Annotated in this window: 38 protein-coding genes; 17 read left to right on the forward strand and 21 right to left on the reverse strand. The window is 75.2% G+C overall.

Translation table 11 applies throughout. From position 1 onward, the window contains the following. The first annotated feature begins 132 nt into the window (after positions 1–132). A complete protein-coding gene (locus AB0D45_RS26475; RefSeq protein ID WP_362463411.1) occupies positions 133–333 on the forward strand; it encodes a DUF6126 family protein in 201 nt (66 codons plus the stop codon). Here the strand turns inward: AB0D45_RS26475 and AB0D45_RS26480 are convergent. Next, positions 254–958, reverse strand: a complete 705-nt coding sequence (locus AB0D45_RS26480) for a DUF6629 family protein (RefSeq protein WP_362463414.1) — start codon at positions 956–958, stop codon at positions 254–256. The two genes, AB0D45_RS26475 and AB0D45_RS26480, sit on opposite strands and share 80 nt — an antisense overlap. A gap of 19 nt (positions 959–977) precedes the next feature. Then, a complete protein-coding gene (locus AB0D45_RS26485; RefSeq protein WP_362463417.1) occupies positions 978–2,543 on the reverse strand; it encodes an MFS transporter in 1,566 nt (521 codons plus the stop codon). Between the two features lie 302 nt (positions 2,544–2,845). Here AB0D45_RS26485 and AB0D45_RS26490 point away from each other — a divergent pair, with 302 nt between their 5' ends. The 3 genes from AB0D45_RS26490 to AB0D45_RS26500 are packed head-to-tail and all read left to right on the forward strand — an operon-like array spanning position 2,846 to position 4,603. Then, on the forward strand, positions 2,846–3,631 hold the full coding sequence (locus tag AB0D45_RS26490) for a hypothetical protein (protein ID WP_362463420.1): 786 nt from the start codon (positions 2,846–2,848) through the stop codon (positions 3,629–3,631). Between the two features lie 37 nt (positions 3,632–3,668). Further along, positions 3,669–4,364, forward strand: coding sequence for a hypothetical protein (locus AB0D45_RS26495; protein ID WP_362463423.1), 696 nt, complete (start codon positions 3,669–3,671; stop codon positions 4,362–4,364). Continuing rightward, a complete protein-coding gene (locus AB0D45_RS26500; RefSeq protein ID WP_362463426.1) occupies positions 4,361–4,603 on the forward strand; it encodes a hypothetical protein in 243 nt (80 codons plus the stop codon). The genes AB0D45_RS26495 and AB0D45_RS26500 overlap by 4 nt, the downstream gene beginning before the upstream one ends. A 75-nt stretch (positions 4,604–4,678) precedes the next feature. Here AB0D45_RS26500 and AB0D45_RS26505 read toward each other — a convergent pair whose 3' ends face one another. Both AB0D45_RS26505 and AB0D45_RS26510 read right to left on the reverse strand, forming a co-directional pair. Continuing rightward, positions 4,679–5,209 carry a gluconokinase gene (locus AB0D45_RS26505; protein WP_362463429.1) on the reverse strand — a complete coding sequence of 177 codons (531 nt, stop codon included), beginning with the start codon at positions 5,207–5,209 and terminating at the stop codon, positions 4,679–4,681. 105 nt (positions 5,210–5,314) lie between these two features. Then, the gene (locus AB0D45_RS26510; protein ID WP_362463432.1) at positions 5,315–7,195 is read right to left on the reverse strand and encodes an ABC transporter ATP-binding protein; all 1,881 of its coding nucleotides are present in this window, start codon (positions 7,193–7,195) and stop codon (positions 5,315–5,317) included. A gap of 139 nt (positions 7,196–7,334) precedes the next feature. Between AB0D45_RS26510 and AB0D45_RS26515 the strand changes: the two genes are divergently transcribed. Both AB0D45_RS26515 and AB0D45_RS26520 read left to right on the forward strand, forming a co-directional pair. After that, entirely contained in the window at positions 7,335–9,359 is a 2,025-nt protein-coding gene (locus tag AB0D45_RS26515) for an AMP-binding protein (protein ID WP_362463435.1), read from the forward strand. Positions 9,360–9,468: 109 nt separating this feature from the next. Continuing rightward, complete coding sequence (locus AB0D45_RS26520) at positions 9,469–10,011, forward strand: sugar O-acetyltransferase (protein WP_362463438.1); 543 nt, start codon at positions 9,469–9,471, stop codon at positions 10,009–10,011. A 134-nt stretch (positions 10,012–10,145) separates the two neighbouring features. On the opposite strand, the gene AB0D45_RS26525 is transcribed toward AB0D45_RS26520, so the two are convergent. The 3 genes from AB0D45_RS26525 to AB0D45_RS26535 all read right to left on the reverse strand — a co-directional run bounded on the left by AB0D45_RS26525 (position 10,146) and on the right by AB0D45_RS26535 (position 14,034). After that, entirely contained in the window at positions 10,146–10,790 is a 645-nt protein-coding gene (locus AB0D45_RS26525; RefSeq protein ID WP_362463441.1) for a LysE family translocator, read from the reverse strand. 227 nt (positions 10,791–11,017) lie between these two features. Next, positions 11,018–13,327 (reverse strand): ABC transporter permease, encoded by a 2,310-nt coding sequence (locus tag AB0D45_RS26530; protein ID WP_362463444.1) that lies wholly within the window; start codon positions 13,325–13,327, stop codon positions 11,018–11,020. After that, positions 13,324–14,034, reverse strand: a complete 711-nt coding sequence (locus tag AB0D45_RS26535; protein ID WP_362463447.1) for an ABC transporter ATP-binding protein — start codon at positions 14,032–14,034, stop codon at positions 13,324–13,326. The genes AB0D45_RS26530 and AB0D45_RS26535 overlap by 4 nt, the downstream gene beginning before the upstream one ends. A gap of 154 nt (positions 14,035–14,188) precedes the next feature. Here AB0D45_RS26535 and AB0D45_RS26540 point away from each other — a divergent pair, with 154 nt between their 5' ends. From AB0D45_RS26540 to AB0D45_RS26555, 4 genes are all read left to right on the forward strand, one after another. Continuing rightward, a complete protein-coding gene (locus tag AB0D45_RS26540) occupies positions 14,189–15,028 on the forward strand; it encodes a histidine kinase (protein WP_362463450.1) in 840 nt (279 codons plus the stop codon). Positions 15,029–15,030: 2 nt separating this feature from the next. Next, positions 15,031–15,750 (forward strand): response regulator transcription factor, encoded by a 720-nt coding sequence (locus AB0D45_RS26545; protein WP_362463515.1) that lies wholly within the window; start codon positions 15,031–15,033, stop codon positions 15,748–15,750. Positions 15,751–15,898: 148 nt separating this feature from the next. Then, entirely contained in the window at positions 15,899–16,819 is a 921-nt protein-coding gene (locus AB0D45_RS26550; RefSeq protein WP_362463453.1) for an ABC transporter ATP-binding protein, read from the forward strand. Next, on the forward strand, positions 16,816–17,664 hold the full coding sequence (locus AB0D45_RS26555; protein ID WP_362463456.1) for an ABC transporter permease: 849 nt from the start codon (positions 16,816–16,818) through the stop codon (positions 17,662–17,664). The genes AB0D45_RS26550 and AB0D45_RS26555 overlap by 4 nt, the downstream gene beginning before the upstream one ends. Before the next feature lie 28 nt (positions 17,665–17,692). On the opposite strand, the gene AB0D45_RS26560 is transcribed toward AB0D45_RS26555, so the two are convergent. Beyond that, a complete protein-coding gene (locus AB0D45_RS26560; RefSeq protein ID WP_362463459.1) occupies positions 17,693–18,604 on the reverse strand; it encodes a LysR family transcriptional regulator in 912 nt (303 codons plus the stop codon). A gap of 246 nt (positions 18,605–18,850) precedes the next feature. Between AB0D45_RS26560 and AB0D45_RS26565 the strand changes: the two genes are divergently transcribed. After that, positions 18,851–19,468 (forward strand): Type 1 glutamine amidotransferase-like domain-containing protein, encoded by a 618-nt coding sequence (locus AB0D45_RS26565; protein ID WP_362463462.1) that lies wholly within the window; start codon positions 18,851–18,853, stop codon positions 19,466–19,468. Positions 19,469–19,688: 220 nt separating this feature from the next. Next, positions 19,689–20,912: an MFS transporter gene (locus AB0D45_RS26570; RefSeq protein WP_362463464.1), complete on the forward strand. Its 1,224-nt coding sequence runs from the start codon at positions 19,689–19,691 to the stop codon at positions 20,910–20,912. A 66-nt stretch (positions 20,913–20,978) separates the two neighbouring features. Here the strand turns inward: AB0D45_RS26570 and AB0D45_RS26575 are convergent, their stop codons facing one another. Together AB0D45_RS26575 and AB0D45_RS26580 are read right to left on the reverse strand one after the other, a co-directional pair. After that, complete coding sequence (locus tag AB0D45_RS26575) at positions 20,979–21,812, reverse strand: hypothetical protein (protein WP_362463467.1); 834 nt, start codon at positions 21,810–21,812, stop codon at positions 20,979–20,981. Positions 21,813–21,996: 184 nt separating this feature from the next. Then, the gene (locus AB0D45_RS26580; RefSeq protein WP_362463469.1) at positions 21,997–23,808 is read right to left on the reverse strand and encodes a GNAT family N-acetyltransferase; all 1,812 of its coding nucleotides are present in this window, start codon (positions 23,806–23,808) and stop codon (positions 21,997–21,999) included. A gap of 105 nt (positions 23,809–23,913) precedes the next feature. On the opposite strand from AB0D45_RS26580, the gene AB0D45_RS26585 reads away from it, so the two are divergent. Beyond that, positions 23,914–24,336, forward strand: coding sequence for a DUF350 domain-containing protein (locus tag AB0D45_RS26585; protein WP_361610870.1), 423 nt, complete (start codon positions 23,914–23,916; stop codon positions 24,334–24,336). Positions 24,337–24,453: 117 nt separating this feature from the next. On the opposite strand, the gene AB0D45_RS26590 is transcribed toward AB0D45_RS26585, so the two are convergent. The 6 genes from AB0D45_RS26590 to AB0D45_RS26615 form a co-directional block, all read right to left on the reverse strand. Next, positions 24,454–25,674, reverse strand: a complete 1,221-nt coding sequence (locus tag AB0D45_RS26590) for an acyltransferase (RefSeq protein ID WP_362463472.1) — start codon at positions 25,672–25,674, stop codon at positions 24,454–24,456. Further along, positions 25,671–26,714, reverse strand: coding sequence for an alpha/beta hydrolase (locus tag AB0D45_RS26595; protein WP_362463475.1), 1,044 nt, complete (start codon positions 26,712–26,714; stop codon positions 25,671–25,673). The genes AB0D45_RS26590 and AB0D45_RS26595 overlap by 4 nt, the downstream gene beginning before the upstream one ends. 177 nt (positions 26,715–26,891) lie before the next feature. Next, entirely contained in the window at positions 26,892–27,413 is a 522-nt protein-coding gene (locus tag AB0D45_RS26600) for an NUDIX hydrolase (RefSeq protein WP_362463478.1), read from the reverse strand. 162 nt (positions 27,414–27,575) lie between these two features. After that, entirely contained in the window at positions 27,576–28,751 is a 1,176-nt protein-coding gene (gene murG, locus AB0D45_RS26605) for an undecaprenyldiphospho-muramoylpentapeptide beta-N-acetylglucosaminyltransferase (RefSeq protein ID WP_362463481.1), read from the reverse strand. Between the two features lie 59 nt (positions 28,752–28,810). Then, a complete protein-coding gene (locus AB0D45_RS26610; protein WP_362463484.1) occupies positions 28,811–29,491 on the reverse strand; it encodes a response regulator transcription factor in 681 nt (226 codons plus the stop codon). After that, positions 29,488–30,873, reverse strand: a complete 1,386-nt coding sequence (locus AB0D45_RS26615; RefSeq protein WP_362463487.1) for a sensor histidine kinase — start codon at positions 30,871–30,873, stop codon at positions 29,488–29,490. Before AB0D45_RS26615 ends, AB0D45_RS26610 begins: the two co-directional genes overlap by 4 nt. Before the next feature lie 139 nt (positions 30,874–31,012). Between AB0D45_RS26615 and AB0D45_RS26620 the strand changes: the two genes are divergently transcribed. Beyond that, on the forward strand, positions 31,013–31,408 hold the full coding sequence (locus AB0D45_RS26620) for a hypothetical protein (RefSeq protein ID WP_362463490.1): 396 nt from the start codon (positions 31,013–31,015) through the stop codon (positions 31,406–31,408). Here the strand turns inward: AB0D45_RS26620 and AB0D45_RS26625 are convergent. The 3 genes from AB0D45_RS26625 to AB0D45_RS26635 all read right to left on the reverse strand — a co-directional run bounded on the left by AB0D45_RS26625 (position 31,362) and on the right by AB0D45_RS26635 (position 37,272). After that, complete coding sequence (locus AB0D45_RS26625; protein ID WP_362463493.1) at positions 31,362–32,573, reverse strand: trypsin-like peptidase domain-containing protein; 1,212 nt, start codon at positions 32,571–32,573, stop codon at positions 31,362–31,364. The genes AB0D45_RS26620 and AB0D45_RS26625 overlap by 47 nt on opposite strands. A gap of 22 nt (positions 32,574–32,595) precedes the next feature. Then, a complete protein-coding gene (locus AB0D45_RS26630; protein ID WP_362463496.1) occupies positions 32,596–34,161 on the reverse strand; it encodes an FAD-binding oxidoreductase in 1,566 nt (521 codons plus the stop codon). A gap of 120 nt (positions 34,162–34,281) precedes the next feature. Further along, positions 34,282–37,272, reverse strand: a complete 2,991-nt coding sequence (locus AB0D45_RS26635) for a BTAD domain-containing putative transcriptional regulator (protein WP_362463499.1) — start codon at positions 37,270–37,272, stop codon at positions 34,282–34,284. A gap of 331 nt (positions 37,273–37,603) precedes the next feature. On the opposite strand from AB0D45_RS26635, the gene AB0D45_RS26640 reads away from it, so the two are divergent. Next, complete coding sequence (locus AB0D45_RS26640) at positions 37,604–38,032, forward strand: hypothetical protein (RefSeq protein ID WP_362463501.1); 429 nt, start codon at positions 37,604–37,606, stop codon at positions 38,030–38,032. 146 nt (positions 38,033–38,178) lie between these two features. Here the strand turns inward: AB0D45_RS26640 and AB0D45_RS26645 are convergent, their stop codons facing one another. Beyond that, complete coding sequence (locus tag AB0D45_RS26645) at positions 38,179–38,832, reverse strand: methyltransferase domain-containing protein (protein ID WP_362463503.1); 654 nt, start codon at positions 38,830–38,832, stop codon at positions 38,179–38,181. 108 nt (positions 38,833–38,940) lie between these two features. Then, positions 38,941–40,416, reverse strand: a complete 1,476-nt coding sequence (locus AB0D45_RS26650; RefSeq protein ID WP_362463506.1) for an IucA/IucC family siderophore biosynthesis protein — start codon at positions 40,414–40,416, stop codon at positions 38,941–38,943. Between the two features lie 231 nt (positions 40,417–40,647). Between AB0D45_RS26650 and AB0D45_RS26655 the strand changes: the two genes are divergently transcribed. Continuing rightward, a complete protein-coding gene (locus tag AB0D45_RS26655; RefSeq protein WP_362463509.1) occupies positions 40,648–42,189 on the forward strand; it encodes an IucA/IucC family protein in 1,542 nt (513 codons plus the stop codon). A gap of 133 nt (positions 42,190–42,322) precedes the next feature. Next, the coding region (locus tag AB0D45_RS26660; protein WP_362463512.1) for a GntR family transcriptional regulator at positions 42,323–42,568 on the forward strand (246 nt) is incomplete at its 3' end.

Raw genomic sequence — 42,568 nt, forward strand, 5'->3', positions numbered from 1 at the left:
GTACGCGGGCGGCCCTCCGCCTTGCGATGCACGGCACCAGACGCCGCAGGGCCCGCCCTTCGGGCGGCCGGCGCTACTGTGCGGACACCCCCTAGAAGAAGCCGTCACGTGCCCACGCCACGAGGAGAACAGATGCCCACCACCGCAGAGCCCACCGCAGAGCCCGGGGCTGAGCAGGCCGACGGGACCCCCGAGCCGCTGACCGTGCTCCAGCGCTTCGAGTCCAAGTTCCCGCGCGGGCTGGTCATCCGGCTCATCGCGTACCTGTTCGTCGGCCACCTCTTCGCCTTCTTCGTCTACCTGCTCTTCGTCCTGGGCGGCCAGAACCAGTAGCCGCGGCCCCGGCTCCGGCAGCCGGGCGCCGCACCCAGCCCAGCACCAGCACCGACGCCACCGCCGCGAAGGCGCACCAGGTGGAGGCGAACTCCAGCCGCCACAGGGCCGCGCAGCCCACCGCCCCGGCGGCCAGCACCGCCCCGAGCAGCCGCAGCCGGCCGTCCCCGGCGAGCAGCAGGGCGCCGAGGGTGGCGTACAGGTAGCCCGCCAGGACCAGCGGGGCCCAGGGGACGTCGACCCCGTAGCCGATCACCCGGCCCCGGATCTCGGCGGTCACCGGCCGCGTGGCCAGGCCGTACGCGAGGACGGCAGCCGCCGCGAGTCCCACGGCCGCCGGCCACCGCAGCCGGCCCCGGTCCCCGGGCGCGGCGGCCAGCAGCACCCCCGCCGGCACCCACAGCGCGAGCACCGGCAGCGCCATCACCGCCCAGGCGGTGGTGGCCGGGCCGCAGCCCCCGCCCGCCCCCCACACGGCGGCTTCGACCAGCTGGTGGGCGCCGAGCAGCAGCGGCAGCGCGGCGACGGGCAGGTCGCGGACGCGGCGCACGCGGGCCAGGCACACCACCCCGACGGCGGCCACGGCGGTGCCCGCCGTCAGGTCCGCCGCCGCGCTCCAGCACACGCGGGCCCGCCCCGCCCCGTCAGCGCGCGGCCGGGGGGCCCGCCCCGGCCTCCGGCTGCGAGGGGTGCTCCAGCGGCGGGGCGCCGATCGAGCAGTGCGTGCGGCACTGCGGGTGGCAGACCCCGGGCGCGGGGGAGCGTACGGTCGCCCAGGCCGTCGCGGCGCCCGCGACCAGCGCCCCGGCGCACCAGAGCACGGCCCGCCCGAAGGCCGTGTCGAAGGCCCCGGCGGACAGGTACGCGTCCGGGCCCATGCCCGCCAGCAGCGGCAGAGCCGCCACCGCGAGCAGCCCGGCGGCCCGCGCGGCGGCGTTGTTGATGCCGCTGGCCAGGCCCGCCCGGCCCGCGGGCACCGACGCCAGGACGGTGGCGGTCAGCGGCGCCACCAGCAAGGTCATGCCCGCCCCCATCACCACCATGGCCGGCAGCACGTCCCCCGGGTAGGAGGCGTGCGGGCCCACGCGCAGCATCAGCAGGGTCCCGGCCGCGCACAGCAGCGGGCCCACGGTGAGCGGGACGCGCGGCCCGATCCGCTCCCCGAGCGCCCCCGCCCGGGACGACAGCAGCAGCATCAGGGCGGTGGTGGGCAGCAGGGCGGCTCCCGCGCCCAGGGCGGAGTAGCCGGAGACCACCTGGAGCTGGAGCACGACGAGGAAGAAGAAGCCGCCGAAGGCCGCGTACACGAACAGGGTGACGAGGTTGACGGCGGTGAACTGCCGGGACGCGAAGACGTCCGGCGGGACCATCGGATCCGGCCGGTGCCGCTCGACGTACACGAAGACGGCGGCCAGCAGCACCCCGCCCGCGGCCGCGGCGATCACCGGCACCGCAGCGGACCGCGCCTCGATCAGCGCGTACGTCATGAGGGCCAGCGCCGCCGCGCCGAGCACCGCACCGAGCACGTCGAAGCGCCCGCTCGCCTGCGGGTCCCGGGATTCCGGTACGTGTCTCAGGGCGACCGGCACGCACAGCGCGGCCACCGGCACGTTCAGCAGGAACACCCACCGCCAGCCCGGCCCGTCCACCAGCCAGCCTCCGAGGAACGGCCCGACCGCCGCCCCGACCCCGCCGAACCCCGACCACAGGCCCACCGCGCGCGCCCGGTCGCCGGCCCGGATCGAGCCCTGGATCAGCGCGAGCGAGCCGGGTGTCAGCAGCGCGCCGCCGATGCCCTGGAGGGCGCGGGCGGCGATCAGGATCCCGGCGTTCGGGGCGAGCCCGCACAGCAGCGACCCCACCGCGAACCACACCACGCCGAGCACGAAGATCCGACGCCGTCCGAACCGGTCGCCGAGCGCTCCGCCCACCAGGATCAGCCCGGCGAGGGTCAGCAGGTAGGCGTTCACCGTCCACTGGAGCACGGCCAGGTCGGCGCCGAGGTCCCGCCCGATGCGCGGGAGGGCCACGTTGACCACGGTCGAGTCCAGCAGGGCCATCGCCGACCCGAGCACGGTGGCGACCAGGATCCACCGCCCCCGGGCCGAGCGCAGCACGACCCCCGGCTCCGCGCCGGACACGGGGCGGGGTACGGGGGCCGGCGACGGGCGGCCGGGATCGGGCACGGGTTCGCCGGACATCGCGCTCATCTCCCCAGGCTGACCCGGCCGCCCCCGGAAAGCCAGCGGGCGGCCGCTCCCCTGGGCAGCGCTCCTTCGCCAGTCCCTCGTGAAATGCGCATGGCAGCTTCCCCGGCATGACGCGCGCACGTCGCGCACCACGGCGCAGCCAAGCCCCTGGTCGCACCAGGGCGGGGGACCGGCCGCCCGGACGCGGAGCAGCAGCGTCCTGCCGCCCGCCCCCGGCATTCGGGTGGCGGGCGGCGACTCCACCCGCACGTCCCGGCGGACGTGCCCGCCCGCCCCGGCGGGGCGACGTAGCGTGGCCGACCATGACGCCGCAGATCGAGGCACTCATGCGCGCGGCCGACCCGGCCGCACTCTGGGCGGTGGGATCGGCGGACGCCGTCCACGCAGCCCACACCGGCCACCCCGACGGCTGGGACACCCCGCTCGACGCCACAGCCCTGACGGCGGTGCTCGCGCTCTGGCCCGTCATCGGCGGGCTCGTCGCCCAGGGCGAACTGACCCTGCACACCCCGCTCACCGCCTACGGGCCGGCGGCCTCGGCGGGGCTGCCCGGCGGCACCACCGCCCACCACCTGCTGACCCACGGCGACGGCCCGCCCGCACTCGCCGCCCTCACCCGCCTCGCCGAACACCTCGCCGGCACCCCGCTGGCCGACCACGCCCGCACCCGCGTCTGGCGGCCCCTGGCCATGCACGGCACCCGTTTCGCCGAGGGCACCCTGCACACCAGTCCCGCCGACCTCGCCCGGTTCCTGCGCCACCTGCTCTCCACCGCCGACCGGCCCGTCGCCCGCGCCTGGACCGCGGAGTCCCTGCGGATCCGCACCGGCGAACTCACCCCCTCCCGCGGCCTGCTCTGGCACCCCGCCCCCGGCGGGGTGTGGACCCACCACCCCCCGTCCGGCCCGGGGCCGAGCGTGTGGATCTCACCCCGCCAGGGCCGCTGGGCGCTCCTCGTCCCCGGCCCCGCCCACCGCCCCGCGGACGCCTCCCCGACCGGCTCCGCCGCCCCGCTGCGCACCGTGTTCCGCGAGGCCGCGTTCGGTCCCGTTCCCGCGCGCGCCGCCCGCGGGGCGGACGTACCGTGATCCCGAACTCACCGTACGCAGCCCCCGCGAGGAACCCATGTCCGACGCCGCGACCGACCTGGCCACCGACCCGGCCGCCGGTACGTTCGACGCCCTGTGCCGGGACCTGGCCGACACCGCCGACGCCGTCGGCGAAGCCGCCCGGTACGCCTCGGGGCTCGCGCTCGGCGGCCGCCTGACGGCAGGGGCGCTCGCGGGGCGGGCCGGCGGCAGCCGGCGCCGCGCCTGGCGGACGCTGCTCAGCACCCTCAACGACCCGGCCGGCTTCGGCTGGGCGCCCCGCGGACGCGGGCTGGCCCGGGCCGGCTGGGTCGCCGGGATCCTGGGCCGCCGGGAGAGCCTCGCCGTCAGCACCGCCGTCTGCGGTCTGAAGGCCCGGATCCGGGCCGTGGGCGTGAGCCGCCCCGAACTGCTCGCGGACCCCGGCTGCGCCGCCGTCCTGCGCGCCGCCGCACAGGACCGGCAGGCCGACGCGGCCCGCGCCTTCCGGGCCCTGCTGCGCGAACGGGGCGCCCGGCAGGCCTTCTCCCTGCTGACCCCGGCCTTCGCGGACATCCTGGCCTGGCACGCCCTGACCGACGAGAACCCGTTCAACGACCACGCGGGCTGGCAGGTCGCCACCGGCCGGGCCGTCCCCGCGCGACCGCTGCTCGGCCTCGGCGCGGCCCTGCGCGCCTTCTGCGCCCGAAGCCCCGGCCCGGACCGGGGCGCGACCCCCTGGAGGAGCCCGTGAGCGACTGCCCCCGGCCGGGCCGGCCCGCCCCCGCGGACGGACTGCGCACCCACTCCGCGGCCCTGCGCTCCCACGCCCGGAAGCTGCGGGCGCGGGCGGCCGCCCTGGAGTGGCACGGTGGGGAGGCCGACGCGTTCCGCGCCGAGGTCACCGCTCTCGCCGACCGCTGCGCCCGCGCCGCCGACGGTCTCGCCCTCGCGGCGGCCCAGCTCGACGGGCCGTACCGCAGGCGCGGGTGACGCGGCGGGCGCGCGGGTCGGGGGACCAGGGACAGCAGCAGCACGAAGCCGAGGCCGGCCGGCCGAGGGCGATCGTCACAGGGGGTTCCTTCGGCCGTCGTGGGGGAGCCGGAGGGCGGCCAGCGCCCGTCCGGTGATCTCCTCGGCCGTGCCGGCGACGTCGACGGCGATCCCGCGCTCGTCCCCCTGGAGCGGTTCGAGCGCGGCGTACTGGGAGTCCAGCAGCGAAGGGGGCATGAAGTGGCCCCTGCGGGCCGCCATGCGCCCCTCGATGAGCGCCCGGTCCCCGGTGAGGTGGACGAACACGGCGTCCGGGGCGAACGCGCGCAGCCGGTCGCGGTAGGCGCGCTTGAGGCTGGAGGCGGCGACCACGCCCCCGCCGCGCCCGGCCCGGTCGCGCATCCACGCCCCGATCGCGTCCAGCCAGGGCCGGCGGTCGGCGTCGTCCAGCGGGGTGCCCGCCGACATCTTGGCCACGTTGGCCGCAGGGTGGAAGGCGTCGCCCTCCGCGTACGGAAGCCCGAGCGCCTCCGCGAGCAGCCGGCCCACGGTCGTCTTGCCCGTGCCGGCGACACCCATCACCACGATCAGGCGCTGCGCACTCACGCGGTACCTCGCTTTCCTCGTTGCCGGGAGCACCACTGGAACTCTGACCCCGACCCGGCCACGGTCACCTGCACCGGTGACCGCCAAGATCCGAAAGAGACGGCCCTATCCGGCCGCGGCGGCTCCGCGGGTGGCGAACTGGGTGCGGTACAGCTCGGCGTACCGGCCGGCCGCCGCCAGCAGCTCGGGGTGGGTGCCGCGTTCCACGATCCGGCCCTGCTCCACCACCAGGATCAGGTCGGCCGCCTGCACCGTCGAGAGCCGGTGCGCGATCACCACGGCCGTCCGCCCGGCCAGGGCCTCGGCCAGCGCCTCCTGGACCGCCGCCTCCGACGTGGAGTCCAGGTGGGCGGTGGCCTCGTCGAGGATCACCACCCGCTGCCGGGCCAGCAGCAGCCGGGCGATCGTCAGCCGCTGCCGCTCCCCGCCCGACAGCCGGTAGCCGCGCTCGCCGACGACGGTGTCCAGGCCGTCGGGGAGGGAGGCGACGAGCCCGTCCAGGCGGGAGCGGCGCAGGGCCTCCCACAACTCCTCCTCGCCCGCCTCCGGCCGGGCCAGCAGCAGGTTGGACCGTACCGACTCGTGGAAGAGGTGGCCGTCCTGGGTGACCATGCCGAGGGTGTCGCGGATGGAGTCGGCCGTGAGGTCCCGTACGTCGATGCCGGCCAGCCGGACCGCGCCCGCGTCGGCGTCGTACAGGCGGGGCAGCAGCTGGGCGATGGTGGACTTGCCGGCGCCGGAGGAGCCGACGAGGGCGATCATCTGGCCGGGCTCGGCGCGGAAGGACACCTCGTGGAGCACCGGGGTGCCGCCGCGGGCGTCGAGGGTGGCGACCTCCTCCAGCGAGGCGAGCGAGACCGTGTCGGGGGAGGGGTAGCCGAAGGAGACCCGGTCGAACTCCACCGACACCGGGCCGTCGGGCACCTCGACGGCGTCCGGCTTCTGGGCGATCAGCGGCTTCAGGTCGAGGATCTCGAAGACCCGCTCGAAGCTGACCATGGCGCTCATCACCTCGACCCGGGCCCCGGCCAGCGCGGTCAGCGGGGCGTACAGCCGGGTCAGCAGCAGCGCCAGGGCGACCACCGAGCCGGCCTCCAGGGTGCCGCGCAGGGCGAAGTACCCGCCGAGGCCGTAGACCAGGGCGAGGGCCAGCGCCGAGACCAGCGTCAGGGCGGTGATGAAGGCGGACTGGGCCATCGCCGTGCGGATCCCGATGTCCCGGACCCGGGCCGCGCGGGCCGCGAACTCGGCGGACTCGTCGGCGGGCCGCCCGAACAGCTTGACGAGGGTGGCGCCGGGCGCGGAGAACCGTTCCGTCATCTGCGTGCCCATCGCCGCGTTCAGCGCCGCGGCCTCCCGCTGCATCCCGGCCATCCGGGCGCCCATCCGGCGGGCCGGCAGTACGAACACCGGTAGCAGCACCAGGGCCAGCAGGGTGATCTGCCAGGAGATGGTGAGCATCACGCCGAGCGTCAGCAGCAGCGTCACGATGTTGGAGACCACCCCCGACAGGGTGTTGCTGAAGGCCCGCTGGGCGCCGATCACGTCGTTGTTGAGGCGGCTGACCAGCGCGCCCGTCCGCGTCCGGGTGAAGAAGGCGACCGGCATCCGCTGGACGTGGTCGAAGACCGACCGGCGCAGGTCGAGGATGAGCCCCTCGCCGAGCGTGGCGGACAGCTTGCGGGTGAGCAGGCCGAGCCCCGCCTCGGCCACCGCGATCACCGCGATGAGCAGCGCCAGCCGGATGACCTCGCCCTCGTCCCCGTGCCCGACGATGGTGTCCACGATCCGGCTGGCCAGCAGCGGGGTGGCCACCGCCAGCAGCGCGCCCACCACGCTGAGCAGCAGGAACAGGGTCAGCCCGCGCCGGTGGGGGCGGGCGAAGGCGGCGATCCGGCGCAGGCTCGCCCGGGAGAGCGGGCGGCGGTCCTGCTGGGCGTTGATCGCGCTGTGCAGCGAATGCCAGGCGGTGACTTCCATGTCCATCCCCCCACGCTAGGACCTCAACCGGACTTCAGGTCAACGGATCCGCCCGGACCTTCCCCGCCGTCCCTCCAACGCACGGTGACGTAAAGGAACTTCGCGATGCCCGTGCGCGGCCGACGCCCGGTGGCATCATCGGGGGATGACGCAGCCAGCGCAGCCAGACCGCCCCGGCCGCCCGGACGCCGACACCGTCCTGCACCGCTTCGGCCGGTGGGTCCGCGACACCCCGCAGGCCCCCGCGCTCATCGCCGGGGACGAGACCGTCCCGTACGCCGCACTCGACGAGCGGTCCGACCGGCTCGCCCGGCACCTCGTCGACGACGGCCTGCCCCCGCACGGCCTGGTGGCCCTCGGCCTCGCCCGGCGGCCCGAACTCGTCGTGGCCCTGCTCGCCGTCCTCAAGGCCGGCGGGGTCTACGCCGTCGTCGACATCGCCGACCCGCGCAGCGGACGCCGGCAGCTCTCCGCCCTCTCACCGCACCTCCTGATCACCCACCCCGCCGACGAGGCCCGCCTCGACCCCGGCCCCGGGCCGAGGATCCTGCACCCGGACGAAGAGGCCGAACGGTTGTCCCGCCGGTCGGGGCTGCCGCCGGAACACACCCCCCGGTACCGGGACGCGGCCGTCCTGTTCACCGGCGCCGACACCCCGCGCCCCGTCGCCGTGAGCCACCCCCTGCTCCTCGCCGCCCACGACGCGTGGGCCGAGGTGGCCCGGCTGACCCCCGAGGACCGGCACCTGATCACCGCCGGGCCCGACGTCACCGCCTTCGCCGCCGGCTGGACCCGGGCCCTGTGCTCCGGCGGAGCCCTCGTCCTGCCCGACGGCCCCGCCCCCACCCCCGACGACCTGCGCCGGACCGTCCGCGACGCCCGGGTCAGCGTGGTCCACACCGACCCGGCGATCGCGGCGGAGCTGCTACTCAGGGACGCGCCGCCGGCCTCCGGCACCCTCCTGCCCGCGCCCCGGCGCGAACCGGACGCCGAGCTCCGCTCTCTGCGGCTGCTCGCCGTCAGCGGGGACCGGCTCTACCTCGACGAACAGAGCGCCCTCCAGGACCGGCTGCGCCCCGGGGCACGCGTGCTCAACGTCTACGCCCTCACCGAGGCCGCCGGCACCGGCACCTGGTTCGAACTGCCGCAGCTGCCCCGCCCGCTGGACGGACCGGAGCGGATCTCCCTGCTCGGCACCGCCTTCCCCGGCTGCCGGGCCGCGGTGCGCGACGGGGAGGTCGTCGTGGAGCCGCCCGGCGGCGGCGACGCGGTACCCACCGGGGACCTCGGGGTCCTGCGCCCCGACGGGCTCCTGGAGTTCGGCGGCCGGGTCCGCGACCGCATCGAGACGGAGGACGGCGGCCGGATCGACCCGTACCCGCTGGAGTCCGCGATCCGTACGCACGCCGCAGTGGGCACCGCGCTCGTCGCCCGCGTCCCCGTGCCCGGAGGCGGCCGCCGGCTCGTCGCGTACGTCTCCCCGCCGCCCGGTGCCCCGGCCGACGGGCTGCCGAACGCCGCCCGGCTGCGGGAGCACCTGTCGGGGGCGGCGCCCGGGAGCGAGGCCCCCCGCGCGGTGATCCGGATGCGCGCCCTGCCCCGCACCCGCGCCGGCCGCGAGGACCGGACACAGGTGCCGCAGCCACCGCTGCTGTTGGCCCCGGTGGGCGGGGGCCGGGCCGGGACCAAGTACGGAGGGGTGCGCAGGGCGGGCGGCGCCGGGAGCGAGGAGGCCGTGCCGCTCTCCTGCGCCCTGGGCTGCGGGGCGCTCCTCCTGGGCCTGCTCAGCCGGGTCCTGACGGGCGCCATCTGGCCCGGGTCGACCGACCTCACGGGTGTCCCGAACCCGTGGGCCCTCCTCTTCTGGCTCCTCTACCTCTGCGAGTGCCTCGCCTTCGGGGCCGGCGTGATGTTCCTCTTCACCGGACGCCGGCCGATGCTGGCCCAGCGGCGCGGACGCGGCATCACCACCGCCGCGCACCTGGCGATCGCGTACCTGCTGATCGCGTGGTGGCCGCAGGACAACTTCTACCGGCTGGCGGCGAAACAGGACTGGCCGCGCCAGGCCGCGCTCGTCTATGGCTTCAACGTGCCGCTGATGGCCGCGGCCGTCGTCGTGGCCGTCTACGCGACCCGCAAGCCGGCCGGCCCCTTCGACTTCGACGACTGACCGGTACCGTTCGGCGAGCCCGTCTTCGTCCCCTTCGGCACCCCTCGACTTCGACGGTCCGGTGAGTCCTGTCCGGTCACCGGTTCCGGTTCACGGAAAGGACCGCGGCATGTCCAGCGACCGCCTCATGCGCATCCACAGCGCCGAGTTCCAGGCCATGGCCGAGAGGGTCCTGCGGGTCACCGAGCTCACCTCCCGCCTGAACGTCCTGCCGTTCGACGACGAAGCCGGCAAGGCGGAACTGTTCGAGGAGATCCTCGGCAAGCCGCTGCCGCCGAGAGTGACGATCTATCCGCCCTTCTACACCGACCACGGCCTCAACCTCGACCTGGCCGAACGCGTCTTCATCAACCAGAACTGCACGTTCCTGGACTACGCCGGCATCCGGATCGGCGAGCGCGTGATGATCGGACCGAAGGTCACGTTCATCACCAGCGGCCACCCCGTTGATCCCGAGGAGCGGCGGCTGTACCTCACCGGCGCACCCATCGACGTGGCGGAGAACGTGTGGATCGGTGCCGGTGCCACGATCCTGCCCGGCGTCAGCATCGGCCGTGACGCCGTGGTCGCCGCCGGCGCGGTCGTGGCCGACGACGTTCCGCCGGCCAGCCTGGTGACCGGCGGCAAGGCGACCGTGCGCCGGACGTGGTGACGGCCTCCCGGGACCGCGCCGATCCCGCGACCGCGTCCTCCCCGCCCCATGCCCGACACGACGAGCAGATCAGGCGACAGTCGCATGATCGGCCGGACAGCTCCTGCTGGCCCCGGTAGCGGCGTGGGTCCGACTCAGGCGGATGCAGCGTTGCGGGACAGTGCCGTGTGCAGGGCGAAAGCGCCGAGCAGGCCGCCTGCCGTGAACCGTTGGGCGGTCAGGATGCGGGGCCGGGTGGCCAGGAACGTCGACATGGGTGCTGCGCCCAGCATGATCAGGGCGTTCACGGAGAGTCCCACGACGATCTGCACCGTCCCGAGTTGAAGCAGCTGTCCCCAGGCCGGGCCGGCCTGCGGGTCCAGGAACTGGGGCAGCAGTGCGGCATACATCAGGGCGATCTTGGGGTTGAGTAGATTGGTCAACAGCCCCATCGAGAACAGGCGGGCGTCGGAGACCGGGGACAGGTCCCGGGCCGGGGCGAACGGCGAGCGGCCGCCGGGCCTGAGCATGTCCCAGGCGAGGTACGCCAGGTAGGCGGCCCCGGCGAGCTTGACCACCGTGAAGGTCACCGGCACGGCGGCGAACATCGCGGACAGCCCCGCAGCTGCGGCCAGGAGGTAGCACACGAAGCCCACGGCGGTCCCACTGAGGCTGACCAGGCCCGCCCTGCGGCCTTGGGTGATCGCCCGGGAGGCGAGGTGGATCATGTTCGGTCCGGGAGTCAACGCCATGCCCAGTTCGACGAGGGCCACTCCTCCGACTGCGGTCAGAGCGATCACCGGTCAACCTCCTGTTGTTCGTCGGGAGCCCCGTACAGAGGGGGCGCCCGGTTGCAGAGGGCGGGGGTGGCGCACGAGCCGCGCCTGCCTCGCCCGACTCACCCTATGGCTTCGCTGCTCGGTATGCGTATGCGCATCGTCCACGGTGCCGTCCCCGGGCCGGAGCTGAGGGCGATCCAGGACTGAGTCACGGGTGGTGCGTGGGTCCAATTCCCGTACCGTGGTGGCTATTCGGTGTGCAGCACGGTGGCGATGGTGGTGCGGGCCGCCGCGCGGGCGGGGATCAGGGCGCCTAGGACGGCGATCATCACGCCTGCCAGGAGCATCGCGGCCAGTTGGGGTGCGTGCCATACGTCCTTCATGTACTCCGGGAAGTCGACCACGCCGACGTGGTCCACGACGAGGCGGTGGGCCGCGATCCCGAGGGGGATGCCGAGCAGTGCGCCGACGGCGCCGAGCCCGGCCACGGAAGTGACCGTCATCAGGATCACCTGACGGGGCGTCATGCCGATGGACTTGAGCATGCCCAGGTCCCGGCGCCGTTCACGGGTGTTGAGCAGGACGGTGTTGAACACGCCGAGCGAGGCCACCAGGGTGAGCAGCACGGTGAAGACGGTGGAGAAGGTGATGACGGTGGCGGTGCCGGCGTTTCCGGGGTCCAGGACGGAGGCGTGCACGGCCGGGTCGAGCTTCCCGGCCGCCTCGGCGTAGGCCCGGGCGTCGGCGCCGGGGGCGAGACGGACCGTGTACTCGGTGGCGTGGGCGTCGGGTGCGAGCCGGGTCAGGGTGTCCCAGGTGGTCTCCAGCGCACGGGCGTTGCCTTCGATGACCTGGCCCACCACGGTTGCGGTGATCTTCTTTCCGTTCAGTTCCAGAGTGGTCCGGTCGCCGATCTTCAGGCCGCGCTGGGTCAGGAAGGCCGGTCCGGCCACGATCTCGCCGGCCGCCGCCGGGGCCCGGCCCTTGACGATGGTGTGCGCGTAGAGGGAGTCGTCGCCGCGGTAGAAATCGGCGAAGACGGGCTGGTTCTGGCCGGTCATGCTCGCCTGGGACAGTGCGCGGGCCCGCACCCCCTCCGCGCCCGGCAGGGCACGCAGCCGCTCCTCGATCTGTGCGTCGCTGAGGCGGGGCACCGTCCTGTCGTCGCCGGATCCGCCGGTCGTCACCTGGATGCGGGCGGCGCCGTCCTCCTTGCCGACGTTCCCGAACGCCACCAGGGTGCTGGTCAGGCCGGTGGACAGGGTCACGGTGGTGACCCCGAGGACGATGGCGGCCAGGGTCAGCAGGGTGCGGGCGGGGCGGGCGAACGGCTGGCCGAGGCCCAGGCTGACCGGGCGCGGCAGCCGGGTGGCGCCGAGGACGCGCTGGACACGCAGTCCGCGCCCGGTGCGGGGTGCGCCGCCGGCGCTGATGGCCTGTGCGGCGGGCAGCCGGTGGGCCCGCAGGGCGGGGATCAGAGCGGTGATCAGTACGAGGGCCGGCATGCCCACCAGGCAGGCCACGGACACCCACGGGCTGATCTCGCCGACCGTTGCCCGGCCCACGTCGACACCGGTGAAGGCGACCTTCATGATCGGTCCGGCCAGTGCGTTGCCGGCCAGTGTGCCCAGCGCGCTGCCCGCCAGGGCCGGAACGGAGAGCATCGTCAGGTAGACGGCGACGACCTGGTTGGGGGTGAACCCCAGCGCCTTGAGGACCCCGATGTGCCGGAATCCGGAGACGACCGCCCCGCTGACCACGTTGCCGACGATCAGGACGGAGACCAGCAGACCGAGGACGCCGAAGAGGGTCATGAAGGGGAGGTAGGAGTCGGCCAGCGCGGAGAAGGCCTGCTTGAGGGTGAGGTGGGTCTGCGCGCCGGTGAGCGCCTCCTTGGGCAGTCCCGCGGTGGCCCGGTCCAGCGAGGTGCTCAGCTGGGCTTCGGTGCCGGATGCCGTGAAGCGGTAGAGCATCTGGGCCGAAGTGGGGTGCAGGGCGGCCATCTGCGCGGGTGAGACCCAGGCGCTCGCCGATTTGCTCATGCTGGTGGCGAACCCGACGACGGTCAGCGTCCCTCCGCCGGGGATCTGCAGTTTCGTACCGAGGAGTTGTGTGCCGGGAGAGCCCTGGACGGACCAGTTGACGACGATCTCGCCGGTGCCGGTGGCCCAGCGGCCCTCAAGGAGGTCGATCCGGTCCACGGGACCCGCCGGATCGGCCCGCCCGACGACGGTCAGGGTGCCGCCCGCCATCCAGAGCCAGTCCTTGGGTATGTCGACGACGGACTGGCCGAACGGTCCTGCCGCGGCCTCCACTCCCGGCTGCGCGGCGGTTCGGGCCAGTTGCTCCGGGGTGACCTTGGTGGTGTCGAAGGACGCCGCCGTGTGCGCGCCGCGCTGTTCGGCGTACGCCTTGTCGAACGGGTCGGAGGCGGCGCTCAGGAGCGCGAGGGCGAGCAGGACGGTGGTGGTCGAGCAGAGCACGACGAGTCCGATGACGAAGGTCTGGAGCCGGCGGCGCTTCACGGCCGCGCGCGAGGCTCTCCACACGGCGCTCACGCGGTCGCCTCCAGCGTGCTCTCACGGGCGATCCGGCCGTCGGCCACTTCGACCAGCCGGCTGGCACAGCGGGTGGCCAGCTGCGGGTCGTGGGTGACGATCAGCAAGGTCTGGCCGATCTGGTTGAGGTCGATCAGCAGGTCCATCACCTGCTCGCCCGACTTGCTGTCGAGCGCGCCGGTCGGCTCGTCGGCGAGGAGGAGGGCGGGCCGGTTCATCAAGGCCCGGGCCACGGCGACGCGTTGACGTTCGCCGCCGCTGAGCGTCGCCGGGTAGTTGTTGCGGCGCTTGGCGACACCGAGTTCGTCCAGGAGCTCCAGGGCCCGGCGGCGCGCCTGGCGGACCGGGGTGCCCGTCAGCTGCGCGGCCAGTGCCACGTTGTCCAGGACGGGCAGGTCGTCGATGAGGTTGAAGAACTGGAAGATCATGCCGACGTGGCGGCGCCGGAACAGTGCCAGGCCCGTCTCGTTCAGCTTGCCCAGGTCGTGTCCCTGCACCTCGACCGTGCCCGAGGTCGGCCGGTCCAGGCCGGCCACCATGTTGAGCAGGGTGGACTTGCCGCAGCCGGAAGGCCCCATCACCGCGACCGCGTCGCCTGCCTTGATCTCCAGCGAAAGCCCGTCCAGCGCCTTCGCGTCGCCGAACTCCTTGTGCACCCCGTCCAGCCGTACCACTGTCTGCCGGACACCATCGTGATCGTTTGTCATGCCCCGAAACTTAGGCTCGGCGGCGATCACGGTGCGTCGCCCCCCGGATGTATCCGTATGCGCAGGTCATCCTGGAGATGTACGCGGGGGAGGTACGAGGCCGCGTCCCGGAGGCCGGTGCACCGCACCACCGCACCCCTGGGAGGATGACCGCATGGGGGAATCATGGACGACCTTGCTGCTCATCGCGCTGGCCGTGGCAGTCGGCGCCGCCGGATGGCTGGCCGTGGCGGCGGCGCGGGCGCGGCGCCGCCACCGCAAGGCCATCGAAGAGCGCGGCTGGCTGCTGGAGCGTGAACGCGAAAGCGCGACACGAGCCGCGGTCGATGCCGAACGGGCGCGGATCGCCTCGGAGTTGCACGACATCGTCAGCCACAACGTCAGTGTCATGGTGGTTCAGGCCGGCGCCGCCCGCGAAGTACTCACCACACTGCCCGAGCAGGCCGCAGCCGCGATGAGCGCCGTGGAATCCGCCGGCCGCACCACGATGACCGAGCTGCGGCACCTGCTCGGCCTGCTCGCCCCCGCGCAGAACGGCGAGGACGAGCCCTACGACGTGGACCTGTCACCACAGCCGAGCCTGAGCCGGCTGAGCCCGCTCATCGACAAGATCGCCTTCGCCGGCCTGCCCGTCGAGATGCGGATCTCGGGCGAACCGCGCCCGCTGCCGACCGGGATCGACGTCACCGCCTACCGGATCATCCAGGAGGGCCTGACCAATGCGCTCAAACACGGAGACGGGACGAAAGCAGAGGTGACGGTGCGGTACGCGGACAACCACCTGCGCGTCGAAGTACTCAACAGCGGGCCGAGCGTCCTGTCGGGCGACGCACCCGCCCCGAGGGAACCGGGCCGGGAACAGGCGGACGGCACCGGACGCGGCCTGCTGGGCCTGCGCGAGCGGGTGTCCGTCTACGGCGGCGACCTCGACGCACGCCGCCGCCTCGGCGGCGGCTACCGCGTCCGCGCCCGCATCCCCCTGGACCGCCCGTGACCATCCCCGACGCGCCCGCACCGCGCGTGGTGATAGCCGACGACCAGGAACTGCTGCGCACCGGCTTCCGCATGATCCTCACCGCCCGCGGCATCGACGTGGTGGGCGAAGCCTGTGACGGCGTCCAGGCCGTCACCGTCGTGCGGGAACTGCGGCCCGATGTCGTGCTGATGGACATCCGCATGCCCCACATGGACGGCCTGGAAGCCACCCGTCGCATCCTCGCCCATGCCCCGGACTGCCGGGTGATCATGCTGACCACCTTCGATCTCGACAAGTACGTGTACGCCGCCCTGGCCGCCGGAGCAAGCGGGTTCCTCCTCAAGGACGTCACCCCCGCGCACCTGGCCGCCGCCGTACGCCTGGTCGACACCGGCGACGCCCTGCTCGCCCCCGCGATCACCCGCCGCCTCGTGGAACGCTTCGCCGCCGGTCCCCCGACGCCGGCCCCGGCCACCGGCCCGGGGCTCGCGACCCCGGCGGTCCACCGAAACCTGGCGGCACTGACACCACGCGAGCGGGAGGTGCTGACCTGGATGGGCCGGGGCCTGTCCAACACCGAACTCGCCGGTCGACTGACGCTCAGCGAAGCAACGGTCAAGACCCACGTCGCCCGGATCTTCTCCAAGCTGAGCCTGCGCGACCGCGCCCAGGCCGTCGTCCTCGCCTACGAGACAGGGCTCGTGGCACCCGGCGACGCCGACGCCGCCGGCCCTCGGTGACATCGGGTGTGGGTGACCCCGAGAGATGAGCCGTCCCGCGACGGACGGTCACCCTCCCCCGGGCCTACATCCGGGGGAGGGGGTGGGCAACCGGACTGCCATCCCCGGCCCGATGCCCGGACGCAGCTCCTGACGGAGTGTTGTCCTCGTGATCGAAGTCAACGAACTCACCAAGCGCTACGGCAGCAAGACAGCCGTCGACCACCTGACCTTCACCGTGCGGCCGGGCCGGGTCACCGGATTCCTGGGCCCCAACGGAGCGGGCAAGACCACCACCCTGCGCATGATCCTCGGCCTGGACTCGCCCTCCGGCGGGACGGCCACCGTCACCGGCGTCCCCTTCCGCAGCCATGCACGGGGACTGCACCACGTGGGCGCCCTCCTGGACGCCCATCAGGTGCACGGCGGACGCAGCGCCAGGTCCCACCTGCGTGCCCTCGCCGCCGGCAACGGAATCCCGCTGCGCCGAGCGGACGAGGTCCTGGAGCAGGTGGGGCTCGCGGACGCCGCGGGCCGCCGCGTCGGCGGCTTCTCACTGGGTATGAAGCAGCGTCTCGGCGTGGCCACCGCCTTGCTGGGCGACCCGCCGGTGCTCATGTTCGACGAGCCCGTCAACGGCATGGACCCGGAGGGCGTGCTCTGGATGCGCCGCCTCTTCCGCCGCCTGGCCGCCGAGGGCCGCACCGTCTTCCTCTCCAGCCACCTGATGTCGGAGATGGAGAACACCGCTGACGACCTGGTCGTCATCGGCCGGGGCAGGCTCATCGCCGCCGAGCCGGCAGGGGACTTCGCCGCCCGCGGCACCCGGGGCACGGTGGTGGTGGGCACGCGGCAGGCCGCCGAGCTGACCGGGCTCCTGACCACTGCGGGCGCGGCAGTCGCGCCGGAGGGCTCCGCAGGCGACGAGAGACTCACGGTGACCGGGCTGTCCGCCGACCGCGTCGGCGCCATCGCCCTCGACCACCACATCCTTCTGACCGAACTGTCCACCCGGACGGCCTCGTTGGAGGCCGCTTTCATGGAGCTCACCGCCGACAGCGTCGAATACACGGCAGGGACCACCTCATGACCACCCTCAGCCACCGTGCGATGGCCCCTTCGTCCGCCCGCCCCGGGCGCCCTCCCCGCTTCGCCGATCTGGTCCGCTCCGAGTGGATCAAAATGCGGTCGCTGCGTTCCACCTGGTGGACCATCGCCCTGATCAGCCTGTTCGTCATCGGGTCGGCCGCCGTGGCGGCGATCGCGAACAACAAACTCGCCACCCCAGCCCGGAGCGGCCACGAGCCTGCCGCCTTCCAGCCCTTCACCGCCTTCCCCACGACCGGCTACATGACGCTCATGCTCGTGGCCGGCGCGATCGGCGCCCTGGGCGCGGTGAGCGAGTACAGCACCGGCATGATCCGCACCACCACGGTCGCCGTCCCCGCGCGCGGCTCTGTCGTCCTGGCCAAGGCAGTGACCACCGCCGGGCTGTGGGCCGCCGTGGGAACGCTCATCTCCCTCGGCTCCTTCCTGACCGCCCAGGCCATCCTGAACACGGAACAGGCCGGAGTGTCGCTCACCCACCCCGGAGTGCTGCGGGCACTGGTGGCCTCCGCCCTCCTGGCCCCCCTCTGCGCGCTCGTCGGCCTCGCCCTCGGCTTCCTGCTCCGCCACGGAGCCGCCACCATGATCACCAGCACCTTCGTCCTGCTGATCCTGCCCACGCTCTTCTCGACGAGCACCCGATGGTCCGCCTCGGTCAACCACAGCACTCTGATGGCCGCCTGGAAGCGGCTGGTCCAGAACTGGGGGCCCACACCGGACTCCCTTGCCTTCATGCCCACCGTTTCCGGCTCCTGGCTCGTATGCGCACTCTGGCCACTGATCACACTGACGCTCGCCGTGGTGCTCGTCCGGCGCCGCGACGTCTGAGGGGGCCGGGCCGGTGCACGGGCCCGCATCAGCTCCGGACAGGAGGGCACAGCCGCACAGCGACGTTCTGGGCAGCCCGGTTGAAGGCATGGATCTCAGGTGCGGTGTGGGTGACGAGCCAGGTGGGCGCCCATTCCAGGGGCGCCGCATCGCTCAGCGGCAGATAGGTGACGCCGGGGCGCGCGTAGAACCGTGACACCTGGGCGCCCATGACGAAGGCGCCTTCGTCGGCGTCGATCAGCGCCAGTGCCTCCTGAAGTGTTTCGAACCGGGGGCCCGGTGCGATGGGGCGGCCCGCGGGCGTCAGGCGGGGTGTGCGGTCCGCGCGCCAGTAGTCGGGAAAGGCGTCGGCCACCTGCAGCATTTTGACCGCGGACAGGTCTTCCAGGGAAACGCTGTCACGGCGGGCGAGCGGGTGGCCGGACGACACCCCCAGCACCCGGGGTTCGGAGAACAGGACCGGCCCGGTGACCATGTCGGGTTCGTGGTGCGGCAGGCTCACGACCAGAAGGTCGACATCGCCTGCCCGCAACCGCCGGAGGCCGTCGACGATCTGCATCTCCCGGAGCCGGGCTCGCCAGCCGGGATGGTTTTGGTCGAAGAGCCGAGCGGCCTGTGCCATGAGCTGTCCTGCGGCGGCGCCGAGGAACCCGACCCGCAGAAGGCGGTCGATGCCGCGCGCGGCGTTGATCGCCCTCTCCACCCCGGCCTCGATCTGGTCGTAGGCCGGGCGCACGTCCTCGTGCAGCAGCCGGCCGGCCTCGGTGAGGCGGACATGGCGACTGTTGCGTTCGAACAGCGGTGTGCCGATGTGACGTTCCAGCCTCTTGATGGTCTGACTGATCCGGGCCGTGCTCACGTGCAGACGTGCGGCCGTGCGGCCGAAATGCAACTCCTCGGCCAGTATCAGGAACGCCTCCAGCTCAAGCCGCTCCAGCACGTGGACCTCCGGATGTTAAACCCACCTTAACGACCGTTGCACTATGCCAGCTTGTTGGCGCGTCGGTCCCGTAGGAGTCTGAACAAGCGGATTGCGAGGGGCACTTGCCCACGCGCCCGAGCCTCGCTCCCCGTCCCCCGACCGGGTCCGCACCGCCCCATCGGACGCGAGACCTCCGCTCCTTCACTGCCACGACGGAGCACACCGTCCCTCAGTCCCTTGCCCCCTTGTCACGAGAGCAGGACCATGCGTTTGTTCCTTTCCTCCTGGAAGCTGGGAGACTCCCCCGAACTGCTGGACGACCTCGTCAAAGGTGCCAGAACAGCAGCGGTTGTCGGCAACGCGCTGGACGCCCTCCCTGCCCCGCAAAGGCAGCGGGCCACCGGCCGGGAGGTCGCGATGCTGCGCGACCGCGGATACGGGGTGACCGAGGTGGACCTGCGGGACCACTTCGGTGATGCGGCCACGCTCGCCGACCGGCTGTCCGGTTTCGGCGTCGTCTGGGTCCACGGCGGCAACCCGTTCGTCCTGCGGCTGGCGATGGCCCTCAGCGGCGCGGACGAGATCCTGACCGACCTGCTGGATCGCGACGCCCTCGTCTACGCCGGCTGGAGTGCCGGCGCCTGCGTCCTGTCACCCAGCCTGCGCGGCCTCGAGCTCGTCGACGACCCCGCCGACGCCGTCACCGCCTACGGCCGGCAGGCCGTCTGGGAGGGGCTCGGCCTCCTGGACTACGCCTTCGTCCCCCACTACCGCTCGCCGATCCCCGAGAGCGAGTCGATCGAGCGCGTCGTGGAGCGCTACGACCGCGAAGGAGTGCTCTACCGCGTTTTCCGCGACGGCGAGGTCACCCTCGTCTCCTGAGCGCCGCCCCCCTGCGATCCGATCGCCCCACTCGATGCGCTCGACGCCGCCTCCCGGAGGGTCGGCCTGGAGCCCGCGCTGCCGGAACTGGTGCGGGCCCCCGTCTCCCAGCTCGACGGCAACGGCTGCGCCTACGCCGGGACCGATGCACCTGCCCTTCTTCTGTCGAAGCGGCTCGCTCACCGCAGCACGCAGCCACCCCTCACTTACGGTCAGGGACATGATGAAGCCACTACCGCCCGCGGGGCCCCCGCGCACCCTCGCGCTCGCCCAGTTGAGCAACTCCGTCGGCGACGGAGCGTTCTACGTGACCTCCGCGCTGTACTTCACCCAGGTCGTCGGCCTCGGCCCCGCCAGGATCGGTCTCGGCCTCGCCGTGGCCTGGGCCGTCGGCTCGGTCGCCGGAGTACCGCTCGGGCGCCTCGCGGACCGCAGGGGCCCGCGCGGTACGGCGGCGCTGCTCGCCCTCGCGACCAGTGCGGCCGTCGCCGCGTTCCTCGTCGTACGGGACTTCCTGCCGTTCCTCCTGGCCGCCTGCCTCTACGCCACCGCACAGTCGGGCCTGGCCGCCGCCAGACAGGCACTCCTCGCCGGTCTGATCGCGAGGGAAGAACGCACCGCCACACTGGCCCACCTCCAGTCCACCCTCAACGCGGGCCTTGCCCTCGGCGCGGCCCTCGGCGGTCTCGCCCTCTCCGCCGGTACGCGCCACGCCTACCTGGCCGTCTTCGCAGTCGACGCGGTGAGTTTCCTGGTCTGCGCCCTCGTCCTGCTGCGTCTGCCGGCGGTGGCCCCCCTCCCCGCGCCGAAGGGTGCCAAGCTCGCGGTGCTGCGCGACCGCCCGTACGCCCTCCTCACCCTCCTCAACACGGTGCTGCTGCTGCGGATGCCCCTGCTCAGCCTCGGCCTGCCACTGTGGATCACCGAACGCACCACCGCCCCCGCATGGCTGGTCTCCGCGCTCTTCGTCCTCAACACCGTCGCGGTCATGCTCTTCCAGGTCCGCACCGCTCGCTCCGTCACGGGCACATCCACAGCGGTCAAGGCCCTGCGCCGCTCCGGCTGTCTCATGCTCCTCACGTGCGCGGTCTTCGCCCTCTCCGCGGGAACGCCGGCCTGGGCGGCCGTCACCGCCCTGCTCGCCGGCTCGGTACTGCTGGTCGCCGGGGAGATGCTCCAGTCCGCAGGCTCCTGGCAACTCGGCTTCGCTCTGGCCCCGGCCGACCGAGTCGGCGAGTACCAGGGCTTCTTCGGCACCGGCGTCACCATCGCCCGCACCCTCGGCCCACTGGCGCTCACCACGGTGCTGATGGGGGTGGGCACCCTCGGCTGGTTCCTGCTCGGCGCTCTCTTCCTGGCCGCTTCCTGCGCCATGGGCCCGACGGCCCGATGGGCGTCGGCAACCCGCCCTTCCACGGCGCCCGCAGTGATCGAGGCGGCCTGACCCTGAGAGGACGCGGGAGTGCCGGCCGCGCAGGGCGGCTCGTGCGGTGTTGCTTCTGGCCGCGTCTCAGGTCAGGCTGTCGAACTTGCCGAGGGAGGCACCGACCACCGCCGCGACGGCCGCGCCCACGAAGAGGAGGCCGATACCGAGGATGACAAGAACCAGGACGGCGTCCCGGATTCGCCGGCCCCGCGACCGCAGCGGAAGTACGCGGCCGGGATCGCGTGGGTCGTATGCCGCCTCGATGCTCCAGGTCGGGATGGAGTGTCGCACGGTGCGGACCAAGCCGCCCGGATCCGTGTACGCGTACCGGCCGGGCTGGTCCTGGAGCCGGATGGCGGCCGTCCGGACTCCGTGTTTCCGCAGGTACCGCTCCTCGACCGGCGCGTAGGCGAGGAACGTGCCGAACGTGAGGATCAGTATCCCGAAGAAGCTGAGCGGGATGATGAAGATCATGGCGGCCGGGCTTCCCATGAAACCCACGAGCACGCATGAGCCGATGGCCACGAGGGTCGCCACGAGCGCGCCGCGTTTCATGCGGCGAAGCCAGTTCCGGTAGCTCGGCTGGTACAGGCGCTCGCCCCAGACGAGGTCCGCGCCGTCGATCGCCTCGGTCTTCTCGCTCCGTCCTGGCCGAGCCGCGTTCACGGCGTCGGCGAAGGCGACGGCTGCGGCGGCGTCCACGACGTCCCAGACCCGGTGGACGTGCGTCCTGTCCGTGGTCGACGCGGCGGTCAGCTCGACCGTGACGGACTGCCCCTCGACGAGTACACGGCTGATGGCCTTCAGCGGGATGTGCGTCTGCTCGTGCGGACGGCGCACGATCAGCACGTCGTTCTCCACGAGCGCGACGGTTTCCCTGCCGGCGTGGAGAACGGGTATGTGAGAAGTGATCGACATGTGCGTGATGGTAGGGGTGGAGGTCGGCGCCCGGGAGCCCTCGGGCGCAAGGGCTTGATGCCCTGGCGTTCGGGCTCGGCCGGCTTCGTACAGCACAAGTTCCGGTGCGTGGATCCGGCCGGATTTTCAAACGATCAGTAAGACGTATGGGGCGGACCGGGAGCCGGCCTCGGTGCCGGGGCGGTCACGGGGCGGGCCGTGTTGTCAGGGACGCTCCGAAGTCGGCTCCGGCCGCGAGGGCCCGTTCCCGCACCAGGGCCTCCGCCGCGTCCAGCGCCGCGGCGCTGCGCGCGGCCACCAGCACGCCGAGCCAGGGCGCCGGGTCGAAGGCGCCGGTCACGATGGCCGGGACGAACACCGCCCCCAGCCGCGCACAGCCCCGGGCGAGCTCCGCGCACACCTCCTCCAGCTGAGCCTCCGGCAGCCGCGCGCCCAGCTCCACCCGGTCGGCGATCCGTACGAGGTGCCCCGCGCCCCGCAGTTCGTCCAGCCGGGCCGCCACCATGAAGGCCGCCGACGGGCCGGTCAGCCGCAGGTTGGTCTCGGTCGGCGCGAGCCGCCCCGCCGCGTCGGTGACGAAGTCCACGTCGAACCAGCCCCGGTAGCCGTCGGCCGCCAGCTCCCGTCCCACCGCCGCCCCGAACGCGAGCAGCGGCCCCTCCAGGCGGGCGGGTACCACCCCGGGCCCGACCGTCGCGCCGCGGTAGCCGCCGTCGGCGACGTCCATCACCGCCGCGCCGACCTCTTGCGGCCGGCCCGCACCGTCCACGAAGCCGTCGTAGGTCAGGTCCCGAGGAAGGTGCGCGGCCGTCGGGCCGGGTACGTACTCCTCCAGCAGCAGGGGGCCGCGCGGCAGTCGGCGCAGCACGGCACGGGCCCCGCCGGCCTCGCGCACCCCGGCGGAGGTCACCACCGCGGTACCCGAACCCCCGACACCGTGCTCCGATTTGAGAACGGTGCTCTCGCCCGCCCGTGCCCGCGCCGCGAGCCGCCGGGCGGCCGCCCGCCGGGTCGCGGCCCGCCACTGCGCGGGGAGCCTGATCCCCGGGTGCCCGCCGCCCGCCAGGATCCGGGCGAACAGGGCGTGCGCGGCCGACTTCGACTCGTACCGCAGCTCGTCCGGCCGCCACGGCAGGCCCGCGAGCCGCGCGTACGGCTCGGTCCGCCCCCACGGTACGAGGGGCAGCCCGCGCCCCGTCACCCGCCGGGCCAGCGCCGGCCGGGCCCGTACGGCGTCCGACAGGCCCGGGCCCCGTTCGACGAGCCCGTCGTACACCTCGACCCCGGGGTCCCAGCCCAACTGCCGGCCCACCAGGGCGACCCAGCCCCGCGGCACCGGGCGGGGCAGCACCAGGGCCGCCGGGCGGGGGCTGTAGAACGCCGCGAGGCAGGCGTAGTCGTGTGCGGCGCGCTGCTCCGGGCCGAGGGAGGCGTCGGCGAACTGGGCGTTGAACTCCGCGACGTTGCCCACGTGGACCGCCGGGACCCCGCCCGTCCAGGCCCGGGCCCATCCGGCGAGCGGGGCGGGCGCCACTTCGAACCGTACGAGTCCCTCCTGCCCCACCGGTGCGGCGCTCGCGGGTTCCGCGGCGCCCATCGCGCGGTAGAAGCCCGCCGCGTGCGGATCGGCGTCGATCAGCAGCCTGCGCCGGCCCAGGGCGGCGGCGCGGCACACCGCGTCCCGGTACAGCAGCCGCCCGACGCCGAGCCCGATGGCGGCGGGCTCCACGAAGAGCAGCCCGAGCCGTACCACCGGTCCTTGCGCGATCCCCTCCGCCTCCCCGACGTCGTCGAGGGAGGCGACGCCCAGCACCTCCCCGCGCGTGTTCTCGGCCACCACGATCCGCCGCGCCGTCAGCTCCGCCTCCCGGACGCGCAGCTGCGGTGCGCAGGCGGCGAGGAACCGCGCGTCGTACCCCCAGTAGGCCTTCGACCGCATGACCAGCGCGGTCAGCGCCGCCGCCTCCCCCGCCCGCGCGGCCCTGACCTTTGCCATTTCCTGACCTCCCCATGGTCCGGGGCAGGGCCGTGCGATAGATTCGGCCTCCCCACGGCACGTCCTGGCCCATCCTTTCCCACCCACGCGGAGACAGGCTTCTCAATGAGCGACATCGTCAACGGACTTGGCCGTACGAGCGCCTACGGTGCCCTCGGGCTGGTGCTGCTGATCCTCGGCATCGTCCTGGTGGACGTCCTGACGCCCGGGAAGCTCCCGAAGCAGATCTGGGAGGAGCGCAACCGCAACGCGGCCCTCCTGCTCAGCTCGGCGCTCCTCGGCATCGGCGGCATCGTCTTCACCTCGATCTGGACGACCTACCAGGACTTCGGCAAGGGCCTGCTGTCCACGGCCGCCTTCGGCGTCCTCGGCCTCGTCCTGATGGCCGTGGCCTTCCTGGTGCTGGACCTGGTGACCCCGGGCAAGCTCGGCGCCATCGTCGTCGACCCGGAGCCGCACCCGGCCGTTTGGGTCACCGCCTCCTGCAACCTCGCCGTCGCCGCCATCGTGGCGGCCTCCATCGCCTGACCGGCGGCCCGGCCACACCGCGACGAGAGCGCCACACCACGACGAGAGCGCCGCTCCCCGAAGGGAGCGGCGCTCTCGTCCGTTTCGCGGCGGTCACGGCCCCGTGGACGGAACGGGCTAGGCCAGGCCCAGCGCGAAGGCCGCGAAACCCGCCGCCAGCAGGCCCGCCACGGTCCGGCGTACGGCCGGGGCCCCGCGCCCCCGGGCCGGGGCGGCCTCGAAGCGGCGCGCGTACCGCGCGATGCCCACCAGGAGCACCGCGAACACCGGCAGCCACGCGGCCCGCGCCGCGATCCAGCCGAGGGTGTCGGGCGCCGTCGTCAGCCCGGCCACCTCGCCCGCAAGGGCCCCCGGCACGGCCGCCGCCAGCATCGCCGTCTGGTGCCAGCACAGGATCGTCATCGCGGACAGGTTGACCACCACCACCGGCGCCCACAGCGCCGGCCGGGCCAGCAGCCCCGCCAGCCGCTCCCGCAGCAGGATCGCCGCACCCGACTGCGCCGCGGCCAGCGCGAGCACCAGCAGCGACGGCGGATGCGCATTGGTCCGCCCCGCCCCGGGCACCCCGACCATCGACGCCGGGTAGCCGAACACCACCAGCAGCGCCGCGAACAGCAGCGCCCCGCCCGCCAGCAGCAGCCACGCCCCGCGCCGGCCGATCCGCCGCTCGCCCCAGGCCACGCCCAGCTGGTACGCGAACAGCCAGCCCGGCAGGATGTTGAGCACCGACAGCCAGGACGGCACGGAGTCCGCGAGCGGCCCGTACCGCAGGAAGTCCACCGCCGCCACCGCCCCGAGCAGCGGCGCCGCCGCCCACCCGCCGAACCGGCGCGCCGCCCGCACGCAGTACGGCGTCAGGGCCGTCACCCCCGCGTACACCCCGACGAACCACAGCGGCTGCACCACCAGCGTGGCCCCCGTCCGCACGGTGGCCTCCGGCACACCGGCCGCGTACAGCGCGGGTGCGGCCAGCGCCCACACGGCCGTCACCCCGAGCACCGGGCGCCCCAGCCGGACCATCCGCCCCTTCAGCCAGGCGCCCGTCGAGCCGGTGCGGCGGTGGTAGGAGAGCACCGAGGCGTAGCCGCCGACCAGGAAGAAGATGCCGAGCATCTGGAGGACCCAGCTCGCCGGGGCGAGGGCCGCGAAGGCCGACAGGGGGCTCGCGTTGTGCAGGCCGCCCTCCGCGTCGAGGGTGAACCCGCCGAGCAGCCAGTGCCCCGTCGGGACCGCCAGCAGGGCCAGGGCGCGCAGCCCGTCGACGGCCCGGTCCCGGTGGGCGGGGGTCCGCCGGTCGATCCGGTCCGCCGCCTCCCGCAGCGGCGTGAGCGCGCTCATCGGACCTCGCCCTTCGCGATCGCGGCGAACGCCGCCAGGGAGCGGGTGCCGGGCGCGAAGTAGCCGGTGTGGCCGCGTACGTCGGAGGCCGGCACCGGCCGTGCCCCGAAGGCCGGGGAGGCGGGGTCGGCCCCGTGCCCGAGGCCCGCGAAGCGGACGTGGGGGACGTCCGCGATCCAGTCGGAGGGTCCGCGGGCCGCCCAGACGCGGGCGCGGGTGCCCAGCGCGGCGGCGCGGTCCGCACGCATCCCGGGGGAGCCGAGGGCGACGACGTCGGTGGCGTCGGTGTGCCGGGCGGCCACCCCGCAGACCACCGAGCCGTAGCTGTGGCAGAACAGCACCGGGTCGGGCGCGCCGACCGCGTCCAGGCCGGCGGTGAAGCGGGCGAGACGGGCCGCCCCCGCCTCGGCGAGCCGCCCGCCGGCCGCGTCCGGGCCCACGCCCACCGGGGTGGTGTAGCCCGTCCACGCCACGACGGCGGTCGAGCCGCCCGCGGCGTCACGCAGCGCGCGGGCCATCCCCGCCGGGCCGGTGTGCGGGGTACGGCGGGCGTCGTGCGCGGCGGCGTCGTTGTCCGACCCCGGCACGATCACGGAGACGTGCGCCGCCTCCTCCAGGTCCCCGAACACCTCGGCGACCTGGCCCCGCCCGCGCGGGTCGAAGGCCAGGATCTGCCGGCCGGGTCCGGCGAGCGAGGCGTAGCGGGCCTCACCCGTGGCGAGGACGGCCGTCCGGTTGGCCTCGTACCGCAGGGGGAGCGGCGCCCCTTCCAGGTTGCCGACCACGAGCGGGTGCGCCCGCAGCAGCTCGCGGCGCGCCGAGCCGTCCAGCCCGGCGAAGAACCGGGCCACCTCGCGCGGGGAGGCGGCCCGCGGATCGGGCAGCGGCCGGCCGCCCACCGAACCGGCCCGCCAGGCGGCGCTCCCGGGCGGCGGCCCGGTGACGGCCGGCCGGCTGTCGCCGACGGCCCATCCGGCGGTCCCCGCGACGACGGCCACCGCCAGCGCGGCCGTGACGATCGTCCTCCCGAAGCGGCGCATGCCCCTTCCCCCTCTCCTCGTGCCGGCACCCGCGGCGGGTCCCTGACGAGGAGGAAGGTAGGAAGGAGGTACCGGCCCGCACGTCGGACCGGGGAGCCAAACCGGATGTCATACCCGGGTAGGGGGTGGTGGAGGAGGGACACCGGGGCGAACTGCGGGCCCGGCATGCCGGCTCGCTCAGATCCACCGGTAATTCGTGTCGTTCACGGCGGCCAGCATGGCCGGCCCGCCCTCGAGGTATCCGTCGGCACCGAGAGCGGCGACGGGCACGGGCGGGAAGAGGGCGAGGTCACCCGTCTGTTCGTACGGCAGCCAGACGACCTCCCCGCGGCCCACCGCGTCGTCGTCCTCGAACGCCTTCAGCCTGCGCCGCGCTCCGTGCCCGAGGCGGACCTGGTAGACGAGGTGGAGCTTGCGCGGGGGCGGGGATCCGGGGCGGGTCACCATGGCGTCCAGGAGCCACGTGAAACGCGGCTCTTCGGCCATGTCCCCCGGGGTCAGGCCGAGTTCCTCCCGCAGTTCCCGTCGCAGGGCGTCGGGCAGCGGCTCGGCGGGTTCCACGTTGCCGCCGGGCAGGGAGTAGTGCGTTGCGCCGCGGTCGTTCGTCCGCCGGATCAGCGCCACGTCCTGCCCGTCCAAGACCAGGGCGGCGACACGGATCTTGATCCGGTGGAACGCGGCGGCACCGTCGTTCGTCATGCGTCGTCCCCTCCTCCCGGGCACGGACCGTGCCAGGGGCCCGTCGTGCGGGCCCGTGGTCCGGGGCGGTGGGCCGTGGCGGCGGGGGCCCGTGACCGTGTCCGGTTCACGGCGGACGGGTCACGGGCCTCCGCGGTCCCGGCCGGGACCGCGCGGCTGCGGTCAGCCGGCGGCCGCGGCCAGCAGGACGTCCACCAGACGCTCCGCGGCGTCCGGCCGGCCGTACGCCCGGGCCCGCTCGGCCATCTGCGCCCGGCGGGCGGGGTCCGTCAGGAGCGGGCCGACCGCGTCCGCGAGGCCGTGCGCGGTGACCTCGCCGAGGAGGGCGAGCGCGGCCCCGGCGTCGGCCAGGTGCTGGGCGTTGTGGGCCTGCTCGTTGCCCGCGGAGGTCGCCAGCGGGACGAACACCGCCGGCTTGCCCAGCGCGGTCAGCTCCGCCAGCGTCCCCGCCCCGGACCGGGAGATGACCACATCGGCCAGCGCCAGCACGTCCGGCAGCTCCGGACCGACGAAGCCCGTCACGTGGTACCGGCCCGCCAGGACCGGGTCCAGGGCGGCGGCCGCGGAGCGGAGCTCGTCGACGTTGGCCGGGCCGCACTGGTGGATCACGTTCGCGTGGCCCAGCAGCCACGGGAGCACCTCGCGCACGACCGTGTTGATCTGCTGGGCGCCCTGCGCACCGCCGGTGACGTACACGGTCGGCAGCCGGCGGTCGAACCCGGTGAGGTTCAGCGCGTGCAGTGCCTTCTCCGCGTGCCCGGACAGCACTTCGGGCCGCACCGGGTTGCCGGTGACGACCGCGCGGTCGCGCACCTCCGCCGGCAGCAGGGGCAGCGAGGACTCGGAGGAGACGGCGATGCGCGTCGCCGACCCGGCCAGCTTCCGGTTGGCCAGGCCGAGGCGCACGGTCTGCTCGTGCAGCACCAGCGGACGCTTGCACAGACGCGCCGCCAGCCCGGCCGGCACCGCGACGTAACCGCCCGTGGCCAGCACGACGTCGGGTGCGAACTCGGACACGATCGCCCGGGCCTGGGCCACGCCGAGCGGCACCTTCGCCATGTCCTTCATGTTCGCCGCGGACAGCATCTTCAGCGGGTTCGCCGAACGCCGGATCTTCCCGGTGGCGACGGTCCGGAACGCGATCCCCTCCGCGGGGGCGACCCGTGCCTCCAGGCCGTCGGCGGTCCCGATCCACAGCACGTCGAGCGTGCCGCCGGCCGCCGCGAGACGGGCCTGCAACGTACGGATCGCGGTCAGGGCGGGATAGGTGTGTCCACCGGTCCCCCCGCCCGTGACGAGCAGCCGGAAGGAACGTGGAAGCGCGGAAGAAAGGTTCACCCGGCCCACCCTACTGTCCTGATGGGACCGCCTGGCGCGGGGTCGGCCGGCGGTGGGTCCTACGCCGAGTCGCCCGGGCGGACCAGGCCCGCCTCGTACGCGAAGACCACCGCCTGCGCCCGGTCGCGGAGGTCCAGCTTGGCCAGCACCCGGCCGATGTGCGTCTTCACCGTCTGCTCCGCCACGACCAGGCCGGCGGCGATCTCCTGGTTCGACAGGCCCCGCGCGATCAGCTCCAGAACCTCCGTCTCGCGCGGGGTCAGGCCGTTCAGCCGCAGCGCCGGGTCCCTGCGCGGCGCCGGCCGCCGGCGCACGAAGTCCGCGATCAGCCGGCGGGTCACCGACGGCGCCAGCAGCGCCTCGCCGGAAGCGACCACGCGGACCGCCGCGATCAGGTCGGCGGGCGGGGCGTCCTTCAGCAGGAACCCGGACGCGCCCGCGCGCAGCGCCTCGTACACGTAGTCGTCGATGTCGAAGGTGGTCAGCATCAGCACCTTCGGCCGGTGCGTCACCCCGGCCGGCGGGTCCAGCAGCTCGCGGGCCGCCGACAGCCCGTCCAGCTCCGGCATCCGTACGTCCATCAGCACCACGTCGGGGTGCACCGTGCGCGAGACCCGCACGCCCTCCCGCCCGTCGGGGGCCTCGCCGACCACGTCGATGTCGGGCTGCGCCGACAGCAGCGCGGCGAAGCCGGCCCGCACCATGGCCTGGTCGTCGACGATGAGCACGCGAATGGTCAACTGGAATCCTCGGTCCGGGAGTCGAGCGGGAGCCGGGCGGCGACCCGGAAACCGCCCTCGGGCAGCGGCCCCGCGTCCAGGGTCCCGCCGGTCAACCGTACGCGTTCGCGCATCCCCACCAGACCGTGCCCCGTACCGGAGCCCTCCGGTTCCACCACCGGGTCCCGGCCCGGGCCGTTGACCACCAGGACCAGCACCTCCTCGTCCCCCGCCGCGTACGTCACCGCCACGCGGGTGCGGGCGCCCGGGGCGTGCCGCACGACGTTCGCCAGCGCCTCCTGCACGATGCGGTACGCCGACAGGTCCACGGCCGGGGGCGCCGGCACCCCGGCCAGCCCCGCCGCCAGGGACAGCTCCACCGGCTGCCCGGCCCGTACGGTCGCCTCCACCAGCTGCGGGATCCGCGCGATGCCCGGCTGCGGCGCCCGCTCACCGTCCGCACCGCCGGCGCCGGCACCGTTCGTACCGTCGCCCCGCAGCACCGTCAGCAGCCGCCGCATCTCGCCCAGTGACTCACGCGCACTGGCCGCGATGGCCGTGAACTCCTCCCGCACCGGCTCCGCCATGCCCGGCAGCCGGTAAGGCGCGGAGTCGGCCTGCACCGTGATCACCGACATGTGGTGCGCCACCACGTCGTGCAACTCCCGGGCGATCCGCGCGCGTTCCTCCAGCAGGGTGCGCCGCGCCCGCTCCGCCTCGCTGATGCTCTCCTGCTCGGCGATCCGCTGCCGCGCGTCACCCAGCCCGCGCAGCGCACCGGTCACCGCCAGCACGGACCCGCTCAGCACGAACAGCAGCGCGACGGTGTTCGTCACCCCGGCGGGCGGGAAGAAGCCGAGCACCACCCCCGCCGCGCCGGTCACCAGCCACACCTGCACCAGGGTCCGCACCGGCTCGCGCAGCCCCAGGCAGACCATCAGCGCCAGGTACCCGACCACCACCGTCGGCGGCCACGGCCAGGTCAGCCCGCTCACCCCGCCGGCTCCGGTCAGCAGCACCGCGGCGGCGACGTCCGCGAGCAGCACCGTCGCCCAGGCCGCCACCGGCCGGGACACCGCCAGCAGCAGCGGCACGGTCTGCGCCACGGCCAGGGCCCCGGCCCAGCCGCCGCCCATCCCGTAGTCGTCGGTCAGCACCGCGATCGTCACCGGCAGCAGGGTCACCACGAACACGGCCATGACGGCGTAGGGCAGTACCCGCTGCCACGGCCTGGGCGCCCGCGCGAACAGCGGCTCGCCCGCCCGCGCGGGCGTACGCAGCGCCACGGCGAGCTGGCCGAACACTCCGGGCTCGCGGCGGCGGCCCGGCCCGCCGGCCCCGGCCGTTCCGTTCCTCGGGCCGGTCTTCCCCGCACGGGCCGGCTTGCGCACTCTGAGGCTCATGATCGGACCAGCCTAAGCGCCCGCCTGCCGCCCGGGGCGGGGGACGGGCGCGCCGCGGCCGCCGCCGGGACGCGCCGTGGCCCGCCGGATCCGTCGCGGGCGTCTCGTTCCCCCGGCGGGTCCCGCTCGTTGAGCGGGCATGGAGCTGCTGCCGACCATCGCGGCGCCGGGTGTCGGTGAACGGGCCGACGCCGCGGCCGATGCCGCCTGCCACCTCTACGACGCCGTCGTGCCCTGGTGCGGCGGGCGGCCCGGCGGGTGGAGCCGGACCGCCGCCGAGGACGCCGCCGAGACCATCGAGACCACCGCGCACGCGCTCGCGCACATCCACCCGAGCGCCGAGGTGATCCTCGCGCCGGTGCACGCCGCCCTGGCGGACCTGCGCCGTCAGCTCGCGCTCGCCCCGGCCGACCCGCTGACCGCCGACGGGGTGCCGGCGACCCCGCGTACGGTGGGCAATCCGCGCCGCACCCGCTGGGTGCGGGTGGTCACCGCGCCCGTGCCCCGGCAACCGCCGCCTGGTACAGCTTCCTGATCTCCGCGCCGAAGTAGGAGCTGTACGAGGTGTCCGCGGTGGGCCCGCCGGTCTTCCAGCCGCCGATCACCCCGACCACGTCCCCGGTCTGCGTGTCCGTGTCGTAGCGGGCGATGAAGGGGCCGCCGCTGGTCCCGCCCGGATAGCCGGTGCAGTCGATCCTGAGGAAGGACCCGGGGCTCTTCGCGTCCCGGCTCGTGAACTTGGTGGTCCGGTTGACGCACATCCGCGGGCGCGAGGCCGCCGCCGGATGGCCGATCAGGGTGACCTTGGCGTGGTGGAAGGTGGCGCCGGTGACGAGCCGGTTGCCGCCGACGACGTCCTCCACCGGGAGGCCGTCGGAGCCCGGCCCGACCTGGGCGAAGGCCACGTCGAGGGTGGCCGCCCGGTCGGGCCCGTCGGTGCGGTAGCGGGGTGCGATCCACACCTTCGCGTGCCCGGCGGTGTCGCGCAGCACCGGGAACATCCCGTACGGGCGCGGGTTCGCGCGCGTGTACTGCGGTACGAAGGCCACCTGGCGGGTGTCGGTGCCGAGCAGGCAGTGCGCGGCGCTGAGCACCATGTCCCGGCTGGGGGAGGAGACCACGCTGGCGGTGCAGAAGTAGGCGCCGCCGCTCTGCATGACGAACATGCGGCCGACGACCGGGATGCCGTCGAAGTCCTGCCCGACGCCGGTGGTGGCGGGCAGGGCGGCCGCGACGGGCTGCGCCGGCTGCGCGGGCACGGCGACCGGGACAGCGGGGGCGGGCTCGGCCGGTGCGGCCGCCGGGTCGGTCCCGGGCGGCACCGGTGCGTCCGGCAGGGCCGGTTCGGCGCCGGGGCCGGCCGGTGGAGCCGGTGCGTCCGGTGCGGCCGCAGCGGACGGCGCAGACGGCGCGGCCGGGTCCGCCGCCGGGGACGGAGCCGACGCCGGCACGGGCTGGGGTGCCGCCGGACCGGCCGCCCGCGGGTCGGGGACGTGCTCCGGGCCGGGCGGCCCGGGAACGGGCAGGGCGGAGGCCATGCGGTCCTCCGTCCAGAAGGCCGCGGCCTCCCGCGCGGACCACTGCCCGGCAGCCGCCCCGGGCCGCCCCGCCTCCGCCACCGGCAGCGCCCCGCCCGGCAGCACCAGGGCGGCGGCCGCCGCGGCCGCCGCCGTCGCCAACACCGTCAACAAACGTCGCATCGCTCGCTCCTGTCGTGACCGTCTAGACGGCCTGGGGGAAACGGAACAGCCGGCCCGGGTCGTACGTGCGCCTGACCTCCTCCAGGCGGGGGAGGTTGGAGCCGTAGTAGGCCTCGCGCCAGCCGGTGAGCTTCGGATCGGCGTAGTTCTGGTAGGCGCGGCCGCCCGCCCACGGCCGCAGGTCCCGCCACAGCCCGTCGAGCCAGCCCTGGTGCCGCGCCACCTCGGCGGCCGTCGCGGACTCGGGCCAGTACGCGAGGTACTGGGCCAGGAAGGAGCTGTCCCGGTGCACGAAGGCGGTGCCGGCGGCGGGCACCCGGTTCACGGCCCCTCCGCACACCCCGTCGAACTGCACCACCCCGAAGCCGCCCCCGGGCGCCTGCCGCCCGTACCGCCCGACGGCGTCCAGCACCGCGGCCACCGCGGCCTCCGGCAGCCCGGCGCCGCCCCAGAAGTCGGAGCGGGCCGCGTACGAGTCCCGGCCGAGCGCGCCCTGCGGATCCCGGCCGGGCAGCCGGCCCGGCAGCCTGCACCGGGCGGGGTCGCGGTCCGCGCAGCCGGCCATCGCGCGCACGGTGTCCCCGTAGCTCCGTACGCGGATCCCGCCGTCCCGCGGCTCCGGGCCCACCAGGGCGGTCAGCCGCTCCAGCTCCCGCTCCAGCTCCGCCCGCCCGTCGAGGCACACCACCCGGACGGCGGGGACGGCGTCCCGGCCGGCCTCCACGGTGAACTCCACCTGGCTCCAGAAGGGGTCCGGCAGCGCGCCCAGCCAGCGCTGCCAGCCGCGTACCACCGCCGCGGAGTCCGCAGCCGGCCAGTGCAGTTCGGCGAGGGCGGCGTCACCCACCGGATGGGTGCGCAGCCGGAACTCGGTGACCACCCCGAAGTTCCCGCCGCCGCCCCCGCGCAGCGCCCAGTACAGATCGGCGTCCCGGCCGGCGTCCACCTCGCGGACCACCCCGTCCGGGGTCACCACGCGGGCGCCCAGGAGCCGGTCGGAGGTGGTCCCGTACGCCCGCGAGGCCAGCCCCAGCCCGCCGCCGAGGGTCAGCCCGGCGATGCCGACGGAGGGGCACAGCCCGGCCGGGACGCCCAGGCCCCGCGCCGCGAGGGCCCCGTGCACATCGGCGAGCCGGGCCCCCGCCCCGACCCGTACGCCGTCCCCCTCGACGGTCACCGCGGCCATCGCCCCGGTGTCCACCACCAGCCCCCCGGCGACCGTGGACCATCCGCCGTAGCTGTGGCCGCCGCCGCGCGGCACCACCGCGGCGCCGGAGCGGCGGGCGAAGCCGAGGCACACGGCGACGTCCCCGGCGTGCGCGGGGTAGGCCACGGCGCCGGGCGCGACGCCGTCGTAGCGGGACTGGAAGAGCTGCCGGGCCTCGGCGTAGTCCGCGTCCCCCGCACGGACCAGCCGCCCGTCCATCGCGCGGGCGAGCGCTGCGAAGTCGGGGCCCGCCCCGGCGGCCGTAAGCGCGTCCCGCCGCGCCCCGCCGGACCGTACGCCGGCCGCCCGCGCGCCCGTCCCGGCGGCGGCGAGCACGGCGGCGGCCGTACCCGCGAGGACCCGGCGGCGTGGAAGGCTCATCCCCCCTTCCTGCCACCGCCCGCCCCGATCGCCGCGCAGGCGGGCCCGCCGGGCGCCGGTTGCCGCCCGAACGGCCCACGGCCGCGCCGGCCCCCGCCCCGGGCGGGACCGGCCACGGGCTCAACGTTTCGCCAGGGCCGCCAGCGCGGCGCGGGCGGCGCTCTCCCCCTCCTGGTACGCGTGGGCCCGCGCCTCCCGTACGGCGTCGTCGAGCTGGCGCGCGGCTTCGCCCCTGCGGCCCGTCGCGGCGAGCGCCTCGCCGTACAGGGTGCGCAGCACCACCCGCCGGGGCGCCGCGGCGGGCGGGGCGGCGAGCGCCAGGCCGCGGACCGCGTGGCCGGCGGCCGCCTCGGGGGCACCCACCGACAGCAGGTGCTGCGTCAGGTGCTGGTGGGCCAGGGTGACGGTGTCGGCGCGGCCCGCCCGCTCGGCCAGGTCCAGGGCGGAGGCCAACAGCTCCCCGGTCCGTGCGCGTTCACCCGCCCGGGCGAGCGCGACGGCGAGGTTGATGCGGGCGATCGCCTCCCCGGCCGCGTCCCCCGCCTCGGCCGCGAGCCCCGGCGCCCGCTCCAGGTGTGCCAGCGCCTCCCCGGGCCGGCCCTCCTCGGACAGCACCCAGCCCAGCAGCGCCCGGGTCCGGGACTGGGCGCCGGGGTCGCCGTCGGCTTTCGCGCTGGCCAGGGCCCGTTCGAGCAGCGGCACCCAGCCGTCGCGGACCTGCCACACGATCAGCGGCCACTGGAGCAGGACCAGCCGCCAGGCGCGGTCGTGCAGCCCGGCGGTGACGGCCGACTCCACCGCGCCGCGCAGCGCGTCCCGTTCGGCGGCGAACCAGGACAGGGCGTCCGCGCGGCCGGCGAACGGCCGTACCGGGGCGGCCCGCCGGGCCCCGGCGGGCAGGGCGCAGCAGGGTTCGCTGCCCGGCTCGGCGGCGGCGCAGGCCGCGAGGAGGGTACGCAGCCAGTGGTCGAGGAGCCGCAGCAGCCCCTCCGGGTCGTGGCCCGGGGACAGGCTCCGGGCGTACAGGCGCACCAGGTCGTGCAGGACGTAGGACCGCGGGCCCGCCTCGACGACCAGCTGGGCGGCGGCCAGCTGGTCCAGGGCGGAGGCGGCCTGGCTGGGCAGGCAGCCGGCGAGCGCGGCGGCGGTGGGGACGTCGAGCGCGGCCGCGGTGTGCGGCCCGAGGCGGTGGAACATCCGCCGGGCGGCCTCGGGCAGGTGCTGCACCGTGAGGCCGAGCGCGGCGGCGACGCCGGTGCTGCCCACGTTCAGCAGGTCCAGCCGCGTGTGCTCGTCGGCGAGTTCACCGGCGAAGGCGGCGAGGCCCCGGTGCGGGCGGGTGGCGAGCCGGGCGGCGGCCAGCCGCAGGGCGAGGGGCAGGCCGTCGCACAGCCGGGCGAGGCGTACCGCGGCCTCCGGTTCGGCCGCGACCGCGTCCGGACCCAGGACGGCGGCGAGCAGCTCGGTCGACTGCGCGGCGGGCAGCTCGCGCACCGGTACGGGACGGGCGGCGTCGGAGACCACCAGTTCGCCGAGCCGGCTGCGGCTGGTGACGAGGGTGACGCAGGCGTCGCCGCCGGGCAGCAGGGGGCGTACCTGCGCGGAGTCACGGGCGTTGTCGAGCACGACCAGCATCCGGCGTCCGCGGGTCAGTTCGCGGTAGCGGGCGCCGAGGGCCGGGGCGGAGCCGGGCATCCGCTCGGTCGGGACGCCGAGCGCGAGCAGGAACTCGCGGAGCACGGAGGCGGTGTCCCGGGCGGGGAGGGGGCTGTAGCCGTGGAGGTCGGCGAAGAGCCGGCCGCCGGGGAAGTCCGCCCGGTGCCGGTGGGCCCAGTGCAGGGCGAGCGCGGTCTTCCCGACGCCGGCGCTCCCCGTGAGCATGAGGATCGGGGCGGTGTCCCCGGCCGCGGCCCGGTCGAGCTCCGCGAGTTCGCCGGTGCGGCCCGTGAAGCCGCGCGGCCGGCGGGGCAGGAGCTGCGGCGCCTCGGGAGGCCCGGGGCGGAACGGCGCGGGCGGCACCGACCCCGCGGACTCCGACCCCGCGGACTCCGTCCCCCCGGGCCCCGTCTCCACCGGCTCCGTCTCCCCGGGTCCCGTCTCCACCGGCTCCGTCTCCACCGGCTCCATCTCCCCGGGCCCCGTCTCCGCGGACTCCATCCCCGCGTCCCCCGTCTCCCCGGGTCCCGTCTCCCCGGGCGCCGGGGCCGTCCGACCGGCCCGCGGGGGCGACTGCTCGCGCGCCGGGACCGGCTCCGCGGCTTCCGGGTTCGGCCGCCCGGGTTCCGTGCCGGCCTCCCGGGCGGCCGAACCCGCCGCCGCGGACACCCCCACGGCCGTGGCGGCGGTCGTCGGGAGGGGCGGCGCGGGTGCGTCGGCCCGCAGCAGAGCGGTGTACGCGTCCGAGAGCACCGCTCCGGGGTCGACGCCGAGCTGGTCGGCGAGCAGCCTGCGCGTGCGGTGGTACCAGTCCAGCGCGTCCGACCGCAGGCCCGACCGGCCCAGGGCCAGCACCAGCGCCGCGATCAGCGGTTCCCGCAGCGGGTGCAGCACCGCCTCCGCCCGCAGCAGGGCCACGGCCGCGGCGTGCTCGCCGAGCAGCGCGTGGGCCCCCGCCAGCTCCTCCACCGCCGTCAGCCGCAGCTCGTCCAGGCCGTGCGCGGCGGCCTCCAGCAGCGGACCGCCCACGGTCCCGCCCAGCGCCGGCCCCTCCCACAGGGCGAGCGCCTCCCGCAGCAGCCGTACGGCCCGGGCCGGTTCACGCTGTTCCCGGGCGAGCCGGTGCAGCTGCCCGAAGCGGTGGGCGTCCACCAGGGACTCCGGCAGCCGCAGCGCGTACGCCGTCCCCTGCGTGAGGAGTTCGACGCCGTGGTCCGGCGCGCCGTGCTCGGCGAACAGGGCCCGCAGCCGCGAGACATGGCCCTGCAGCACGGTGCGCGAGTGCCGCGGCGGATCCTCGTCCCACAGCGCCCGGGTCAGCCGGTCCACGCCGACGGCCGCGTTGGGCCGCAGCAGGAGCACGGCCAGCAGGCTGCGCCGCTTGGCGGGGCCGAGCTGCACGGGCTTTCCGCACGCCGCCACCAAGGAGACCGTCCCCAGCACGCGGAACTCCATCCGTGCCCCCTCTTCCTCTGCTCGCCCCCGTCCGAGCATATGTCTGCGTATTTCCGTTCATGAGGCCGGTCCCGGCCAATCGGCGGGGGCCCGCGCCCACCGCACCGCGCGAGCCGCGCACCGGGCGGGGGATGCCGCGAACGCCGCCCTCCCGGGCGGTGCGTGAAGATCCGTTAGCCGCACGTTAGGGCCTCGTTTGCGGTCGCTGGAAAGCTCATCCCCGCCGGGCGGTCCGCACGGCGGCACCCGCCTTCCCGTCCCCCAGGGGAAGCGGGGCCCCGGCGGCACGCCCGGCATCCGCAGACGACGAGTGGGAAACGGGAGTCACCTCATGGCTTTATCCATCGTCCGTGCCTCGGCCCTGGCGGCCTCCACCCTCGCCCTCGTGGGCGTGGCGCTGACCGGGGCGGCCGCGGCCGCGCCGGCGCAGGGCCAGGCCCCGGCGGCCGCGGCCGGCTACTGCCACGTCTCCGGGCTCGGCGGCGACTACATCTGTGAGTACGGGGAGGCCTGGCTGACCTACCCCAACGGGCAGCGGCAGGTGTTCATCGTCGGCACCGACTTCGCGGTGTGGACCCGCTACAGCTTCGCGGGCGGCGGCTGGTCCGAGTGGGTGTCGATGGGCGGCTCCGTCCGCAGCGGCGTCCGCGTCGAGGGCGGCAACAGCTGGACCCCCACGATCTCCGTCGTCGGCATGGACGGCGAACGCTGGTACCGCCACCGCCTGAGCAGCGGCAGCTGGACCGGCTGGCAGAGCTGACCGGCCCCTCCCCACGAGCACCGGGCGGGCGCGGCGGCTTGCACCTCCGACGCGTCCACCCGGCCCCCCACCGCGCGGCGCGCGGCCATCGCTCCGGCTCGCGCGCCGCGTGCGGCCACACCCCCGGGCCCCGGCGTCCCTTCCGCTCAGGCGGCCGGCTCCTTGCGCACCAGCAGGAACCCCTGCGGCCCCTTCTCCTCCGCGTCGGGCGCCCGTACCGTCCGGGCCACTTCCACCAGCCCCGCCCCGGCCAGCAGCGAGGCGACCAGCTCCGGCGGGGTCTCGTACACGTCGAGGTCGACGTGGTGCCCGTAGGCGTGCTCCAGCCGCCGCCGTCCGTCCCCGGCCTTGAACGCGACGAGCGCGTGGCCCCCGGGCGCCAGGACCCGGGCGAACTCCGCGAAGACGGCGGGCAGCTCCCCCGGCGGCGTGTGCACGGTGGAGTACCAGGCCAGGACCCCGCCCAGGACCCCGTCGGCCATGTCCAGCCCCGCCATCCTGCCCACCTCGAACCGCAGCCCCGGATAGCTGCGCCGGGCCACCGCCACCATCGCGGGGGAGAGGTCGACGCCGAAGGCCCGTACGCCCAGCCCGTCCAGGTACGCCGTCACCCGGCCCGTGCCGCAGCCCAGGTCGGCGACCGCCCCGCCGGCCCCGCCGCGCACGTACTCCGCGAAGGCGTTCAGCACCGCCCGGTCCAGGGGCCGGCTCTCCAGTTCGCCGCTCAGCAGCCGGGCGTAGTCGACCGCGACGGCGTCGTAGGACGCCCGGACGGCACTGAGGCGCGAGGTCTCTGTCATGCCCCTGAACAGTAGCCCGCCCGGCTGCCCGCCTCACCCCCGCCCGGCGTCCTCCCAGCCCCCGCCCGGCGTCGTCGCCCCCCCCCGCGTCGCCGCGTCCGGCCTCCGTCAGTCCCCGGCCAGGGGCGAGGGCAGCTCCGCCCACTGGTCGCCCGGCACCCCCGGGCTCAGCCGCATCAGCGTGAGCGCCTTCACCGGCAGCGGCCCGCTCCGCAGCGCCCGCGCGTCGGCGGTGGGCGCCGCGCCGTCCAGCCCGGCCGCGAGAGCCGCCCCGAAGGCCTCGGCGGAGCCCGCCGTCGAGGCGAGGGCGCCCGCCGCCAGGGAGCCGAACAGCTTGCGGCGCAGCACCGTTTCGTCATCCGTGACCAGCCGGCCCGCCAGCTGAGGGACCGGCAGGCCGTGCCGGGCCAGGCGGGCCGGGCTGATGCGGATGTCGGCCAGGTCGCGGTAGACCAGCCGCAGCGGGCTCCCGTCGGGCGCCAACACCACCAGCAGGTTCTGTCCGTGGGCCTCCAGCGCCACCCCGAGGTCCAGCACCCGAAGGCACACCGACAGCGCCAGCCGGGCGAAGGCGGCCTGCCAGGCGGCCGACCGGGCGAGGTCCGTACCCGCCAGCGCCGCCACCGGGACGACCCGCTCGCCGGGCCGCGCGTACGCCTCCGGGGGCTCGCGGAGCACCGCCGCGAGGTCCGCGCTGTACGCGGTCGCCGCCCCCAGCGTCCGGGTGACGTGCAGCCGGCCGTCGAGCCGCTCGGCCAGTGCGTGCGCGAAGGCGGAGACCTCGGCCGCCGTCTCGACCGAGTAGGCGGAGATGTCACGGACGGAGGAGGTCAGCCGGGTGCTCAGCGCCGTCTTCACGTGCGGGCCCCCCGCCGCCGGGGCGAGCGTGCGCAGCGCCATCAGCGGGTGCGCGGCGATCCCGGGCAGCACCTCCTCGCCCTTCAGGACGTGCTCCGCCTGCCAGGGGTGCACCGGCACCAGCACCCGGTCCCCGTCGCGCAGGTGCTCGGGCCACTCCCCGACGACCAGGCAGTCCTGCGCCCGTACGGGGACCAGCCCGAGCCCCACCAGCGGCCGGTGCTCCGGCGCGTACGCCAGCTGCTCGGCCACCGTGAAACCGGGCCGGGAACGGCAGTTGGGGTGGTACGGATGGCCGTCCACCACCCGCTGCTCCCACTCCCACCCGGCCCGCGGCTCGGGCGCCCGCCCGCGCGGCTGCCCGGCCCGGGACAGGGCCAGGGAAGCGGTGCTGTCGTCGAGTTCGGCGGCGAAGGCGGCGCCGTGCGGCACCCGCAGCGCCTCGACCAGCCGGGCCGCCTGCCGGTAGGGGCGCCCGTCGAGCCGCACCTCGCCGACGCGGGAACCCGTCGCGTACGGGTCGGCGCGCGGCCCCTCCAGCCGGCCGCCCCCGGCCAGCCGCAGCGTGAGCGCGTCCGGCCCGTGCTCCCGGCCCGCCACCCACGGCAGCGGTTCGAAGGCCAGCGCCCGCCACAGCCGGGTCAGCACGGCGGAGCGCGCACCGCCCAGCGAGGCCTCGTACGCGGCCCCGAGCCCGGGCCGCAGGCCGGCCAGCGCGCCCGCCACGGCCTCTTCGGCGGCGGTGGCGGGGACCGGCGCGACGGCGGGGGAGGGCCGGGCGCCGGAGGAGTGTCCGGCGGCGGGCGGGGAAGGTTGCCTGCTGCGGTCCAGGGGTCCGTTCCTTTCGGATCGATCTGCTCGGATCGCCTACCCGATGATCACGTCATCATCGCGGATACTGAAGATCACCGCCGGTCGTCCCACCCGCGAACCGCCGGCGCACCGGAGACGCACCGAATGGAACCAGTGGACATCGACACCGCCGCCGACGCCTACAGCGCAGCCCCGCTGCTGAACTGCCTCCTGCGGGAGGTGGGCGAAGCCGAGGGCGGGCAGGTGCACCGGCTGCGCGGCAGCGGCCGGCTGCTGCGGGTCGGCGGCGGCCGCCGCCCGTCCGGCCCGGAGCTGCACACCGCGGACGGCTGGCGTCCGCTCAGCCACGCGGAACTGGTCAAGCTCACCTCCGACGAACTGCACCGGTACACCGGCGTCTCCAACGACGAGCTGCCGGGCGAGATCGGCGACAGCCGCCAGGCCGTCGCCGCGCTGCTGGCCGCCCGGGCGGACGCCGAGGAGCCCGAGGACCCGTACGTCCGTTCGGAGCAGGCCCTGGTGATGGGCCACCCGCACCACCCGGCCCCCAAGGCCCGGGGCGGCGCCCCCGCCACGAGCTGGCTGCCGTACGCGCCCGAGGCACACGCCCGCTTCCCGCTCGTGATGCTGGGGCTGCGCGAGGACCAGGTGGCCGAGGAGGGCGGCCCGGCCGCCGCCGGGGCGGTCGACGCGCTGGCCGGGATCCTCGACGGCCCGCGCCCGCCCGCCGGGTACCGGGCGCTGCCCGCGCACCCGTGGCAGCTGGAGCTGGTCGCCGGGCGCCCGGAGGTGCGGGAGGCCTTCGCCGACGGGCGCCTGCTGCGGCTCGGCCCGACCCGGCTGCCGGTGTGGCCCACCGCCTCCGTGCGGACCGTGTACGCCACCGGTCCGGACCTCGACCTGTTCGCCAAGTTCAGCCTCGACGTGCGGATCACGAACGACGTGCGCCGGCTGTGGCGCCACGACCTGCTCGCGCTGCGCCGCACCGACTCCGCCGTCGGGGCCGGCTTCGACGGCATGCGCCGCCGCACCGGTTCGAACGCGGTGTGGCTGAGCGACCGCGGGTACCGCACCGCCGCCTTCGCCTTCGAGGAGCTCGCCGTCCTCGTCCGCGACGGCCTGCGCACGGGCGTGGCGGCGGGGGCGACGCCGCTGCTGGCCGCCGCGCTCGCCGAGGGCTTCACCGGCAGCCCGCTCGAGGCCGCGCCCGACCCGGCCGCATGGTGGCGGGCGTACCTGCGCCATGTCGTGCCCCCGGTCCTGGACCTGTTCGCCCGGCACGGGATCGTGCTGGAGGCCCACCTGCAGAACTGCCTGGTCGCGGTGGACGACCGGGGCGTGCCCGTGCAGGCGCTCTTCCGCGACGCGGAGGGAGTGAAGCTCCCCGGCGACCTGCCGCGTGAGGCTGCCTGGCAGCGGCTCGTGTACTGCCTGGTCGTCAACCACCTGGCCGAGGTGGGGGCGGCCGTGGCCGAACGGCACCCCGGGGCGGCGGGCCGGGTGTGGCCGGCGGTGCGCGAGGAGCTGCTGCGCTACGACGCCGAGCACGGGGGCCTGCCGGAGGTTGCGGAGCTGCTCGCGGCCCCCTCCCTTCCGGCCAAGACGAACCTGCTGCTGCGCTGGACGCGCGCGGACGGCGCCGACGCGCGCTACCTGCCGCTGCCCAACCCGCTGCGGGGGGAGTGAGCGGAGTCCGCCCGGGCGTGGGATCCGGCCAAGGTGGTCGGGGCGGCGGCAACGTCCTGCCGAAAGGTATAGACCAATGCTAGGTTGGTCGGGCAGACCGCGCAGTCCTTGACCACCCGTCAGAGGAGAAGCCATGCCCTCCCCTTCGCGGGGCGGCGGCCCGGCCGCCATGCCCAAGTACCAGCGGATCGCCGCACAGCTGCGGGACGAACTCGACCGCGCCGCCCCGACACCCGGCGGCAGGCTGCCCTCCGAGCGGGCCCTGGCCGCCCGCTACGGCGTCATAGACGCCGCCGCCCTGCTCGAAGCTGGTCACTCCGTTCATGGAGTGGCCCAGGAAGTCGCCGTCGAGGACCGTCATGCCCCGGCTGACGGTGGT

This window comes from Streptomyces sp. NPDC048352 (assembly GCF_040651895.1).
Classification (GTDB): domain Bacteria; phylum Actinomycetota; class Actinomycetes; order Streptomycetales; family Streptomycetaceae; genus Streptomyces.

What these genes read in the sequence shown, in the direction of transcription:
- AB0D45_RS26635 (WP_362463499.1), bottom strand. Translation starts at nt 37,272, where the DNA reads ATGGAGTTCCGCGTGCTGGGGACGGTCTCCTTGGTGGCGGCGTGCGGA.
- AB0D45_RS26625 (WP_362463493.1), bottom strand. Translation starts at nt 32,573, where the DNA reads ATGCGACGTTTGTTGACGGTGTTGGCGACGGCGGCGGCCGCGGCGGCC.
- AB0D45_RS26515 (WP_362463435.1), top strand. Translation starts at nt 7,335, where the DNA reads ATGACGCAGCCAGCGCAGCCAGACCGCCCCGGCCGCCCGGACGCCGAC.
- AB0D45_RS26495 (WP_362463423.1), top strand. Translation starts at nt 3,669, where the DNA reads ATGTCCGACGCCGCGACCGACCTGGCCACCGACCCGGCCGCCGGTACG.
- AB0D45_RS26535 (WP_362463447.1), bottom strand. Translation starts at nt 14,034, where the DNA reads ATGACAAACGATCACGATGGTGTCCGGCAGACAGTGGTACGGCTGGAC.
- AB0D45_RS26600 (WP_362463478.1), bottom strand. Translation starts at nt 27,413, where the DNA reads ATGACGAACGACGGTGCCGCCGCGTTCCACCGGATCAAGATCCGTGTC.
- AB0D45_RS26620 (WP_362463490.1), top strand. Translation starts at nt 31,013, where the DNA reads ATGGAGCTGCTGCCGACCATCGCGGCGCCGGGTGTCGGTGAACGGGCC.
- AB0D45_RS26565 (WP_362463462.1), top strand. Translation starts at nt 18,851, where the DNA reads ATGCGTTTGTTCCTTTCCTCCTGGAAGCTGGGAGACTCCCCCGAACTG.
- AB0D45_RS26580 (WP_362463469.1), bottom strand. Translation starts at nt 23,808, where the DNA reads ATGGCAAAGGTCAGGGCCGCGCGGGCGGGGGAGGCGGCGGCGCTGACC.
- AB0D45_RS26585 (WP_361610870.1), top strand. Translation starts at nt 23,914, where the DNA reads ATGAGCGACATCGTCAACGGACTTGGCCGTACGAGCGCCTACGGTGCC.
- AB0D45_RS26595 (WP_362463475.1), bottom strand. Translation starts at nt 26,714, where the DNA reads ATGCGCCGCTTCGGGAGGACGATCGTCACGGCCGCGCTGGCGGTGGCC.
- AB0D45_RS26485 (WP_362463417.1), bottom strand. Translation starts at nt 2,543, where the DNA reads ATGAGCGCGATGTCCGGCGAACCCGTGCCCGATCCCGGCCGCCCGTCG.
- AB0D45_RS26615 (WP_362463487.1), bottom strand. Translation starts at nt 30,873, where the DNA reads ATGAGCCTCAGAGTGCGCAAGCCGGCCCGTGCGGGGAAGACCGGCCCG.
- AB0D45_RS26645 (WP_362463503.1), bottom strand. Translation starts at nt 38,832, where the DNA reads ATGACAGAGACCTCGCGCCTCAGTGCCGTCCGGGCGTCCTACGACGCC.
- AB0D45_RS26575 (WP_362463467.1), bottom strand. Translation starts at nt 21,812, where the DNA reads ATGTCGATCACTTCTCACATACCCGTTCTCCACGCCGGCAGGGAAACC.
- AB0D45_RS26540 (WP_362463450.1), top strand. Translation starts at nt 14,189, where the DNA reads ATGGGGGAATCATGGACGACCTTGCTGCTCATCGCGCTGGCCGTGGCA.
- AB0D45_RS26520 (WP_362463438.1), top strand. Translation starts at nt 9,469, where the DNA reads ATGTCCAGCGACCGCCTCATGCGCATCCACAGCGCCGAGTTCCAGGCC.
- AB0D45_RS26655 (WP_362463509.1), top strand. Translation starts at nt 40,648, where the DNA reads ATGGAACCAGTGGACATCGACACCGCCGCCGACGCCTACAGCGCAGCC.
- AB0D45_RS26640 (WP_362463501.1), top strand. Translation starts at nt 37,604, where the DNA reads ATGGCTTTATCCATCGTCCGTGCCTCGGCCCTGGCGGCCTCCACCCTC.
- AB0D45_RS26510 (WP_362463432.1), bottom strand. Translation starts at nt 7,195, where the DNA reads ATGGACATGGAAGTCACCGCCTGGCATTCGCTGCACAGCGCGATCAAC.
- AB0D45_RS26490 (WP_362463420.1), top strand. Translation starts at nt 2,846, where the DNA reads ATGACGCCGCAGATCGAGGCACTCATGCGCGCGGCCGACCCGGCCGCA.
- AB0D45_RS26590 (WP_362463472.1), bottom strand. Translation starts at nt 25,674, where the DNA reads ATGAGCGCGCTCACGCCGCTGCGGGAGGCGGCGGACCGGATCGACCGG.
- AB0D45_RS26555 (WP_362463456.1), top strand. Translation starts at nt 16,816, where the DNA reads ATGACCACCCTCAGCCACCGTGCGATGGCCCCTTCGTCCGCCCGCCCC.
- AB0D45_RS26475 (WP_362463411.1), top strand. Translation starts at nt 133, where the DNA reads ATGCCCACCACCGCAGAGCCCACCGCAGAGCCCGGGGCTGAGCAGGCC.
- AB0D45_RS26630 (WP_362463496.1), bottom strand. Translation starts at nt 34,161, where the DNA reads ATGAGCCTTCCACGCCGCCGGGTCCTCGCGGGTACGGCCGCCGCCGTG.
- AB0D45_RS26570 (WP_362463464.1), top strand. Translation starts at nt 19,689, where the DNA reads ATGATGAAGCCACTACCGCCCGCGGGGCCCCCGCGCACCCTCGCGCTC.